The 57,671-nt window shown below is 56.4% G+C and carries 53 protein-coding genes and 2 tRNA genes (1 of these 55 running past the window's edge); 33 read left to right on the top strand and 22 right to left on the bottom strand.

All coding sequences use genetic code 11. The features are described from left to right. Together ACW14G_RS09870 and ACW14G_RS09865 are read left to right on the top strand one after the other, a co-directional pair. Nucleotides 1-478 carry the 3' portion of a carbamate kinase family protein gene (locus tag ACW14G_RS09870; RefSeq protein ID WP_419057353.1) on the top strand. It extends 470 nt beyond the left edge of the window, so the window shows 478 of its 948 coding nt (coding positions 471-948); the start codon falls outside the window, past its left edge; it ends in the stop codon at nt 476-478. Between the two features lie 12 nt (nt 479-490). Beyond that, a complete protein-coding gene (locus tag ACW14G_RS09865) occupies nt 491-1,870 on the top strand; it encodes an amidohydrolase family protein (RefSeq protein WP_419057354.1) in 1,380 nt (459 codons plus the stop codon). A 148-nt stretch (nt 1,871-2,018) separates the two neighbouring features. Here ACW14G_RS09865 and ACW14G_RS09860 read toward each other — a convergent pair whose 3' ends face one another. The 7 genes from ACW14G_RS09860 to aspA form a co-directional block, all read right to left on the bottom strand. Further along, the gene (locus ACW14G_RS09860) at nt 2,019-2,522 is read right to left on the bottom strand and encodes a DUF523 domain-containing protein (RefSeq protein ID WP_419057355.1); all 504 of its coding nucleotides are present in this window, start codon (nt 2,520-2,522) and stop codon (nt 2,019-2,021) included. 184 nt (nt 2,523-2,706) lie between these two features. After that, a tRNA-Phe gene (locus ACW14G_RS09855) sits at nt 2,707-2,782 on the bottom strand. Nucleotides 2,783-2,940: 158 nt separating this feature from the next. After that, nucleotides 2,941-3,516, bottom strand: coding sequence for a transcriptional regulator (locus ACW14G_RS09850; RefSeq protein WP_223803461.1), 576 nt, complete (start codon nt 3,514-3,516; stop codon nt 2,941-2,943). 45 nt (nt 3,517-3,561) lie between these two features. Beyond that, nucleotides 3,562-5,241 carry a protein-disulfide reductase DsbD gene (locus tag ACW14G_RS09845; protein ID WP_249022438.1) on the bottom strand — a complete coding sequence of 560 codons (1,680 nt, stop codon included), beginning with the start codon at nt 5,239-5,241 and terminating at the stop codon, nt 3,562-3,564. After that, nucleotides 5,217-5,540, bottom strand: a complete 324-nt coding sequence (gene cutA / locus ACW14G_RS09840) for a divalent cation tolerance protein CutA (RefSeq protein ID WP_064546792.1) — start codon at nt 5,538-5,540, stop codon at nt 5,217-5,219. The genes ACW14G_RS09845 and cutA overlap by 25 nt, the downstream gene beginning before the upstream one ends. A gap of 114 nt (nt 5,541-5,654) precedes the next feature. After that, on the bottom strand, nt 5,655-6,956 hold the full coding sequence (locus ACW14G_RS09835; protein WP_163447342.1) for an anaerobic C4-dicarboxylate transporter: 1,302 nt from the start codon (nt 6,954-6,956) through the stop codon (nt 5,655-5,657). A gap of 110 nt (nt 6,957-7,066) precedes the next feature. Then, nucleotides 7,067-8,503 (bottom strand): aspartate ammonia-lyase, encoded by a 1,437-nt coding sequence (gene aspA / locus ACW14G_RS09830; protein WP_163447343.1) that lies wholly within the window; start codon nt 8,501-8,503, stop codon nt 7,067-7,069. Between the two features lie 337 nt (nt 8,504-8,840). Here aspA and ACW14G_RS09825 point away from each other — a divergent pair, with 337 nt between their 5' ends. Further along, on the top strand, nt 8,841-9,317 hold the full coding sequence (locus ACW14G_RS09825) for an FxsA family protein (RefSeq protein ID WP_064546798.1): 477 nt from the start codon (nt 8,841-8,843) through the stop codon (nt 9,315-9,317). Nucleotides 9,318-9,369: 52 nt separating this feature from the next. Here ACW14G_RS09825 and yjeH read toward each other — a convergent pair whose 3' ends face one another. Beyond that, nucleotides 9,370-10,605: an L-methionine/branched-chain amino acid transporter gene (yjeH, locus tag ACW14G_RS09820; RefSeq protein ID WP_249022437.1), complete on the bottom strand. Its 1,236-nt coding sequence runs from the start codon at nt 10,603-10,605 to the stop codon at nt 9,370-9,372. A gap of 252 nt (nt 10,606-10,857) precedes the next feature. Between yjeH and ACW14G_RS09815 the strand changes: the two genes are divergently transcribed. Together ACW14G_RS09815 and groL are read left to right on the top strand one after the other, a co-directional pair. Beyond that, nucleotides 10,858-11,151, top strand: a complete 294-nt coding sequence (locus ACW14G_RS09815) for a co-chaperone GroES (protein ID WP_003855929.1) — start codon at nt 10,858-10,860, stop codon at nt 11,149-11,151. A gap of 35 nt (nt 11,152-11,186) precedes the next feature. Continuing rightward, nucleotides 11,187-12,833 (top strand): chaperonin GroEL, encoded by a 1,647-nt coding sequence (gene groL, locus ACW14G_RS09810; RefSeq protein WP_455648572.1) that lies wholly within the window; start codon nt 11,187-11,189, stop codon nt 12,831-12,833. A 71-nt stretch (nt 12,834-12,904) separates the two neighbouring features. On the opposite strand, the gene iadA is transcribed toward groL, so the two are convergent. Genes iadA through ACW14G_RS09795 form a run of 3 tightly spaced genes read right to left on the bottom strand, consistent with a single transcriptional unit; the run spans nt 12,905 to nt 15,197 of the window. Then, complete coding sequence (gene iadA / locus ACW14G_RS09805) at nt 12,905-14,068, bottom strand: beta-aspartyl-peptidase (RefSeq protein ID WP_249022436.1); 1,164 nt, start codon at nt 14,066-14,068, stop codon at nt 12,905-12,907. 9 nt (nt 14,069-14,077) lie between these two features. Next, entirely contained in the window at nt 14,078-14,539 is a 462-nt protein-coding gene (locus tag ACW14G_RS09800; protein ID WP_163447346.1) for a YjiG family protein, read from the bottom strand. After that, a complete protein-coding gene (locus tag ACW14G_RS09795; protein ID WP_163447347.1) occupies nt 14,520-15,197 on the bottom strand; it encodes a nucleoside recognition domain-containing protein in 678 nt (225 codons plus the stop codon). The genes ACW14G_RS09800 and ACW14G_RS09795 overlap by 20 nt, the downstream gene beginning before the upstream one ends. A 243-nt stretch (nt 15,198-15,440) precedes the next feature. Between ACW14G_RS09795 and ACW14G_RS09790 the strand changes: the two genes are divergently transcribed. Beyond that, nucleotides 15,441-15,794 (top strand): DUF4156 domain-containing protein, encoded by a 354-nt coding sequence (locus ACW14G_RS09790; RefSeq protein WP_163447348.1) that lies wholly within the window; start codon nt 15,441-15,443, stop codon nt 15,792-15,794. Between the two features lie 50 nt (nt 15,795-15,844). Here ACW14G_RS09790 and epmB read toward each other — a convergent pair whose 3' ends face one another. Further along, complete coding sequence (epmB, locus tag ACW14G_RS09785) at nt 15,845-16,873, bottom strand: EF-P beta-lysylation protein EpmB (protein WP_167577073.1); 1,029 nt, start codon at nt 16,871-16,873, stop codon at nt 15,845-15,847. 41 nt (nt 16,874-16,914) lie between these two features. On the opposite strand from epmB, the gene efp reads away from it, so the two are divergent. The 3 genes from efp (at nt 16,915) to sugE (ending at nt 18,254) form a co-directional block, all read left to right on the top strand. Next, nucleotides 16,915-17,481: an elongation factor P gene (gene efp, locus ACW14G_RS09780; RefSeq protein ID WP_003855940.1), complete on the top strand. Its 567-nt coding sequence runs from the start codon at nt 16,915-16,917 to the stop codon at nt 17,479-17,481. A 169-nt stretch (nt 17,482-17,650) separates the two neighbouring features. Further along, complete coding sequence (ecnB, locus tag ACW14G_RS09775; RefSeq protein WP_035894229.1) at nt 17,651-17,797, top strand: lipoprotein toxin entericidin B; 147 nt, start codon at nt 17,651-17,653, stop codon at nt 17,795-17,797. Nucleotides 17,798-17,936: 139 nt separating this feature from the next. Further along, nucleotides 17,937-18,254, top strand: coding sequence for a quaternary ammonium compound efflux SMR transporter SugE (sugE, locus tag ACW14G_RS09770; RefSeq protein ID WP_163447351.1), 318 nt, complete (start codon nt 17,937-17,939; stop codon nt 18,252-18,254). Between the two features lie 91 nt (nt 18,255-18,345). On the opposite strand, the gene frdD is transcribed toward sugE, so the two are convergent. The 4 genes from frdD to frdA are packed head-to-tail and all read right to left on the bottom strand — an operon-like array spanning nt 18,346 to nt 21,636. After that, entirely contained in the window at nt 18,346-18,702 is a 357-nt protein-coding gene (gene frdD / locus ACW14G_RS09765; RefSeq protein ID WP_064546815.1) for a fumarate reductase subunit FrdD, read from the bottom strand. A gap of 10 nt (nt 18,703-18,712) precedes the next feature. Beyond that, nucleotides 18,713-19,108 (bottom strand): fumarate reductase subunit FrdC, encoded by a 396-nt coding sequence (gene frdC, locus ACW14G_RS09760; RefSeq protein WP_064546818.1) that lies wholly within the window; start codon nt 19,106-19,108, stop codon nt 18,713-18,715. A 10-nt stretch (nt 19,109-19,118) separates the two neighbouring features. Further along, the gene (locus ACW14G_RS09755; protein ID WP_167577071.1) at nt 19,119-19,853 is read right to left on the bottom strand and encodes a succinate dehydrogenase/fumarate reductase iron-sulfur subunit; all 735 of its coding nucleotides are present in this window, start codon (nt 19,851-19,853) and stop codon (nt 19,119-19,121) included. Continuing rightward, complete coding sequence (frdA, locus tag ACW14G_RS09750; protein WP_163447353.1) at nt 19,846-21,636, bottom strand: fumarate reductase (quinol) flavoprotein subunit; 1,791 nt, start codon at nt 21,634-21,636, stop codon at nt 19,846-19,848. The genes ACW14G_RS09755 and frdA overlap by 8 nt, the downstream gene beginning before the upstream one ends. A gap of 311 nt (nt 21,637-21,947) precedes the next feature. Here frdA and epmA point away from each other — a divergent pair, with 311 nt between their 5' ends. Together epmA and yjeM are read left to right on the top strand one after the other, a co-directional pair. Beyond that, nucleotides 21,948-22,925, top strand: a complete 978-nt coding sequence (gene epmA / locus ACW14G_RS09745; RefSeq protein ID WP_065356629.1) for an elongation factor P--(R)-beta-lysine ligase — start codon at nt 21,948-21,950, stop codon at nt 22,923-22,925. Nucleotides 22,926-23,150: 225 nt separating this feature from the next. Then, the gene (yjeM, locus tag ACW14G_RS09740) at nt 23,151-24,653 is read left to right on the top strand and encodes a glutamate/gamma-aminobutyrate family transporter YjeM (RefSeq protein WP_249022435.1); all 1,503 of its coding nucleotides are present in this window, start codon (nt 23,151-23,153) and stop codon (nt 24,651-24,653) included. Between the two features lie 76 nt (nt 24,654-24,729). Here yjeM and ACW14G_RS09735 read toward each other — a convergent pair whose 3' ends face one another. After that, complete coding sequence (locus ACW14G_RS09735) at nt 24,730-26,823, bottom strand: glycoside hydrolase family 36 protein (protein ID WP_249022434.1); 2,094 nt, start codon at nt 26,821-26,823, stop codon at nt 24,730-24,732. 21 nt (nt 26,824-26,844) lie between these two features. Beyond that, the gene (locus ACW14G_RS09730; RefSeq protein WP_249022433.1) at nt 26,845-28,083 is read right to left on the bottom strand and encodes an oligosaccharide MFS transporter; all 1,239 of its coding nucleotides are present in this window, start codon (nt 28,081-28,083) and stop codon (nt 26,845-26,847) included. A gap of 248 nt (nt 28,084-28,331) precedes the next feature. Between ACW14G_RS09730 and ACW14G_RS09725 the strand changes: the two genes are divergently transcribed. After that, entirely contained in the window at nt 28,332-29,330 is a 999-nt protein-coding gene (locus tag ACW14G_RS09725) for a LacI family DNA-binding transcriptional regulator (RefSeq protein WP_167577067.1), read from the top strand. A gap of 107 nt (nt 29,331-29,437) precedes the next feature. Here the strand turns inward: ACW14G_RS09725 and mscM are convergent, their stop codons facing one another. The 3 genes from mscM to rsgA all read right to left on the bottom strand — a co-directional run bounded on the left by mscM (nt 29,438) and on the right by rsgA (nt 34,919). After that, nucleotides 29,438-32,761, bottom strand: a complete 3,324-nt coding sequence (gene mscM / locus ACW14G_RS09720) for a miniconductance mechanosensitive channel MscM (RefSeq protein ID WP_163447358.1) — start codon at nt 32,759-32,761, stop codon at nt 29,438-29,440. A gap of 20 nt (nt 32,762-32,781) precedes the next feature. Then, nucleotides 32,782-33,744, bottom strand: a complete 963-nt coding sequence (gene asd, locus ACW14G_RS09715) for an archaetidylserine decarboxylase (RefSeq protein ID WP_167577065.1) — start codon at nt 33,742-33,744, stop codon at nt 32,782-32,784. Nucleotides 33,745-33,863: 119 nt separating this feature from the next. After that, the gene (gene rsgA, locus ACW14G_RS09710; protein ID WP_191091013.1) at nt 33,864-34,919 is read right to left on the bottom strand and encodes a small ribosomal subunit biogenesis GTPase RsgA; all 1,056 of its coding nucleotides are present in this window, start codon (nt 34,917-34,919) and stop codon (nt 33,864-33,866) included. A gap of 107 nt (nt 34,920-35,026) precedes the next feature. Here rsgA and orn point away from each other — a divergent pair, with 107 nt between their 5' ends. Further along, the gene (orn, locus tag ACW14G_RS09705; RefSeq protein WP_223803457.1) at nt 35,027-35,572 is read left to right on the top strand and encodes an oligoribonuclease; all 546 of its coding nucleotides are present in this window, start codon (nt 35,027-35,029) and stop codon (nt 35,570-35,572) included. A 180-nt stretch (nt 35,573-35,752) separates the two neighbouring features. Beyond that, a tRNA-Gly gene (locus ACW14G_RS09700) sits at nt 35,753-35,828 on the top strand. Nucleotides 35,829-36,097: 269 nt separating this feature from the next. Here ACW14G_RS09700 and queG read toward each other — a convergent pair. Beyond that, the gene (gene queG / locus ACW14G_RS09695) at nt 36,098-37,237 is read right to left on the bottom strand and encodes a tRNA epoxyqueuosine(34) reductase QueG (protein ID WP_163445870.1); all 1,140 of its coding nucleotides are present in this window, start codon (nt 37,235-37,237) and stop codon (nt 36,098-36,100) included. Here queG and nnr point away from each other — a divergent pair. The 19 genes from nnr to ACW14G_RS09600 form a co-directional block, all read left to right on the top strand. After that, a complete protein-coding gene (nnr, locus tag ACW14G_RS09690; RefSeq protein WP_249022430.1) occupies nt 37,236-38,762 on the top strand; it encodes a bifunctional ADP-dependent NAD(P)H-hydrate dehydratase/NAD(P)H-hydrate epimerase in 1,527 nt (508 codons plus the stop codon). The two genes, queG and nnr, sit on opposite strands and share 2 nt — an antisense overlap. Further along, nucleotides 38,755-39,216: a tRNA (adenosine(37)-N6)-threonylcarbamoyltransferase complex ATPase subunit type 1 TsaE gene (gene tsaE, locus ACW14G_RS09685; protein ID WP_163445868.1), complete on the top strand. Its 462-nt coding sequence runs from the start codon at nt 38,755-38,757 to the stop codon at nt 39,214-39,216. The genes nnr and tsaE overlap by 8 nt, the downstream gene beginning before the upstream one ends. 16 nt (nt 39,217-39,232) lie before the next feature. After that, entirely contained in the window at nt 39,233-40,597 is a 1,365-nt protein-coding gene (gene amiB, locus ACW14G_RS09680) for an N-acetylmuramoyl-L-alanine amidase AmiB (protein WP_223803455.1), read from the top strand. A gap of 9 nt (nt 40,598-40,606) precedes the next feature. Further along, entirely contained in the window at nt 40,607-42,451 is a 1,845-nt protein-coding gene (gene mutL, locus ACW14G_RS09675) for a DNA mismatch repair endonuclease MutL (protein WP_249022428.1), read from the top strand. After that, nucleotides 42,444-43,394, top strand: a complete 951-nt coding sequence (gene miaA / locus ACW14G_RS09670; RefSeq protein WP_064546853.1) for a tRNA (adenosine(37)-N6)-dimethylallyltransferase MiaA — start codon at nt 42,444-42,446, stop codon at nt 43,392-43,394. Before mutL ends, miaA begins: the two co-directional genes overlap by 8 nt. A gap of 149 nt (nt 43,395-43,543) precedes the next feature. Further along, a complete protein-coding gene (gene hfq, locus ACW14G_RS09665; RefSeq protein WP_052284691.1) occupies nt 43,544-43,849 on the top strand; it encodes an RNA chaperone Hfq in 306 nt (101 codons plus the stop codon). A gap of 75 nt (nt 43,850-43,924) precedes the next feature. Further along, nucleotides 43,925-45,205, top strand: a complete 1,281-nt coding sequence (gene hflX, locus ACW14G_RS09660; RefSeq protein WP_163445865.1) for a ribosome rescue GTPase HflX — start codon at nt 43,925-43,927, stop codon at nt 45,203-45,205. A gap of 156 nt (nt 45,206-45,361) precedes the next feature. Beyond that, nucleotides 45,362-46,621 carry an FtsH protease activity modulator HflK gene (gene hflK, locus ACW14G_RS09655; protein ID WP_455648571.1) on the top strand — a complete coding sequence of 420 codons (1,260 nt, stop codon included), beginning with the start codon at nt 45,362-45,364 and terminating at the stop codon, nt 46,619-46,621. Between the two features lie 2 nt (nt 46,622-46,623). After that, nucleotides 46,624-47,628, top strand: a complete 1,005-nt coding sequence (gene hflC / locus ACW14G_RS09650; RefSeq protein ID WP_064546859.1) for a protease modulator HflC — start codon at nt 46,624-46,626, stop codon at nt 47,626-47,628. Nucleotides 47,629-47,698: 70 nt separating this feature from the next. Further along, nucleotides 47,699-47,896, top strand: a complete 198-nt coding sequence (locus tag ACW14G_RS09645) for a DUF2065 domain-containing protein (RefSeq protein ID WP_064546860.1) — start codon at nt 47,699-47,701, stop codon at nt 47,894-47,896. Nucleotides 47,897-47,998: 102 nt separating this feature from the next. Next, a complete protein-coding gene (locus tag ACW14G_RS09640) occupies nt 47,999-49,297 on the top strand; it encodes an adenylosuccinate synthase (RefSeq protein ID WP_163445863.1) in 1,299 nt (432 codons plus the stop codon). Between the two features lie 228 nt (nt 49,298-49,525). Then, the gene (gene nsrR, locus ACW14G_RS09635) at nt 49,526-49,951 is read left to right on the top strand and encodes a nitric oxide-sensing transcriptional repressor NsrR (RefSeq protein WP_064546863.1); all 426 of its coding nucleotides are present in this window, start codon (nt 49,526-49,528) and stop codon (nt 49,949-49,951) included. 38 nt (nt 49,952-49,989) lie between these two features. Then, a complete protein-coding gene (gene rnr, locus ACW14G_RS09630; protein WP_249022427.1) occupies nt 49,990-52,446 on the top strand; it encodes a ribonuclease R in 2,457 nt (818 codons plus the stop codon). An 81-nt stretch (nt 52,447-52,527) separates the two neighbouring features. After that, nucleotides 52,528-53,409 carry a helix-turn-helix transcriptional regulator gene (locus ACW14G_RS09625; RefSeq protein WP_249022426.1) on the top strand — a complete coding sequence of 294 codons (882 nt, stop codon included), beginning with the start codon at nt 52,528-52,530 and terminating at the stop codon, nt 53,407-53,409. A 78-nt stretch (nt 53,410-53,487) separates the two neighbouring features. Then, entirely contained in the window at nt 53,488-54,561 is a 1,074-nt protein-coding gene (locus ACW14G_RS09620) for a Gfo/Idh/MocA family protein (RefSeq protein ID WP_249022425.1), read from the top strand. Nucleotides 54,562-54,574: 13 nt separating this feature from the next. After that, the gene (locus ACW14G_RS09615; protein ID WP_249022424.1) at nt 54,575-55,303 is read left to right on the top strand and encodes a ThuA domain-containing protein; all 729 of its coding nucleotides are present in this window, start codon (nt 54,575-54,577) and stop codon (nt 55,301-55,303) included. Next, nucleotides 55,300-56,268, top strand: a complete 969-nt coding sequence (locus ACW14G_RS09610) for a sugar phosphate isomerase/epimerase family protein (RefSeq protein WP_167577057.1) — start codon at nt 55,300-55,302, stop codon at nt 56,266-56,268. Before ACW14G_RS09615 ends, ACW14G_RS09610 begins: the two co-directional genes overlap by 4 nt. Nucleotides 56,269-56,270: 2 nt before the next feature. After that, a complete protein-coding gene (locus ACW14G_RS09605) occupies nt 56,271-57,338 on the top strand; it encodes a Gfo/Idh/MocA family protein (protein WP_249022423.1) in 1,068 nt (355 codons plus the stop codon). A 128-nt stretch (nt 57,339-57,466) separates the two neighbouring features. After that, a partial coding sequence (locus ACW14G_RS09600; RefSeq protein ID WP_455648570.1) for an RNA methyltransferase substrate-binding domain-containing protein occupies nt 57,467-57,671 on the top strand: 205 nt, incomplete at its 3' end.

The following is a 57,671-nucleotide window of genomic DNA, read 5'->3' as shown; positions in this document are numbered from 1 at the left end:
CGGGCGTGGCTATCGTCGCGTGGTGGCCTCGCCGGAACCGAAACGCATCGTCGAGTCCGAAGCAATACAGGCGCTGGCGCAGAAAGGTTTTCTGGTGATCGGCGCGGGCGGGGGCGGCATTCCGGTGGTGCTGGGTGAGGAGGGGGATTATCACAGCGTTGACGCGGTGATCGATAAAGATCTCTCCACCGCCTTGCTGGCGCGCGAGATCGCCGCCGATATTCTGGTGATCACCACCGGCGTGGAGAAGGTCTGCGTCCACTTTGGCAAACCGGAACAGCAGTCGCTGGGGCTGGTGGATATCGCCACCATGACCCACTACATGCACGAAGGCCACTTCCCGGCGGGGAGTATGCTGCCGAAGATTGTCGCCAGCCTACAATTTTTACAACACGGCGGGAAACGGGTGATTATCACCACGCCGGAATGTCTGCCTGCCGCCCTGCGTGGCGAAACGGGCACCCATATCGTCCATTGATAAGGAACGACGATGAAAGAGAATAAAAGTCGCCGTGCGTTTTTGAGCAACAGCGGCAAAATGGTCACCGCCGCCGCGCTGTTTGGCGCGACCGCGCCAATGGCCTATGCGGCTACCTCCGGCGCTGCCGTCTGCGAGACGAAGGGAACCATGAACATTACCGACAGCCATTACTATCTGGATAACGTGCTGCTTGAAGCGGGCTTTGAGTACGAGGGGGCGGTCGTCGCGCATACCCGTACCGCGCGACAGACCGTGGAGATTCAGAACGGTAAAATCGTGGCCCTGCGCGACAACAAAAACCACCCGGACGCCACGCTGCCGCACTATGACGCGGGCGGCAAACTGATGCTGCCGACCACCCGTGACATGCATATCCACCTCGATAAAACCTTCTACGGCGGCCCGTGGCGCTCGCTCAACCGCCCGGCTGGCACCACGATTCAGGACATGATCAAGCTCGAACAAAAGCTGCTGCCTGAACTCCAGCCGTACACCCAGGAGCGCGCTGAAAAGCTGATTGACCTGCTGCAATCAAAAGGCGCCACCATCGCCCGCAGCCACTGCAATATCGAGCCGGTCTCCGGGCTGAAAAACCTCGAAAATTTACAGGCGGTGCTGGCGCGGCGCAAAGCCGGTTTCGACTGCGAAATCGTTGCCTTCCCGCAGCACGGCCTGCTGTTATCGAAATCTGAACCGCTGATGCGCGAAGCGATGCAAGCCGGAGCGCACTATGTCGGCGGGCTGGACCCGACCAACGTCGATGGCGCGATGGAGAAGTCCCTCGACACCATGTTCCAGATTGCCATCGACTACCAGAAAGGGGTGGATATTCATCTGCACGAAACCAGCCCGGCGGGCGTGGCGGCGGTGAAATATATGGTGGAAACCGTGGAGAAAACGCCGGAGCTGAAGGGCAAGCTGACCATCAGCCACGCCTTCGCGCTGGCAACGATGAATGAACAGCAGGTGGATGAGATTGCCACACGCATGGCCGCGCAGCAGATCTCCATTGCTTCAACAGTGCCGATCGGCACGCTACATATGCCGCTGAAACAGCTACGCGACAAAGGCGTGACGCTGATGACTGGCACTGACAGCGCGATCGATCACTGGTCGCCGTACGGCCTCGGCGATATGTTTGAAAAAGCCAACCTCTACGCCCAGCTGTACATCCGCCCGAACGAGCAGAACCTCTCCCGTGCGCTGTTCCTCGCCACCGGCGACGTGCTGCCGCTGAATGACAAGGGTGAACGCGTGTGGCCGAAGGCGCAGGATGACGCGAGCTTTGTGCTGGTGGACGCCTCGTGTTCGGCGGAAGCCGTGGCGCGGATCTCTCCGCGCGCCGCGACGTTCCATAAGGGGCGGCTGGTGTGGGGGAGCGTGGCGTAATCCTGTAGGCCGGATAAGGCAACGCCGCCATCCGGCAGTAACGGTGTAGGTTGCCGGATGGCGCTGCGCTTATCCGGCCTACACATGCTGTCGGGAACCGATGCGTTTATCTGGGCGTAGCCCGGCCGAGGTGCCGGGGCGGCTCGTACTAAACCTCTTCAACCTCATCCAACCGCCGCTTTAACGTCTCTAGCTGAAACTCGCTAAACACCTCAACCCCATGCTGGCGCAACAGCGCCGCCGCGACCCCTTCGCCCGGCACCTTCATGCCGCGAAACGAACCGTCATGCACGTTCTGGCTGCCGCAGGTTGGGCTACCGTCGGTCAGAATCGCAAACCGACAGCCGTGGCTTTGCGCGGTTTTTAACGCCAGCCACGCCGCCAGCACGTACGGCTGCGTAACATTGCGCCCGTCGTTCTCCACCATCTGCGCGCACCCGTTCAGCACGTCATTACCCTGACCGTTAACCATCTCCGCCGACAGTCGCGGCGTCTCAAGCCCCGCCGCCAGCTCCGGGCAGTGAATAACCAGACGGCCCTCCTCACGCCATTGTTGCAGCAGGTTTGCGGTGCAGGATTTATCGGTACCGTTGTAACGCACGCGGTGCCCGGCCAGGCAGGCGCTGAGGAGGATTTTGTTTTTGGCGGTCATGGAGAACCTTGAGGATGCGTGGCAAGGCGGTTGTCGCGATGCCTGCGGCTATAGGGTAACGGAAACCAGTTGAGGTGAAAATGGGGGGAGGTGCGGATTCTGCGGCGGACGTTTGATAAGGCTTGAAAGGTAGCATGGTTCCAAAAAGCAAAAACCCAGCCATAGGCTGGGTTTTCTGAATAAGTGGTGCCCGGACTCGGAATCGAACCAAGGACACGGGGATTTTCAATCCCCTGCTCTACCGACTGAGCTATCCGGGCAACGGAGCGCATTAAACCGTAGTCGCTCACTCGCGTCAACCAAAATCAGCGAAAAGCTGTTCAACTGCTTACTATTGCGGCAATCTACGCGTTTACGCCGCGCGTTTGCACAAATCGCGCTGCCACAGGCCGGTCATCCGCGTGGGTGGGATGCTGGCCTAGGTCAGCGCGCCGTTCTGCCGGCACTGGGCGAAGCGCAGAATGTCTTCGGCCAGGCGGTACGCGGTGTCTACATCAACCTGGCTGCGATTGACCAGCATGCGGCTCAGGCAGCCTTCCAGCACCAGCTCCATCTGTTTCGCGACCATCGTGGGGTCATCCACTTCCAGTTGGGTCAGCAGCTCATGAGTGAAGTGGAACGCGTCCAGCTTCTGCTGGTTGGCGAGCTGATGAATCGGGTGCTCGGCGTCCGGGTAGAAGGTGCAGGCAGCGATAAACAGGCAGCCGGGGTAGCGGTTTTTGGTCACGCAGTTGGTCAATGCCGGATAGCGAGCCAGTAGCTTCTCTTCGGCTGTCATCTCTTCGTTGAGCATCAACTGGCGACGCCAGGTCTCTACCTGCTGGCTTAAATAGCGCAGCGCGTCATACAGCAGCGCTTCGCTGTCCGGCCAGAAGCGGCGCAGTTCATCGAGCGGACGGTCCACGCGCTCGGCCACCATTTCCAGCGTGGTGCTTGCAATCCCTTCTTGCTCCAGGAGCTGTAGGGCTTCTCCCAATACGTCTTCGCGTTGCACGGTATTCTCCTCCGTTCCCGACGGCTATCCGTCTCAAAGTGTTGTCTACGGTTGGCGATCGCGCAAATGCGCGCGAAATGCGGCGGCGTCCATAAAGCCGGTTACCCGTAGGGCGGGCTGCTCGTTGCCGTCTTCATCAAAGAAGAGGATGGTCGGCAGGCCCAGTACCTGTAAATGTTTTAGCAGCGCTACGTCCTGCGCGCTGTTAGCCGTTACGTCCGCCTGTAGCAGTACCGTATTTTGCAGTGCCTGCTGCACCTGCGGGTCGCTGAAAGTGTACTTCTCAAACTCTTTGCAGGCCACGCACCAGTCGGCGTACAGGTCGAGCATCACCGGTTTACCGCGGGCGTTAGCCAGCGCGGCGTTCAGAGACTCGACGTTGCTGATGCGGGTAAAGTTGAGATGCGCCTGACTCTGCGTGGCCGTCTGGCCAAAGACCCAATCCTGAAGCGGGCGCACGCTGATAAGCGCCGCGGCCAGCAGGATGATTTGCCCAATGCGCTGCCACGGTTTGTTCAGCCCGAGGCTGGTGATAAATGCCCAGCCGAAGAACGCCACGCCGAGCATCGACCACAGCCGCAATCCCCATACGTCGCCGATAATCCGTTCCAGCAGGAACACCGGCAGCGCGAGGATCATAAAGCCAAAGGCGGTTTTGACATGCGCCATCCACGGCCCGCTTTTTGGCAGCAGGCGGTTGCCGAATACGGTGACCAGAATCAGCGGCAGCCCCATACCCAGCGCGTACAGGTACAGCGTACCGCCGCCAAGCCACAGGTTACCGCTCTGGGCGATATACAGCAGAATGGCGCTCAGCGGCGCGGTGGTGCACGGCGAGCAAATCAGCCCGGCAATCGCCCCCATGGTGAACACGCCGCCGAGGGAGCCGCCCTGCTGGCGGTTGCTCATCAGGGTGAGGCGGGTCTGCAAGGAAGATGGCAGTTGGAGCGAGAAGGCGCCAAACATCGACAGCGCCAGCAGGATAAACACCGCCGACAGGCCGATCAGCACGTACGGATGTTGCAGCGCGGCCTGGAACTGCATCCCGGCGGCGGCCACCACCAGGCCGAGGGCGGTGTAGGTCAGCGCCATCCCCTGCACGTAGATAAAGGCCAGCAGCAGCGCGCGAGCGGTAGAGAGGCGCTGTTTACCGCCGAGGACGATGCCGGAGATCAGCGGATACATCGGCAGCACGCAGGGGGTGAAGGCGATGCCGATGCCGATTAATAGGGCCCAGAGGGCGGAGAATGGTAAGTCCGCGCTGGTGTCGCCACTCTCCCCGGAGGGGGGAAGGGCAGAGACCGCGTTCAGCGGCACGGTTCGGGTTTCCGGCGGGTAGCAGAACCCCGCGTCGGCGCAGCCCTGATAGGTCACCGTCAGCGTCGCGCCGTGGCTGGCCTGTGTCAACGTCACTGGCACCACCAGGCGTTGGCGGTAGATTTCGCTTTTGCCGTAGAACTCGTCGTTATGCGGTTCGCCTTTGGGGAGCTGTAGCGGAGCAATGCTGGCGTTGGCCGGGCTAATTTTGATCTGCTGGCGATAGAGGTAGTAGCCCTCTTTCACCTGCCAGCTCAGGTTTACGTCATGCTGGTTCTGCTGAAAATCAAAGGCAAAGGCTTGATCAGCAGGAATAAAATTGCTGCGGCCGGGTCCGTCAAATAACCCGGCGGCGAAGGCTGAGGTGCTGCACAGCAGCAGGATCAGCGTAAGGATGCGTTGAGCCATGAGAGATAATCAACATCTGCGTGAGTAACGGGTAACACTAACAATTCTGGCGTTTGGTACGGGTGATGCGCCTTCAGGCAGTCCAGCAACGCCTGCTGGTGGGCAAGATCGGTTTTTAGCAGCATTTGCACTTCATACTCCTGCTCGAGCTTCCCCTCCCAATAGTATAGCGAGGTCGCGCCGGGTAGCAGGGTGGCGCAGGCCGCTAATTTCTCTGCCAGCACTTTGGCTGCCAGGTCCTGGGCGGTGGCTTCATCCGGAGCAGTACAGAGGACCACTACAGCGTCGGGAGTGCTCATTGTAAACCTCGTTATCGATGAAAAGAGGCACTATAGCACGGCACCTGGAGAGGGTTGAGTGAATCGGGCCGCAGAGCGGCCCGACCTTAACGATTTTTACACAGCGTCACAGGGTTAGAGCATTAACCCGCCGAAGATGAAGCCGAGGATGACGCAGAGGGCAATGGCAATCACCCCCGGGATCAGAAACGCGTGGTTAAATACGTATTTGCCGATACGGGTGGAGCCGGTGTCGTCCATCTCTACCGCCGCCAGCAGCGTCGGATAGGTTGGCAACACGAACAGGGCGGAGACGGCGGCGAAAGACGCAATTGCCGTCAGCGGGGTGACGCCAAGCATCAGCGCCGCAGGCATCAGCGCTTTCGTGGTCGCCGCCTGGGAGTAGAGCAGCGTTGCGGCAAAGAACAGCACCACCGCCAGCAGCCAAGGATAGTTGTGCAGCAGATCGCCCGCTACCGCCTGAATATCGGCGATGTGCGCTTTCACGAAGGTATCACCCAGCCACGCGACGCCCAGCACGCACACGCAGGCGCTCATCCCGGACTTAAAGGTGCTGGCGTTGAGGATTTCACCGGTATCGACTTTACAGGTGATGCAGATCAGCGTGGCGATGGTCAGCATAAACACCACAATCGCTTCGTTACGCGGTAGTACCGGGTTTTGAATCAACCCTACCGTATCGCTGATGGCGGTGGCGTAGAACATCACCGCGACAATGCCGACCAGGAACAGCAGCACCGAGCGCTTAGCGTGTGGCTTCAGCTCAAAGACCTTGCTGCCGCGCAGGCGTACTTCCCCTTTGGCCAGACGCTCCTGGTACACCGGGTCGTCCTTCAGTTCGCAGCCGAGGAAGTTACAAACGATGGAGGTCAGCAGGACGGCTATCAGCGTTACCGGAATACAGATAGCCAGCAGCGTCAGGTAGCTCACGCCCATCGGTTCAAGGATACCGGCGAAGAACACCACCGCCGCGGAAATCGGCGAGGCGGTAATCGCAATCTGCGAGGCCACCACGGCGATGGAGAGCGGGCGGGAAGGGCGGATGCCCTGTTCTTTCGCCACTTCGGTAATCACCGGTAGCGTGGAGAACGCGGTGTGCCCGGTCCCCGCGAGGATGGTCATAAACCAGGTGACCAGCGGAGCGAGGAAGGTGATGTATTTGGGGTGCCGACGCAGCAGTCGTTCGGCGAGGCTGACAAGATAATCCATCCCGCCGGCGATTTGCATGGCGGCAATCGCGGCGATAACCGCCATAATGATTTCAATGACGTCAAACGGTATGGCACCGGGTTTAATTTGAAAAATCAGCGTTAGCACCAGCACGCCGAAGCCGCCGGCAAAGCCGATGCCTATCCCCCCGAGTCTTGCCCCCAGGTAGATGGCAAGAAGCACAATGACCAGTTCTGCTCCAAACATATTAGCCTTCCTTGTTTACCAAGTTGATGTGTAATTGTTGTGTTTTCGTGAATTATAGAAACAAAAAAGGCATGTCATCATGACATGCCTCAGTTTATTAGTCAGAAAGACTATTGTTCGCTTTCATCGGTATAACGCTTCGCTTTGTAGGCCGGGTGCATCAGGTTCTGCGGCGAGAAGATGTCGTCCAGCTCCGCTTCCGTCAGCAGGCCGCGCTCCAGTACCACTTCACGCACGCTCTTACCGGTTTCGGCACAGATTTTCCCGACGATGTCGCCGTTGTGGTGGCCGATGAACGGGTTCAGGTAGGTGACGATACCGATAGAGTTGTAGACGTAGCTTTCGCACACTTCTTTGTTCGCGGTGATGCCGTCGACGCATTTTTCCAGCAGGTTGTAGCAGGCGTTAGTCAGGATGTGGATAGACTCAAACAGCGCCTGGCCAATCACCGGCTCCATCACGTTCAGCTGCAGCTGGCCCGCTTCGGAGGCCATGGTGACGGTGGTGTCGTTGCCGATAACCTTGAAGCACACCTGGTTCACGACTTCTGGAACGACCGGGTTCACTTTGGCTGGCATGATAGAAGAACCGGCCTGCAGCTCCGGCAGGTTGATTTCATTCAGGCCTGCGCGCGGGCCGGAGGAGAGCAGGCGAAGGTCGTTGCAGATCTTCGACATTTTCACCGCCAGGCGTTTCAGCGAGCTGTGGACCATGACGTATGCGCCGCAGTCGGAGGTCGCCTCAATCAGATCTTCTGCCGGAACGACCGGCAGATTACTGACTTCAGCCAGTTTCTGTACCGCTAACTGCTGGTAGCCATCCGGGGTGTTCAGACGGGTACCGATGGCGGTGGCGCCAAGGTTTACTTCCAGCAGCAGCTCCGCGGTGCGCAGCAGGTTTTTGGTCTCTTCGTTCAGCAGCACGCTGAAGGCGTGGAATTCCTGGCCCAGGGTCATTGGTACCGCGTCCTGCAGCTGGGTACGGCCCATTTTCAGCACGTCCTGGAACTCAACGGCTTTACGCTGGAAGCCTTCACCTAACTGATGAATGGCGTCAACCAGCTTCACAATTGAGGCGTACACCGCGATGCGGAAACCGGTCGGGTAGGCATCGTTAGTGGACTGGCATTTGTTGACGTGGTCATTCGGGTTCAGGTACTGGTATTCACCTTTCTGGTGGCCCATCAGCTCCAGGCCGATGTTCGCCAGTACTTCGTTGGTGTTCATGTTGACAGAGGTGCCCGCGCCGCCCTGATAGACGTCTACCGGGAACTGATCCATGCATTTGCCGTTATTCAGAACTTCATCACAGGCCGCAATGATGGCATTCGCCACACCCTTAGGAATGGTTTGTAGCTCTTTGTTCGCCAGGGCCGCCGCTTTCTTCACCATGACCATCCCGCGAACGAACTCCGGGATGTCGCTGATTTTACTATTACTGATGTAAAAGTTTTCAATCGCTCTCAGAGTATGAACGCCGTAGTAAGCGTCAGCAGGAACTTCCCTGGTACCTAACAGATCTTCTTCGATACGAATGTTGTTTAGCATGTGAACCTTCTTTTGCGAGCTGCCAATGATTTCACCAAATACGCAGGATTTTTGTGGTCATGCGTTTTTCTGACCGCAGATTATTTCCTTAAACGGCCCGGTGTCCATGATCATATGCTGATGATAGCGGATTGCAGTAATCTGGATCACTTATTATCGGACGTAACTGATAAGAATTATTGATTTGTGAAATGAATCACCGCTTGACGATTGTTGACAAAAATATGGGCCGCCGCTGATTGAAATGCGGCGATTCACCACCATTTCAATTTAGTGCAGAGAATGATGACTCGCTGCAAGCGCGTGATACGCGTTGTTGACTTCACAGGAGATGCCAGTGCGCTGGATACCGTTAATTGCCATATTTCTCTATGTTTACATTGAGATCTCTATTTTTATCCAGGTCGCCCATGTGTTTGGCGTCCTGATGACGTTGATTCTGGTTATTTTTACCTCGGTGATCGGCATGTCGCTGGTCCGTAACCAGGGCTTCAAAAACCTGATGCTGATGCAGGAAAAAATGCAGGCGGGCGAAAGCCCGGCGGCGGAGATGATCAAAAGCGTATCGCTGATCCTCGCGGGCCTTCTGCTGCTTCTGCCGGGCTTCTTTACCGACTTCCTGGGGCTGGTACTGTTGTTGCCGCCGGTGCAGAAGCACTTGACCGTGAAGCTGATGCCGCACCTGCATTTTGGGCGCATGCCGGGTGGCGGTTTTGCCGGTGGCACCAACGGCGGGCAGACCTTTGACGGGGAGTATCAGCGTAAAGACGAGCGCCCTGACCAACTGGACCATAAAGACGATAACCGTCCTTAAGCCATCGTAATGATAAAAGCCGGAGCGCGTTATGCACTCCGGCTTTTTAAGTCTATGCCTCCCTTTTCGGCAGCAGCACCCACAGCGCAGCCAGCATTATCACCGCGTACAGGCTCTTCCACCCCACCATCGCCAGCAGCAGCAGGCACAGCGCCACGCCCATCACCGACAATACCCGGTAACGCCCGCTCAGCAGCTTGCAGCCTGCCAGCATGCACAGCAGATAAATCATGATAAAAATGCCGTTGGCGTAAATGATGAGCGCATCCAGATTGATGTTAAGCCAGTAGCTGGCCAGCGTGCTCACCATGCAGCTGCCAATCACCACGCTTAACGCGTTGCGCGGCACCAGGCCGGGGGAGAGGCGAGCCAGATAGCTCTCTGGCTTATGCTGCGCCTGCGACCACACCAGCCGGGCAAAGCTTTGTATGTAGATGTTGAGGCTGGCGAAGCAGGCGAGGAACCCGACCACGCTTGCCACCCACAGCGCCTGCACACCGAACAGCTGTACCACGATGGTTGGCAATGACGCAGCGGCGGTGTTGGCGGCCCCGTAGGCATGGAAGTGCAGTACCAGCACCGTACAGGCCCAGTAGACAATACCCGCTAGCAGCAGGCCGACGATCAGCGCGCGCGGGAAGTCACGCTCCGGATGACGGAACTCCGAGGCCATATGAGCAAACGCCTCAAGGCCGACAAAGCACCAGAACATGACCGACAGCGCGGCGAATAGCGGCGATATTTCAACATCCGGAAGCGCCGGGAAAGGGATGGCTTTCAATGAGATATCGCCATAGACCCAGATTGCGGCCAGCAGGGCGACAATTAATATCGCAACCAGCGTTTGCAGGTTCGCGCTCGAACTGGCGCCGCGCAGGCCCAGCCACCAGACGAGGCCGAGCGTAGCCATTTCAGCCATCAGCAGTTGCCAGCCGTGCCAGCCAAATAGCGCCTGGGTAAAGCCCGAGGCGATGTGCAGCGCGGCGGGCAGACCGACGGGGATCACCGACAGGAACAACCAGCCGGTGACGCGTGCCAGGCGCGGGCCAAAGGCCATCTCCACAAAGTGCGCGACGCCGCCTGCGCTGGGGAAGTGCCGGCCAAGCAGCGCGAAGACGATCGCCACCGGGAAAACCAGTACGATTAGCGCCGGCCAGGCCCACAGGCTGGTCTCCCCGGCGACGATGGCACCCAGCGCCGGAACGGCGAACACGCCGGTGCCCAGCAGCGACGTCGACAATAGCCCCACTCCCTGAGCGAAACCCAACTCCTGTTTCAGACCTGACATGACTTGTTTCCATACCCTGGCAAAGGGCAAAATTTTAACACATCACCTCTTCTTATGACCCCGCGGCATTGTGCTGTTCTAAGCCGGTATTTCAGCGATTTATCGCGATTCGTATCGGGTACGAAATTTTTTTTAGGGTGACCCCTTGAAGGCCAAAATAACCACCCCCATCTCTCTGGCACTAGCCGGAAAACCGTGTACGGCCCGGCGTCACCCATAACTGATAATGACTTTCTCAAAGGAGAGCTATCAATGAGTATTCGTCCGTTACATGATCGTGTGATCGTCAAACGCAAAGAAGTTGAAACCAAATCTGCTGGCGGCATCGTTCTGACCGGTTCTGCGGCAGCAAAATCAACTCGTGGCGAAATCATCGCTGTCGGTAAGGGCCGCATCCTGGAAAACGGAACCGTGCAGCCGCTGGACGTTAAAGTTGGTGACATCGTGATTTTCAACGATGGCTACGGCGTGAAATCTGAGAAGATCGACAATGAAGAAGTGTTGATCATGTCTGAAAGCGACATCCTGGCAATTGTTGAAGCGTAAGAGCTACGCGCGAACGAATTTGAGGAATAGAAGAAATGGCAGCTAAAGACGTAAAATTTGGTAACGACGCTCGTGTGAAAATGCTGCGCGGCGTTAACGTACTGGCAGACGCAGTTAAAGTGACCCTGGGCCCGAAAGGCCGTAACGTAGTGCTGGACAAATCCTTCGGCGCACCGACCATCACTAAAGATGGCGTATCCGTAGCACGTGAAATCGAGCTGGAAGACAAGTTCGAAAACATGGGCGCGCAGATGGTGAAAGAAGTTGCCTCTAAAGCGAACGACGCTGCAGGCGACGGTACCACCACCGCCACCGTACTGGCGCAGGCTATCATCACCGAAGGCCTGAAAGCTGTTGCTGCGGGCATGAACCCGATGGATCTGAAACGTGGTATCGACAAAGCTGTCGCTGCTGCTGTTGAAGAACTGAAAGCACTGTCCGTACCGTGCTCCGACTCTAAAGCCATTGCTCAGGTTGGTACCATCTCCGCTAACTCCGACGAAACCGTAGGTAAACTGATCGCTGAAGCGATGGACAAAGTCGGTAAAGAAGGCGTGATCACCGTTGAAGACGGTACCGGCCTGGAAGACGAACTGGACGTAGTAGAAGGTATGCAGTTCGACCGTGGCTACCTGTCCCCGTACTTCATCAACAAACCGGAAACCGGTGCTGTTGAGCTGGAAAGCCCGTTCATCCTGCTGGCTGACAAAAAAGTCTCCAACATCCGCGAAATGCTGCCGGTTCTGGAAGCCGTTGCGAAAGCAGGCAAACCGCTGGTTATCATCGCTGAAGACGTTGAAGGCGAAGCGCTGGCTACTCTGGTGGTTAACACCATGCGCGGTATCGTGAAAGTCGCTGCTGTTAAAGCACCGGGCTTCGGCGACCGTCGTAAAGCTATGCTGCAGGACATCGCAACCCTGACCGGCGGTACCGTTATCTCTGAAGAGATCGGTATGGAGCTGGAAAAAGCGACCCTGGAAGACCTGGGTCAGGCGAAACGCGTTGTGATCAACAAAGACACCACCACCATCATCGATGGCGTGGGTGAAGAAGCTGCGATCCAGGGCCGCGTTGCTCAGATCCGCAAACAGATTGAAGAAGCAACTTCTGACTACGACCGTGAAAAACTGCAGGAACGCGTAGCGAAACTGGCAGGCGGCGTTGCAGTTATCAAAGTCGGTGCTGCTACCGAAGTTGAAATGAAAGAGAAAAAAGCACGCGTTGAAGACGCCCTGCACGCGACCCGTGCTGCGGTAGAAGAAGGCGTGGTTGCTGGTGGTGGTGTCGCGCTGGTTCGCGTTGCCGCTAAACTGGCTGGCCTGACTGCTCAGAACGAAGATCAGAACGTCGGTATCAAAGTTGCGCTGCGCGCAATGGAAGCACCGCTGCGTCAGATCGTTTCCAACGCCGGTGAAGAACCGTCTGTTGTGGCGAACAACGTGAAAGCGGGCGAAGGTAACTACGGTTACAACGCAGCTACTGAAGAATACGGCAACATGATCGACTTCGGTATCCTCGACCCAACTAAAGTGACCCGTTCTGCTCTGCAGTACGCAGCTTCCGTTGCTGGCCTGATGATCACCACCGAGTGCATGGTGACCGACCTGCCGAAAGGCGACGCGCCTGATTTAGGTGCTGCTGGCGGTATGGGCGGCATGGGCGGTATGGGCGGCATGATGTAATCGTGCGCTAACCGCTTTAGCGACAAGAAACCCGAGCAGTGATGCTCGGGTTTTTTTATCTCTCGGTTTTGTTACTCAAAGGTGCCTTTCACACAGGCGTGACCGTCTCGGACCATCTGGCGGCCCCTGGCCCATACTTCCCGAATCCGTAAATCTGCTTCCAACACCAGAAAATCCGCGTCACAACCGGGTATAAGCCGGCCTTTATGCGTCAGCCCGAGAAACTCCGCGACGTTGCGGGTCAGCGGCAGCAGCGCCTCTTCCAGCGGCAGATGATGCTGCTGAACCAGCTGTTGCAGCGTCTCCAGCAGCGACTCGAACCCGGCGACGCCAAGGCCGATCAGGTTGCCGTGGCGGTCAAATTCTGGCTGACTGCCGTTGCCGTCGGAGCTTAACGTTAGCCGTGCGAGCGGGACCTGCGCTTCACGGGCCATCACGATGGCGCTTGCCGGATCAATAGGCTCGTTGATGCTGGTGGTGATATCAATATAGCCGCCTTCGCTGGCATAACGTAGCGCCGCCTGGAACAACGCCTGTGCGCGATTGACGTGGGTAGGCAGTAGTTTGGTGATCGGTACGTCGGCTGTGCGCAATATTTCATATAGTGGTTCCAGCAGGCGGGGGCTATTGCCGAGGTGGAACACGGAGATGCCTGCTTTCGCCCCAAGCAGCCCGCCTACGCGAGACTGTGCTGCCATATTGGCAAGCTGATGGGTATCGGGCGCTGAGGAACGGTGATCGGAGATGGCGCATTTCACGCCGATGATTTTATCAATCAGCGCGACGTCTTTTTGCACGCTATCGGTAATGGTTGGCGAAGGCAATCCGTAAGCGCCGGTGAGCATCCAGGCGCTGATTCCTTCGAACTCCAGGGCGCGTGTTTTTGCCAGCAATGACTCCGGATGACGTGTTGTTCCATCGGTGCCGAGCAGGCCAACGACGGCGGTGACTCCGGCCTCAACCAGTTTTGACAACCTGACCTCCGGCGTCCGGGTGTGTGGGCCCGCTTCTCCGCCGCCGCCAATCAGATGGACGTGCTGATCGATAAATCCTGGACAGACGATAGCCCCGTTGAGATCGCTGACCGGGCATGCTTCGGGGACGCTTTCGCTGTTTGCGTTGGTGATGGCGACAATTTTTCCCCCAGCGACCAGCAGATCGCAGATACCCCGATCGTCAGGGGCATAGAGATGCGCATTGCGAAATAAGCGGGGTTCCAGTAATGAAAAGTTCATGGTTTTCCCTTAGAAAAGAAGCTGCATCACCCACATAGAGAGCAGGGCGTTGATGACGCAGATGGCAATAATATGCGGATAGTATTTAGGGTTAACGCCGGCGGTGCCAAGACAGCGGCCAGTATTTTGCACCGGGTTGCCCATCAGGTAGATGGCGGGCAGCAGGACGGTAGCATCGTGACCACTGAGCGTACCGGCCGCCACCAGGCTGGCGCAGACGCCTACGCCGCCGCCCATACTCATTACCGACGCCAGTAGAACGGTCGCAGCTTCGCCGGGAAGCCCCCACAGCGCCATAATCGGCTCACACACTTTGCCGACAATATCCAGTAACCCGGTGACCTTCAGCGCCTGAATAATGACAAACGCCATCACGACGTTGGGTAGCAGGCTGGTGGTGGCGATGGTAAAACCGCGGCGGGCACCGTCGATAAACATATCCATCACATTCTTACGCGGCTGGGCGATCATTTTTATCCTCCTGGTTGTGACGGTTTTCCATTTGCGCGATCCATAGACGTAAGAAATTAGCGCCGATGAACTTAAACACCAGAATCACGGCTAGCGGTGTGATGACAGGAACGGTCACCACCGTAAACAGGGCGGCGCCGGAGGAGAAATAGTTAGTGATGATGGCGCTACCGCTGGTCTGGAAAGTGGCGAAAATCGCCCGCTCCCGATCGCTGATGGCCCCTTCATCGGTGAGCTCTTTGGTCATGCCCGCCGCGGCGTCGGTATTTTGCAGGTTGGCGATCAGTGCCAGCGAACAAATGCCCGGAATGCCTAATAGCGGTCGCAGTATCGGCGTCATTAGCTGCTGCGCGGCGCGCAGCCCGCCAAGCCCTTCGGTTACCGCGATGATGCCAAGCGATAAAATCACCGAGGGCGCCAGCTCCAGCGCGAATAAAAAGCCATCTTTGGCTCCAGTGCCGCCGATGCCGCGGAACGACAGCGCGTTTTGCCCTTCGGCGTTAACCTGGCCAAAACTGCCGTTCAGTACGGTAAAATCAAACACCCGCCACCACTCTGTGCTTTTGGCGAAAAAACCGGAGAAGAAAATAATGGTCAGAAAAAAAGCCAGATAACCCACCCATGTGACGTTCCTCTCTCCTGAGGATGTTTTACTCATATCGTCTCCTTTTTGATTGTGCTGTGTAGCGAACAAAAGTTGTACGCCAGCAACACTAAAGACGATTGAGTGTGAAAAGACGATATCCCGGGGAGTAATATCAGAATTTGTTTAGGGGGATGAGGCGAATGATGTGCAATATCGGTAGCAGAAATGAGCGGGGGTTTTTCTTTTGGTCATCTTTTTAGTATAAGGTTTACACACGGACGACATGCGTCCAGCTCATTGATTGTGGGGAATAACATGCAGGTAAAATTTTTAGCAGGGATTGTCGGCGCGGCATTGCTGTTAGCGGGCTGTAGCTCTACCACCGAGCTGACCTCAGCCGGCCAGAGCGTGCGCTTTGTCGAAGATAAGCCGGGGGCAGAATGCCAGCTGCTGGGTACTGCTAACGGCGCGCAGAGCAACTGGCTTTCCGGCCAGCAGGGCGCAGAAGGCGGTTCAATGCGCGGGGCGGCAAACGCGCTGCGCAACCATGCGGCCGAAATGGGCGGCAACGTGATTTACGGTGTCAGCAGCCCGACGCAAGGCATGCTCTCCAGCTTTGTTCCTACCGACAGCGAAATGAACGGCCAGGTTTATAAGTGCCCGAACTGATGCGCTGTACACCCTCTCTTAGTCACTAAGAGAGGGTTGGCTCCATCCTCTTACCGCTGGCGCAGCTGCAAATCCAGCGGCGTTTTGCTTGGCTCACCGCCAATTTCACGTGCCAGCTTCGGCACCATATAGCCGGAGACCAGCGTTAACAGCTCCCGCATAATCTCTCGTGCTTCGTCATCGCTGACGAGGAAATGCGCCGCGCCCTGCACTTTATCCAACACGTGCAGGTAATAGGGCATCACGCCGGCGTCAAACAGCGCGTTACTGAGATTTGCCAGCGTTTGAGCGTTATCGTTCACGCCACGCAGCAGTACGCTCTGGTTAAGCAGCGTGACGCCGATACGGCGCAGGCGCGACATGGCGGCGCGGAACTCAGCGTCGATTTCATTGGCGTGATTGATATGATTCACCAGCAAGATCTGCAATGACGAGCGTGCAAAACGTTCGACCAGCGCGTCGGTAATGCGCGCCGGGATGACGATTGGCAGCCGGCTGTGAATGCGCAGACGCTTAATATGCGGGATCGCCTCTAAGTGAGTGAGCAGCCAGTCCAGCTCGTGGTCCTTCGCCATCAGCGGGTCGCCGCCGGAGAAGATGATTTCGTCGAGCTCAGGATGCGCGCTCACGTAGTCCAGCGCCGCCTGCCAGTTACGCTTATTGCCCTGGTTTTCGGCATACGGGAAGTGGCGACGGAAACAATAGCGACAATTTACCGCACAGCCGCCTTTCACCAGCAGCAGGGCGCGGTTGTGGTACTTGTGCAGCAAACCGGGTACCACGCTGTGCTGTTCTTCCAGCGGATCGGTGGAGAATCCCGGCGCGGTAACAAACTCTTCTTGTGCAGTAAGTACCTGACGTAAAAGAGGATCGTTCGGGTTGCCTTTCTCCATGCGTGCGACGAACGCACGCGGGACGCGCAGGGCGAAAAGACGCTTAGCCTCACGGCCAGCAAGCAAATTTTCATCGGCGTCTATATTCAAAAGACGGAATAGTTCATCCGGATCGGTGAGAACATCGGCAAGTTGCATCAACCAATCTTCTCTGGATGGGGTATTTAGGGTTACAATATGCGCCATTTTGTGGCTTAGCTACCAGTTAAACAATTTCAGAGGGCCTTATGGCGACTTACTATAGCAACGATTTTCGTGCTGGTCTTAAAATCATGATGGACGGCGAACCGTACGCGGTTGAAGCCAGCGAATTCGTTAAACCAGGTAAAGGTCAGGCGTTCGCGCGCGTTAAGCTGCGTCGTCTGCTGACCGGCACCCGCGTAGAGAAAACCTTCAAATCTACCGATTCCGCAGAAGGCGCGGACGTTGTCGATATGAACCTGACTTACCTGTACAACGACGGTGAGTTCTGGCACTTCATGAACAACGAAACCTTCGAACAGCTGTCCGCTGACGCGAAAGCGATCGGTGACAACGCGAAGTGGCTGCTGGACCAGGCTGAGTGCATCGTGACCCTGTGGAACGGCCAGCCGATCGCAGTGACCCCGCCGAACTTCGTAGAACTGGAAATCGTTGAAACCGATCCAGGTCTGAAAGGCGACACCGCAGGTACTGGCGGCAAGCCGGCTACCCTGTCTACTGGCGCAGTGGTTAAAGTTCCGCTGTTCGTCCAGATTGGCGAAGTGATCAAAGTGGATACCCGCTCCGGCGAATACGTATCCCGCGTGAAGTAATTCATGCTTTGATCCGTTCGGCGCAGCAGCCCTGCTGCGCCAGCCATTCCCCTTATCGTTTTGCCGCTTCGTCTTAGTCTGAAAAAAATCGCTCAAATCCAACATGCTGGGTGAAGTTGTCTATGCTTATGAAGCAAGATAACGAAAACTGGCTATTAAGGATGACATTATGGTGAAAAAAGCGATTGCAGCATTTTTTACGGTTCTGGTTCTTTCCTCTGCCCTGACCGCCTGTAATACGACACGAGGCATTGGTGAAGATATTTCAGACGGTGGTAGCGCGATTTCTGGGGCAGCAACCAAGGCGCAGCAATAAATCCATAGTGACGGTACAACACGCTGTTGTACCGTCGTTTTTCGTGTCCTATACTGCCCGTGTTTTTGCTAACACCTTGCGGGACGACCTGTAAGCGTATCTCTCATCCGGGGACGGCCCCATCGTTATGGAGCCAAACATGTCCTGGTTAATTCTCTTTATTGCCGGCCTTCTTGAAGTGGTCTGGGCCGTTGGCCTGAAATACACCCACGGTTTTAGCCGTCTGGTGCCGAGCGTTATTACCATCGTGGCGATGATCGTTAGTATGGCGCTGCTGTCGTGGGCGATGAAAAGCCTGCCAGTGGGCACGGCCTATGCGGTCTGGACGGGAATTGGCGCAGTAGGCGCAGCGATTACCGGTATTCTGCTGCTGGGCGAGTCCGCCAGCCCGATGCGTATCGCCAGCCTGGCGCTGATTGTCGTGGGGATTATTGGCTTAAAGATAAGCGCACATTAAGGTTTTGGCGGCCATCGTAGCCGCCATCCGGCAATTCGCCTGATGGCGCTGCGCTTATCCGGCCTACAGGCCTGGCGCAGCGCTCACTGCGTTAGATAAACAGCACGCCGACCAGCGTTACCACCGTCAGAATGGCTGCCAGACCGTAGAACACCCATTTGCCGTTAGGCACGTGGATTTTCAGGTCGTGCATCGCGTGGTGAATACGGTGTAAACCGCACCACAGCGGCAGGACGATCATCAGGAAGATAAACGCGCGGCCAATCAGGCTCTGAGCGAAGCCCAGTACGCGTTCGTAGCTGAACGCGTCGCCGGAGGCCATCAGCGGCAACAGGATGCCGACCAACAGCACCATCACCGGCGCGATGATTGCGCTCCACATGCCGCCCGCGCCGAACAGGCCCCAGAATACCGGCTCATCGGAACGTTTTGGATTAGGGTTAATCATGCCAGTCTCCTTACCAGAACAGGGCGATAAACAGAATCACCACGCTGACCACCGCGGTCACCACCCAAAGCCCTTTGATGATTGGCTCCGGCCCCATTTTTTCGCTTTTCACGATGATATTGGCGGCTTTCGGCGCCAGTTCGAACCAGGTTTTGGTGTGCAGTAGCGCGGCGGCCAGGGTAATCAGGTTCAACACCACGACGATCGGGTTTTGCAGAAAACCGACGTAACCTGCCCAGCTTTCCGCGCCGTGCTTCAGTGCAAACAGGCCGTAGATCAGCACGATGCTGAACCACACCGTTGGCACCGCCGTGCCTTCACGCAGCATATAGAAGCGATAAAACGGCAGCTTTTTCCACCAGGTGGACGGCATTGGCCGTACATAGGGTTTGCGTTTAGTCGTCATCATGCACTCCTTAGCGTGGTTTCAGGGTAGCGATAAGAAAGTCTTTCGAGCTTTCCACTTTTCCCTGCTGAATAGCGGCGGCCGGGTCGACGTGTTTCGGACACACTTCGGAGCAGTAGCCGACAAAGGTACAAGTCCACACGCCATTCTGGCTGTTCAACTGTGCCATACGCTCCTTCTTACCGTGGTCGCGACTGTCTTCGTTGTAGCGATGCGCCAGGGTAATCGCCGCCGGGCCGATGAACTCAGGGTTCAGGCCAAACTGCGGGCAGGCGGCGTAACACAGACCGCAGTTGATGCAGCCGGAGAACTGATGGTATTTCGCCATCTGCGCCGGGGTTTGCTTATTGGGACCCTGCTCCGGCGTGCGCGGGTTGCCGATAATATACGGCTTGATGGCCTCCAGGCTCTCGATAAAGTGGGTCATATCGACCACCAGATCGCGCTCAATCGGGAAGTTGGCCAGCGCTTCTACCTTCATGCCTTTCGGGTATTCGCGCAGGAACGTCTTACAGGCGAGTTTCGGAACCTTGTTGACCATCATGCCGCAGGAGCCGCAGATTGCCATGCGGCAGGACCAGCGATAGCTCAGGTCAGGCGCGAGGTTATCTTTGATGTAGCCCAGCGCGTCAAGCAGTGAGGTTTGCTCATCGTAAGGCACTTCATAGAAGGCGCTGTGCGGCGCGCTGTCCACTTCCGGGTTGTAGCGCACGATTTCAATTTTTAAATTCTGCATCTCAGCCATTCGCCGTCTCCTTCTTCTCGGCCGCTTCAGCTTCCGCGCCGTACACGCGTTTTGCCGGTGGCAGGGTCGTTATCTTCACATCGCTGTAGTCGAGGCGGGTGGTGCCATCGGCGTCGCGGAAGGCGAGGGTATGCTTGAGGAAATTGACGTCATCACGTTCGGTGCAGCCTTCATCCAGACGCTGGTGCGCGCCGCGCGACTCTTTACGCGCCATGGCCGAGTGCGCCATACATTCTGCGACGTTCAGACCGTGGCCCAGCTCAATGGTGTAGAGCAGGTCGGTGTTGAAGACGCTGGAGGTGTCGGTAATGCGTACGCGTTTGAAGCGCTCCTGCAGTTCAGCCAGTTTATCGATGGTTTTCTGCATCAGCTCTGGCGTACGATAGATACCGCAGCCTTCTTCCATCGACAGGCCCATTTCATCGCGGATTTTCGACCAGTTTTCGTTGCCTTCCTGGTTCACCAGCGCTTTCAGACGGTTTTCGATGTCGCTGACCTGCGCGTCCAGCGCGCTGCCATTGGCTTCACCGGCTGTGGCCGCGCGGGCCATTGCCTGTTCGCCGGCCATGCGGCCAAAGACCACCAGTTCCGCCAGCGAGTTGGAACCGAGGCGGTTAGCGCCGTGCAGGCCCACGGAGGAACATTCGCCGACGGCAAACAGCCCTTTAATGCGGGTTTCGCACTGCTGGTCGGTTTCGATGCCGCCCATGGTGTAGTGTGCGGTCGGGCGCACCGGAATCGGCTCTTTCACCGGATCGACGCCCACGTAGGCTTTCGCCAGCTCGCAGATAAACGGCAGACGCTCCAGCAGCTTTTTCTCGCCGAGGTGGCGCAGGTCGAGGTAGACCACGTCGCCGCGCGGCGTCGGAATGGTGTTGCCTTTGCGCCATTCGTGCCAGAAGGCCTGGGAGACTTTGTCGCGCGGGCCCAGCTCCATATATTTGTTCTTCGGCTCGCCGAGCGGGGTTTCCGGGCCCATGCCGTAGTCCTGCAGATAGCGGTAGCCGTTTTTGTTGACCAGAATACCGCCTTCACCGCGGCAGCCTTCAGTCATCAGAATGCCGGAACCCGGCAGACCCGTCGGGTGATACTGAACGAATTCCATGTCGCGCAGCGGGACGCCGTGGCTTAACGCCATACCCATGCCGTCGCCGGTAACGATGCCGCCGTTGGTGTTATAGCGATACACGCGGCCCGCGCCGCCGGTCGCCATGACCACCGCGTTGGCGCGAATCTGCACCAGCGTGCCTTCCATCATGTTCATCGCCACCAGGCCACGGGCCTGACCGTCGTCGACCAGAATGTCGAGGACGAAGTGTTCATCAAAACGCTGGATTTGCGGGAACTGTAAGGAGGTCTGGAACAGGGTGTGCAGCATGTGGAAGCCGGTTTTATCGGCGGCGAACCAGGTGCGTTCAATCTTCATTCCGCCGAAGCGACGGACGTTAACGCTGCCATCAGGACGGCGGCTCCACGGGCAACCCCACTGTTCTAGCTGGGTCATTTCGGTTGGGCAGTGATGGACGAAGTAATCGACAACGTCCTGTTCGCAAAGCCAGTCGCCGCCGGCGACGGTGTCGTGAAAATGGTACTCGAAGCTATCATGGTCCTGTGCGACGGCGGCGGAACCGCCTTCTGCGGCCACGGTGTGGCTGCGCATAGGATAAACTTTTGAGATCAAAGCAATTTTGGCTTGCGGGTTGGCCTGAGCGGCTGCGATGGCAGCACGTAGTCCCGCTCCGCCTGCGCCTATAATGGCAAGATCGGCTTGAAAGGTTTGCACGACATTCCTCCAGATTATTGTTATTTCACAACACGCTACGTGGGGGGATATCACGTGGCCTGCGCAAAAACGTTTCCACTGCTCCTTTATGGGTAAAGCAGTATACCCGCCGGGTTGATGGGGAAATTTGATGTGTTCGATTTTTTTGTCGTTATGTGCGCTTTATTTATCACTGTAGCTGATGAATTACGTTCTGGAATTACCTAAGGAAATCTTCTGTTCTGCCCTGCGAGAAATTACTGAGCAATATTTGTGTCATGTGCCGCTTGCGGGTAGACTTCGTGCCCTTGTCTGAAATCGGAGAAAAAACCATGAGCGAGACGGCAACCTGGCAGCCGAGCGCATCCATCCCTAACCTGTTAAAACGCGCGGCGTTGATGGCGGAAATCCGTCGCTTCTTTGCTGACCGCGGCGTACTGGAGGTGGAGACGCCATGCATGAGCCAGGCGACGGTGACTGACGTACATCTGGTCCCGTTTGAGACGCGTTTCGTCGGTCCGGGTCATTCCCAGGGGATGAACCTTTATCTGATGACCAGCCCGGAGTACCACATGAAGCGCCTGTTGGCAGCGGGATGTGGCCCGGTATTTCAGCTGTGCAGAAGTTTTCGTAACGAAGAGATGGGCCGTCACCATAACCCGGAATTCACCATGCTGGAGTGGTATCGCCCGCACTTCGATATGTATCGCCTGATCAACGAAGTGGACGATCTGCTGCAGCAGGTGCTGGAGTGTCAACCGGCGGAAAGTCTTTCTTATCAGCAGGCGTTCCAGCGCCACCTGGAAATTGACCCGCTGTCGGCCGATAAAACCTTGCTGCGCGAAGTGGCGGCGAAGCTCGATCTCAGCAACGTCGCAGATAACGAAGAAGATCGCGATACGTTACTGCAACTGCTGTTTGCCTTCGGCGTTGAACCGCACATTGGTAAAGATCGCCCGACGTTCGTTTATCACTTCCCGGCAAGCCAGGCATCGCTGGCGCAGATTAGCGCTGAAGATCACCGCGTCGCTGAGCGCTTCGAGGTGTACTTTAAAGGGATGGAGCTGGCGAATGGTTTCCACGAGCTGACCGACGCGCGCGAACAGCAGCAGCGTTTCGAGCAGGATAACCGCAAACGCGCCGCGCGTGGTCTGCCGCAGCAGCCGATCGATCAAAACCTGCTGGACGCGCTGGCAGCCGGTCTGCCGGACTGCTCTGGCGTAGCGTTGGGCGTCGATCGCCTGATTATGCTGGCGCTGGGTGTCGAGACCTTGTCTGAGGTGCTGGCGTTTAGCGTGGATCGGGCATAAGTTCGATAACGTTCTCTTTCACAAAATAAAATGGCGCTTTATGCGCCATTTTCTAGTCATATCATCCCTAAATCCCTTTTATGGTCACAAGAAAGTTCTGGTTATTTGCTATCATCCGGCCAGCACATTCTCGCGTCGATTCCCCACTGCCTTGTTTCTGACAAGTTTGCAGCGCGTAGCCCTGTCGACGTGTAAAAAAACGATCCAGAGTTAAGGGAGGGTCAAATGACCCCATCAATAAAAAAGATGAGCCTGATCGGTCTCATCCTAATGATATTTACGTCTGTTTTTGGTTTTGCCAATAGTCCATCCGCGTTTTACCTGATGGGATATAGCGCCATCACCTGGTATATATTTTCAGCATTATTATTTTTTATTCCATTTGCCTTAATGATGGCTGAGATGGGATCGGCCTACCGCAAAGAAGAGGGCGGGATCTATTCCTGGATGAATAACAGCGTAGGCCCACGCTATGCGTTTATTGGCACCTTTATGTGGTTCTCGTCTTACGTTATCTGGATGGTCAGCACTTCCGCGAAAGTGTGGGTGCCGTTTTCAACGTTTCTGTTTGGTTCGGATATGACCCAGCACTGGGGCGTTGCGGGGCTGCAATCGACCCAGGTCGTGGGCCTGCTGGCTGTCATCTGGATGGTACTGGTCACCACCGTGGCGGCGAAAGGGATTAATAAAATCGCCCGTATTACCGCCGTCGGCGGTATCGCCGTGATGTGTCTTAATTTAGTTTTATTGTTAGTCAGTATTGCGATTTTGTTATTAAACGGCGGTCACTTTGCCCAGCCGATTAATTTCACCGCTTCACCAAACCCAGGTTATCAATCTGGCCTGGCGGTATTATCGTTTGTGGTCTTCGCCATCTTTGCCTACGGCGGTATTGAAGCGGTGGGCGGTCTGGTGGATAAAACCGATAAGCCGGAAAAGAACTTCGCCAAAGGGATTGTATTCGCTGCAATTGTTATTTCTATCGGTTATTCACTGGCGATTTTCCTGTGGGGCGTGAGCACTAACTGGCAGCAAATTCTCAGCGACCGTTCGGTTAACCTTGGCAATATTACCTACGTGCTGATGACCAGCCTCGGTTCCACATTGGGCAACGCGCTGCACCTGTCGCCGGAAGCGGCGGCAAGTGTCGGCGTGTGGTTTGCGCGTATTACCGGGTTGTCGATGTTCCTCGCCTATACTGGCGCATTCTTTACCCTCAGCTATTCGCCGCTGAAGGCGATTATTCAGGGCACGCCGAAGGCGCTGTGGCCCGCTTCCATGACGCGGCTGAATGAAAACGGCATGCCGTCGACGGCAATGTGGATGCAGTGCGTGCTGGTGAGTCTGTTTATCCTGCTGGTGTCGTTTGGCGGCGATACCGCATCGGCGTTCTACAACAAACTGACGCTGATGGCGAACGTGTCGATGACTTTGCCGTACCTGTTCCTCGCGCTGGCCTTCCCGTTCTTTAAAGCGCAAACGGGCCTTGAACGCCCATTCGTGATTTTCAAAACCAAAATATCGACCGTGCTGGCGACGAGTGTGGTGGTGCTGGTGGTGACGTTTGCCAACATCTTTACCGTTATTCAGCCGGTGATTGAGGCGGGAGACTGGAGCAGCGCGCTGTGGATGATCGGCGGGCCAATCTTCTTCTCGCTGCTGGCGATGGCGATTTATGAAAACTATCATCGCCGCGTCAACGTTCAGCCGAGTCTGGCGACGGAATAGTGCCCGATGGCGCTACGCTTATCGGGCCTACGATGCAATGGTAGGCCGGGTAAGCGCAGCGCCACCCGGCAGTTTGTTAACGCCTAATCTCAAAAATCGCCGCCGAACGTGGCGGCATCGTGACCGTTAATACGTCATTGTCCCAGGCCGTTGCGTGTTGCACGGTGGATGGATATCCCTGAACTATCTTACCTTTCAGCCCGGTCAGTGGGAGTTCACAGCTCGCCTGATCGCCTTCGCGTCGCCACACCGCCAGCCACACTTTTCCATCCTCGGCCTGCATCCCCAGCGCTACCCACTCGTCGGTGAAGCTCGATAGCCCCAGCGGCCAGAACGGCAGCGCCGTTTTTAGCTGCTGGCGTAGGGTCTTGTAGTAGCGAATCGCATCCTGTACCTGACGGAATCCTTGCCCGGACAGCTCCGCCAGATGGCCGCTCTGGTGTATGCGCAGCAGCATCGCCGACACCTGGTTAAAGATCACCGCCTGCTCATCATCGTCGCGTAGCGGATAGGACCAGATGGCGGCCTGTTCAGGTGTCACCGCCGTTGGCGCGTTGGCGGCAATGGTGGCGTACTTGAGATAATCTTCCTGATCGCTGGTGGACTGAATCGAGCAGCGGCTCAGCATCGCGTAGTCCATGCGCAGACCGCCGCTGCCACAGTTTTCAATAATCAGCTGCGGATAGCGGGCGAAGACCGCATCGAGCCACGCCAGATACGCGCGGTTGTGTTTAAGCAGGCCGTCACCGGCGCTGTCGGCGTGTTGCTCGGTACCGATCCCCGGTTCGATGTTGTAATCCATTTTGATGTAGCCCACGCCGTATTCGGTGACCAGACGGTCAATAACCTCGTCGGCGTGGCGCAGTACCGCCGGACTGGTGAAGTCCAGCTGGTAGCGGCTGCGGTCAAACACTCTCTTACCGTGGCGCATAAAGAACCAGCTGTCGTCGGTTTCCGCCAGCTTCGGCGACTTCACGCCCATCACCTCCAGCTCCAGCCACAGGCCGGGGATCAATCCCTTCTCGCGGATGTAGCCAATCACGTACTGAATGCCTTCCGGGAAACGCTCGGCGCTCGGTTGCCACTGACCCACGCCGTTCCACCATTCGCCTTTGTCATACCAGCCGCAGTCGATGCAGAAGTATTCCGCGCCCGCCTCGGCGGCGGCATCGATAAGCGGCAGCAATTTCGCGGTGGTGGGGTCGCCGAACAGGCAGTTCATATAGTCGTTAAAGATGACGCCCAGCCGTTGGTTATCGTCGTTAACGCGACGGGTGCGGCGGCGGTACTGCGTGAGGGTCGCGATGGCGTCGGTAAAGCCCGATTTTGTCACGCCAACCGCCACCGGCACCGAGCTGAACTCATCGCCCGGCTGTAGGTGTTTAAACCAGTGATGGTAAAACTCGTTCGGTCCGCCGATTTGCAGGTACAGATGGTTGGCCTGATCGCCAATCTCCCAGTGCCAGGAGCCGTTGTGCTCAATCTGCCAGAACAGGCCTGCGCCAGTGTGTTTATCTTCCAGATAGCCCATCGGCAGGTACTCTTTGCTCGACCACGCTCCGGTGTTGGTGTAGTGCAACGGCTTGGATGAGCGCTGCAGTCCCTTCTGGATGCATGGCATAAAGCCCAGTTCGTCGAAGGTATATTGCCGCCACTGTAGCTCGCGGGTCCAGCTGTTGTGGGGAATGTGCAGGCTAAAATTGTCGCCCCAGTTTTTGGCGCTCTCTTTCTCGATGCCGTTAATCACAAAGCTGGAGAGGTACTCAACCGTAAACGGCGCATTGCCCTGGTTGCGGATGACGCTCCAGCTTCGCAGCAGTGAGAGCCGGGTATAAAACTGATAGTGTACTTCTACCTCGGCGGCGGTATTCCTATCGAACAGCGTAAATACCAGCTTGCGGCCATCGGCGTTGCGGGTATCTTGATGCTGGCGATAGCGAAGCGTATAGCCAGGCGCGGTGGCGGTGAAGCCCGCGCCGTGGCGCTCCAGCGGCTTATCAAGGCCGGAGATGTTTACCTCCACCAGGTTAAAACGCGACAGTTCATCGGCGTTGTGTCCGAGGGTTTCAGCATCGAACGGTAGGGCGGAAAAGTGCAGCAGGCGCGCCCGATCTTGTAAATCAAAGACCATGGTGATGCCGTTTTCAATCACGGTAAATAAGGCTGACATAGCGACTCCTGAATGACAGAGTTAAGCCGCAGGCGCGGGTTGCAGCACCCGGTTGCCTGAAAGCGTAAAGACGGAAATAACGGTGAAGCACAGGGCGATGGCGCCAAGGATGGTGTAGGACTCTTTAAAACCCATCACGTCGTACATGTTGCCGATGGCAGTGCTCATAAAAATCTGGCTGAACTGTTTGGCGAACTGGAAGCCAATCAGGTAGACGGTGGCGGAGAGCCGCCAGTCGAAGTTGGCAGAGATGTATTTCAGCGTGGCGATAATCAGAATTGAGCTTTCAAAGCCGTGCAGCAGCTTCATGGTGGATATCAGGATCGGGCCAGTGGCCATCGCGCTGCCGATAATGCGGAACGCCATGATAAAGCCGCAGTAGAGCAGGGCGTTCTTCGGCCCGATGCGGTTGACGATCGCCGGGGCGAAGAACATGGTTAACGCGTCGAGGAAGATTTGCACCGTGTAGAGGTAGCCAAACACTTCCGCGCCGCGTTCACGGGTTTCGAAGAAGCTGCTGTAGTAAACGGCAAACTGCTGGTCGTAGGTTTCATATACCGCGCCGACGCCCACCATGTAGAGTACCAGGAACCAGAAGCGGCGGGTTTTCAGCAGGGCGAACACGTCGCCGCGATCGATCTTCAGACGCTGTGGATGCAGCGCGTCCATACTGCCCTGCTGGCCAGGACGGAAGAAGCACAGTAGTACCGCCAGCACCAGGCCCGCGCAGCTGGCCATGATAAAGATATAATCGGGATTGATGGCAAACAGCTTGCCGGAGATAAACGTTCCGACCGCCGCGCCGATGCCGCCCCACATTCTGGCGCGGCCAAATTCGAAGCCTTCGAGGCGCGAGACTTTATCGATCCACGCTTCGCAAATCCCGCAGCCGCAACCAAACGCCAGGCCGATAAACGCGCCGCCCGCCAGGGCCCCGGCGATGATGTTGATTTTCAGCAGCGGCGCGAAAACGAAGATCCACCACGGAGCGAAGGCGATCATCAGACCGGCCAGCATCCACATCAGATGCTTACGGAAATTGAGCTTGTCGGCCAGTATGCCGAAAACCGGCTGGAAGACCACGGCCACGATGGCGATGCAGGTATACACCATGCCGACTTCCGTGGAATCGATGCCGATTTTTTCCGTGAGCCACAGCGACAGCCAGGGGAAGCAGGCCCCCCAGCAGATGAAGAAAAAGAGAAACCAGATGCTGGAGAGCAGGTAGTTCTCTTGCTTAACACCCTTTGCCAGTAACATATAAAACCTCATTTTTAGTAAACAAGATGCTGTTACTTTAAAAATTAACCCGTGCTCAGGGAAAGAAAGCCGTTGGCGAAGCGTGAATACGATCATGTTTAGCCGCGATCTGAGCAATATTTTTCATGCAGATAGCGGCATTATCCATACATGGCAGCGCGTTGCCGTGGGGGGCTGGAAATTGGTCGTTGCGGTGAAAAGCGCATAAAACTATAGTGAACAAAAATTTGTTTCTTTTTGGGAGTATCATGACGAAGCCGGTCAGGATCAGAAGTATTGCCGAGGCGTGCGGGCTTTCCGTTGCTGCAGTGTCCCGGGCGCTAAAAGGGCAGCCGGGGCTTAAAGAGGAGACCCGCCAGCGGGTGATGGCGGTGGCGCAGGAGATGGGGTATGACTTTTCTCGTCTGCGCGGCGATAAGGTAAAACGCGTGCTGTTTTTGCTCCATCGTCAGCATGATATCGCCCGCGCGCTGCCGTTTTACTCGCTGCTGCTGCTGGGCGTGGAAGATCACTGCCGCGAAAAAGGGATCGCGATGAGCTTTCTGTCGATCGGCCCCGGCGATAACGTTGAGGAGCAGATCGCGCTACATCATCCCGACGCGCTGATCTGCGCAGGTTACTTTGAAAGCACGCTGATTATGGCCGTACAGAAAACCCAACTGCCGATGGTGCTGGTTGATCTGTGGGCGCCGGGCTTGCCGTGCGTTAACGTCGATAATCAGCGTGGTGGTTATCTGGCGACGCGTCACCTGATAGACACGGGCCGCAGGAGGATTGCTTTCCTCGCCAGCACGGCCACGCACTACAGTATTCGCCAGCGTGAGAAGGGTTACCGTCAGGCGCTGTACGAGTCGCAAATGATAATGCCGCCGGAGTATGAAGTGATCGCCTCGCCGCTGGTGGATACCAGCCAGTCGCTGATCGCGGCGATGAACGAGCTACTGTCGCTGACGGAGCCGCCGGACGCCATTTTTGCCTACAACGACGTGACAGCGATTGCCGCGATGAATATCTGCGAACAGCGCGGGTTCCGTGTACCGCAGGATATTGCGATTGTCGGCTTTGACGATATTGAGCCCGCCGCCTGGAGCCGTCCGGCGCTAACTACCATCGCGGTAGATAAACATCAGTTGGGCTACCGGGCGGTAGGGCTGCTGTTGGAAGAGGCCACGGCGGCAGATGAGATGCTACCGGTGACGCTGGTGGTGAGAGGCAGCACAGGAAAAGTCAGGAAGAGCACTCAATAAACAATCAGCATCTAACGGTGCTGGGGAGAGGTATTCTGGCACAGAGCTAAACCCTCACCCCAGCCCTCTCCCTTTGCAAGGGAGAGGGTGCGCACCGAGCCCCTTTGTTACAGGCTGCCTGGCGTGCGGCTGGCGCGGCCCGTTGAGGTCAGCGTAGTGGCGGATTTCTTACCGTTCAAACTTTCCAGACGCATCTGGAACGGTGGGAACGGCATATCAATACCGTGCTCGCGGAAGCCCGCCAGAATCAGCTGGTGCAGCTCGTGGCGCAGCGGCATACGGTGGCCCATCTCGGCGGCGTAGATACGCAGCTCGAAAATCTGAATCCCCTGCTGTAAATCCACAAGGAACGCTTCCGGCGCAGGTGTGTCAATCACCAGCGAGCAGCGGTGCGCGGCGGTTAACAGGATTTGCGCCACCTCTTCGCTGTTGGCATCCGACGGGGCCGGAATACTCAGCACCACGCGGGTCACCGAATCCGACAGCGACCAGTTGATGAACTGCTCGGTGATAAAGGCCTTGTTCGGCACGATAATCTCTTTGCGGTCCCAGTCGCTGATGGTGGTGGCGCGGGTGTTGATTTTGGTCACGCTGCCGGTCAGGTCGCGAATGGTGACCGTATCGCCAATACGAATCGGCTTCTCAAACAGGATGATCAGGCCGGAGATAAAGTTGGCGAAAATCTCCTGTAATCCAAAGCCGAGACCGACACCGAGCGCGGCGACCAGCCACTGCAGCTTCGACCACTCAATGCCAATCATCGAGAACCCAACCAGCCCGCCTATCAGCAGCAGCAGATATTTGGTGATGGTGGTAATGGCATAGCCGGTGCCCGGTGTCAGCGACAGGTGCTGCAGAATCGCCAGTTCCAGCAGCGCGGGGAGGTTACGCACCAGTTGGGTGGTGATAATCAGCACCAGAATGGCGATGAGCACGGCGCCGAGGGTAATCGGTTCAATGCTCTCCACGCCCTGCACCGTTGAGGTCACGTCCCACAGCGAAATGTTTTCGAGGAAGCCAAACGCCGAGTGGATTTCCGACCAAAGGATGATCACCGACACCAGCGCGATCAGCATCAGAATGGAGCGTACCAGACGCAGCGACTGCTCGCTGATGGTATCGAGGTTCACTTCGCTCACCTCCTGCTCGGCAGACCCTTCCAGGCTGGTGGCATGCGTTTCTTCCTCGCCGCGGGCGCGGTGCGCCAGCATTTCGGCACGCTTGTGTTTAGCGCGGTCAAAGGCCAGACGGCGGCGTTGGATCAGCATCCAGCGGCGGATGACGTGGTAAATCACCAGCAGCAGGAACCAGATGGCTACCGAGGTCTCCAGGCGCGCCAGCAGAGCCTGCGCGGTGGCGAGGTAGCCCACGGCGGCGGCGAAAATGGCGATCAGCGGCGCGCCGGTCATCAGGTTCCACAGCAGCAGGTTGATGCGGTTTTCACCGTTGCCTTCTTTGTCGAGATAGAGCGGAATTCCGGCGCGCTTCAGGCTGAGCGTGACCACCGCTAGCGCGCCGCAGATCAGGATAAAGCACAGCCTACCGAGCGATGCGGAGAACTCACGGTCGTTGAGATTATCGAACATGATCAGCGCCATAATCAGCGGCACGATAAGCCCGATGCTCATCAGGTAATAGCGCATGGCGCGCGCCACGCGGAGCTGCGGCCAGCCAAAGTGAACAATAAACAGGCCGTTGGTACGGGCGAAGGCGGCGCAAATCATCACCACCCACAGGAGCGGCACGGTGGCGGTGACGCCGTCGCCTATCGCCACGGCAAGCGGGTAGGGCCACGCCTCCTGCAGACCATAGCCCAGCGTTGCCCACAGCACCGGCAGCGGCGATGCCACCAGAATCGACCAGAACACCGTGCGCATGGTCAGCCAGAAGTGGTCCTGGGTGACTTTGCCGACGCGGGCGCTGGAACGCTCCAGGAAGCGCGTGAAGTGTTTACGGGAGCTGATGCTGAAGCCCACCAACAGCAGCGCTCCGAAGAGCGGGAACAGCGTCTGACGGCTGGTGAGCATCATCATGGTGGCCTTGCCGAGCTGGCTGAAGGTGTCGAGCGAAATCAGCCGGCGCAGGTCCTGCACAATTTCAATCGGCCAACTGAAGTCGATAGGCCGCACGTCGGAGGTCCAGAACAGATAGCGGTGAGTGGCTTCATTCACCTCTTTGAGCGCGTCTTCCAGCTGGCTGTTGGAGACTTTCAGTTTCGTCAGTTCAAGAATCAACGTGTCGCCGCCCTGCAGCAGCGAGTTCAGCAACTCGCGCTGGGTGCGCAGCTGGGCTTCCAGAATGCGATTTTCTTCGCTGGTCAACGGCTGGCCGTCAGCCTGGCGAATTTGTCGCAGCTGCGGCTGCTTATTGAGCAGATCTTCATAACGTAAACGGTGAACGCGCAGCTGCGCCATTTCGGTATCGAGCTGCTGCGGCTTCGGCATCTCCGGCAGACGTGCAACCTGCGCGCGCAGGGCTTCGCCCAGCAGATTGGAGGAACCGAGCCATTGCGACTGTTCGCGCAGGGTGTTCAGCGCCTGGCGTACCTGCAGCGTCTGGTTAGCCGCCTGCCGCTGCTGGGAAGCGACCAGATCCATGCGCTGCGCCTGCTGGTTTAACGCCTGGGAAAGCTCACGGTTGATTCTGAACTGTTCCACGATACTAGCCGGCAGGTTTTCGCTGTTTTCCGCCAGCAATTCGGTGCTTTCCAGCGCGCGTTCCGCTTCGCGCTGGCGCTGACTGTTAAGCTGATTGCGTAAAGCCTGCAGGTAGGCGTCGAGCTGTTCGCCCTGCTTTTGCGCCAGCTCTGAGCGCATGCGCGCCAGTTCCTGGCGGTTATTGGCGGAAAGCTGCGCCAGCTCCAGCTCATCAACCAGCGCCTTCAGCTTGCTGGCATCGGCCTGCAGGCTCAGATTTTGTGCCTGCGCCAGCGGCGTATTGCCGGTCTGGGTGCCGATGCGGCGTTCAACGTCGTTGAGTTGGCGGCGGGCGTCGGTCTGCTGCTGCGGTAACTGGTTGAGGGAGTCGGCAATATCGCGGGCGCGTTCCTGCTCCTGCTGAGCCTGGCGACTTTTTTCCAGCAGCTGGCTGCTGACCTGCAAAATCTCCTGGTTCAGCGCGTCGGTGGTCATGCCGTCCGGCACCTGACGTGGTTCATCACGCAGATTGTTGAGCTGATTACGCAGCGTCTGGGAGAGTTTGGGGAAGTTGTCGATAACCTGCTGGTACTGCGCGGCACGTTCGAGCGAGCCTTTCTGCTCCTCCAGCGCGGTGAGGGCGCTTTGCAGCGCCTCGACGGTATCAGGCTGAGCGGGCTTCGCCGCTTTCGCCTGTTCTAATTCCTGGGCAATTTGCCGGGCGTTGGGGGCGGTCGCTGCGAACGCCCCCTGGCTGAGGCACCAGGCCATCAGTAAAGTGATAATCAGGCGCACGTCAGACCCTTATTTGGTTATTAGCTTTTTTCTTGCGTGTCGTCAGCCTGTGGGGCGACGTCCTGCTCTACCACGGTTTCTGCAACAGCTTCAACAACTGCTTCCGGTTCGGCTACCGCTTCGGTAGAGACGGCCAGCGGCTCGCCCAGACGGGTGACGGAGAGGTTTTGCAGATGCTCAACCAGCGTCACTTTGCCCGGCGCAAACAGGTTGATGACCGTTGAGCCCAGCTTAAAGCGGCCCATTTCCTGGCCCTTCAGCAGCGCAACGGAGCCTTCCTGATCGCCCGCCGGGTAGGTCCAGCGTTTGATGATGCCTTCGCGCGGCGGGGTGACGGTGCCGGCCCACACGGTTTCGATGCTGCCTACGATGGTCGCACCCACCAGAATCTGCGCCATTGGGCCGAATTCGGTGTCGAACAGGCAGATAACGCGTTCGTTACGAGCAAACAGGTTCGGTACGTTCTGCGCGGTCAGGTGGTTGACGGAGAACAGATCGCCCGGCACGTAGATCATTTCGCGCAGGATACCGTTGCACGGCATGTGGACGCGGTGATAGTCGCGCGGCGACAGATAGGTGGTGGCGAAGGTGCCGTTGCGGAACAGGTCGGCCATGATGTAGTTGCCGGCCAGCAACGCTTCCAGCGAATAGTTGTGGCCCTTCGCCTGCAAAATTTTGTCGTCTTCAATGGCGCCAAGCTGGCTGATCGCGCCGTCGGCGGGCATCACCAGTACGCTTGGGTCGGTGTTGACCGTGCGGACGTCTTCACGCAGCGGACGAACGAAGAAATCGTTAAAGGTGCGGTAGCTGGCGGTATCCGGCTTCTGCGCCTCTTTCATATCGACCTTGTAGAACTTCACGAACAGATCGATAACCAGTTTGGTCAGCCATCCCGCTCGTTTGCTCGCACCCCAGCCTGCGAGACGCGTAAGCCACAGTTTAGGCAGAATGTATTGCAGTGAAAGTTTAAACGAGTTTAACAAGGTAGCCTCCAGGCCATTATGTGTCGATCCTGATCCAACGCCAGGCGTCGGATCTTTAAAGAAAAGCGGCCGATTCTAGCGAGAGTTGACGCAAATGTCAGTCGGCAAAATCATAGTTCTCAATTATCGATGTCTGAAAAGTTTTTACGCGTTTTTACCTGCGCCATGGTTTCCAGAATGCGGTGATAATTTTCAAAACGCGTCTCGGCGATCTTCCCTTCCTCTACGGCTTCGCGGATGGCGCAGCCTGGGTCGGTGTCGTGTTTACAGTCGCGGTATTTACAGTGGCCGAGATAGTCATGGAATTCGACAAACCCGTTGGTGATTTGTTCCGGATCGAGGTGCCATAGGCCAAATTCACGTACGCCGGGGGAGTCAATCACGTCGCCGCCGTGCGGGAAGTGATACAGGCGCGCCGCGGTGGTGGTGTGCTGGCCCAGACCTGAGACGTCGGATACGTCATTGGTCAGAATGCGGTCGTCGTTCAGTCCCAGCAGAGCGTTCAGCAGGCTCGATTTTCCGACGCCAGACTGCCCGGCAAAAATACTGATGCGGTTAGTCAGCGCTTCTTCCAACGGTTTCAGGCCATCCTGAGTATGGCTGGACGCCATCAGAACGGTATAGCCAATCTTGCGGTAGATATCCATCTGCTCGTTGACGAACGCCATGCCTTCATCGTCCAGCAGATCGATTTTATTCAGCACCAGCAGCGGCTCGACGTTGAGCGTTTCGCAGGCCACCAGATAACGGTCGATAATATTCAGCGACAGCTCCGGCAAAATGGCGGAGACGATGACGATCTGATTAATATTGGCGGCGATCGGCTTCACGCCGTCGTAAAAGTCCGGGCGGGTGAGTACCGAAGTACGCTCGTGAACCGCTTCGACGATCCCTTTTACGTTGACGCCTTCAGCAGCGGCTTTCCCCGGACGCCAGACGACGCGGTCACCGGTGACCAGCGAACGGATAGTGCGGCGGATGTTGCAGCGGTGGGTTTCGCCATCGGCGGACTCCACGTCGGCGTGCATCCCAAAGCGGCTGATGACGATGCCTTCGGCGGCTTCGCCAAACAGATTATCGTCGTAATCGGGCTTCTCCGCGGCTGTTGTCAGGCGGCGCTGGTGGTTAGCCTTAACGCGGCGCTGCTGACCTTTGGAGAGTTTATTTTTACTCAATCGTGCTGACTCCTGGTCGCCCATATCGGGCAAAACCTCTATGATACACGCTAATTAATACTAGTTAACCTACCGCGGCAGGTATGACAAGAAGGGTGGAAAATAGCATGAGTGCAGATGAAAACAACCTGATTTGGATCGATCTGGAGATGACTGGCCTGGATCCCGAGCGCGATCGCATTATTGAAATCGCTACGCTGGTGACCGACGCGCAGCTCAATATCCTGGCGGAAGGGCCAACCATCGCTGTCCATCAGTCTGATGCTCAACTGGCGCTGATGGATGACTGGAACGTGCGTACCCATACCGGCAGCGGCCTGGTGGATCGCGTGAAGGCTAGCACTATGGGCGACCGTGAAGCCGAACTGGCGACGCTGGAGTTCCTCAAGCAGTGGGTTCCGGCGGGCAAATCGCCCATCTGCGGCAACAGCATCGGTCAGGACCGTCGCTTCCTGTTTAAATACATGCCGGAGCTGGAGGCCTACTTCCACTACCGCTATCTGGACGTGAGCACGCTGAAAGAGCTGGCGCGTCGCTGGAAGCCGGAAATTCTGCCGGGCTTTAAAAAGCAGGGCACTCACCAGGCGATGGATGATATTCGCGAGTCGGTGGCGGAGCTGGCCTACTATCGTGAGCATTTTATTCAACTTTAAGGTGAAAACGGGGTGAATCGGCGTTAAAGTAATCAACCTGCCGATTTATCCAGCAGTTGAACGAATTTTTTAAAAAATCGCTTCAGGGGGGGTTGCAGGGGGAAAGAATTCTCGTATAATGCGCCTCCCGTAACGAAGCAGAAATGCGAATTACGACAGCAACAAAAATTGCCAGATTTTGCGGGAATAGCTCAGTTGGTAGAGCACGACCTTGCCAAGGTCGGGGTCGCGAGTTCGAGTCTCGTTTCCCGCTCCAAATTTTCTTCCAGAATAAAATCACTTCCACAACGCAATCAGTCGTTGAGGTTGTTTTTTTCATTTCCGAAATACTCTTGTAAACAGACTTATCCACAGGCTGTCATCAGCTTCTTCGCCCGCTGATGTTATTAAGATTTTTACAAATAAAATTATCTCATTGATATATATGGAAATATATCATTTCAAAATGTTAGCGAGATCGCTTGACGAACTTTGGCGTGTTGAAACGCAATGTCTTTTTATTTTTACTCACAGGCTGTGAATAGATTACGCGTCGCGCGGCAGACCTTTTTCCACCACCCTTACCAGACGCTGTTTCTTCGGTAGCTGGACCTCTATCGCTCCCTCATTACGACGCGCAATTTGCTGCGCAATCGCCCATGTTATGTGCTCATCGAGAAGTGGGTGCTCACCTCGGCGACTCTCCAGCGCGTTAAGCGCGGCTTCGCTCCACGGTGCGTTGCCCAGTGCGACGGCAATATTGCGCAGCCAGCGCAGGTGGCCGATGCGCCGAATAGCGGAACCTTCGGTCACTTTCAGAAAATGGGCTTCACTCCAGGCGAACAGTTCAACCAGCTCAGGGGCGTGAAGCGCTTTGCGCGGGCTGAAGTCAGCTTCGTCGGTAAGCTGTGAGAAGCGGTTCCATGGGCAGATTAGCTGACAGTCGTCACAGCCGTAAATACGATTGCCCAATAGTGGACGAAATTCTTCCGGGATCGCCCCTTCCAGTTCAATGGTCAGGTAAGAGATGCAGCGGCGAGCGTCGACGGTATAAGGCTCAACGATCGCCCCTGTAGGGCAGATGGTCATGCAGGCCACGCAGCGCCCGCACTCTTCGGCCACCGGTTGGTCGACGGGCAGCGGAATATCCACCAACAGTTCACCAAGGAAAAAGAACGATCCGGCGTCGCGGTTGAGGATAAGTGAGTGCTTACCTGTCCAGCCGATGCCCGCTTTTTCCGCTAATGGGCGCTCAAGAACAGGCGCCGAGTCGACAAACGGTCTAAAATTCAGCGAGACGCACTGTTCCTGAATCATTTCGCCGAGCTTTTTAAGGCGGTTACGCAACAGCTTATGATAATCACGCCCCAGGGCATAACGGCTGACGTAACCGAGTTCGGGGTTTTTCAGCGTGCGGGCAAAGGCTGCATTGGCGGGAAGGTAGTTCATGCGAACGCTAATCACCCGGAGCGTTCCGGGTTGCAGTTCGTGCGGGCGAGCGCGCATCATTCCGTGCCGCGCCATCCATTCCATCTCGCCGTGGTATTGTTTATCCAGCCATGCCTGCAGTTTGGGCTCGGAGGCGCTGAGATCGGTATCGGTGATGCCGACCTGCTGAAAGCCCAGTTCAGTGCCCCACAGTTTGATTTGTTGCGCTAATTGATTGAGATCGAGGGGCTGTGACATGACGGACCATACATTGACAAGAAACCCCCAAAGTATACCACACTCCATTTGGCCTGCGGATGCGCTGCGTCGCGCCGAAAAAACGGCGGCAGCGGATCTCGGCATCTCCCTTTATGAACTCATGCAACGCGCCGGTCAGGCGGCGTTTGAGGTGGCCCGCGCGGCGTATCCCGACTCTCGCCACTGGCTGATGCTTTGCGGCCATGGCAATAACGGCGGCGACGGCTACGTGGTCGCGCGCCTGGCACAGGCGGCGGGGATTCGTGTCACGCTGCTGGCGCAGGATAGCGAAAAACCGCTGCCGGACGAGGCGCACGCCGCCCGCGAGGCTTGGCTGGAAGCGGGCGGCGTTATCCACGCGGCGGATATCCCGTGGCCAGAGGATACCGATCTGATTATCGATGGCTTACTGGGTACCGGGCTGCAAAATGCGCCACGTGACCCCATCGCAGGCCTGATAGCGCAAGCGAATTGTTTCCCGGCGCCGATTATCGCGCTGGATATTCCCTCCGGGCTTAACGCCCAGACCGGCGCGACGCCGGGTGTGGTGATTAATGCTGCGCACACCATCACGTTTATTGCTCTGAAACCGGGGCTGTTGACCGGTAAAGCGCGCGATGTGGTCGGCACGCTGCACCATCATGCGCTGGGATTAGACTCCTGGCTGGCTGAGCACCCCACCACCATTCGCCGCCTGGATGCCTCGCAACTGGCGCAGTGGCTGACGCCGCGTCGTCCTACTTCGCACAAAGGCGATCACGGTCGTCTGGTGCTGATCGGCGGCGACCACGGCACCGCCGGGGCCATCCGCATGGCCGGTGAGGCGGCGCTGCGGGCGGGGGCTGGCCTGGTGCGTGTACTCACCCGTGCGGAAAACGTCGTGCCGATTATCACCGCTCGCCCAGAACTGATGGTGCATGAGCTGACGCCGCAGCTGCTTGATGAAAGCCTGGAATGGGCTGATGTGGTGGTGATTGGCCCCGGCTTGGGTCAGGCTGAGTGGGGCAAACAGGCGCTGCGCAAAGTGGAAAACATCCGTAAACCGACGCTTTGGGACGCCGACGCTTTGAACCTGCTGGCATTCAATCCGGATAAACGTCACAATCGCGTGATCACGCCGCACCCCGGCGAGGCCGCGCGTTTGCTCAACTGCCGGGTGGCAGAAATTGAGAGCGATCGCTTACTTTCTGCGCAACGTCTGGTACAACGGTACGGTGGCGTCGTGGTGCTGAAAGGCGCGGGGACGGTGGTGGCTGATGAACACGGCTCGCTCAGTATTATTGACGCCGGAAATGCCGGTATGGCCAGCGGTGGCATGGGCGATGTGCTTTCGGGCATTATTGGCGCATTGCTGGGGCAGGCCTTATCGCCGTATGATGCTGCGTGCGCGGGGTGTATCGCCCACGGCGCGGCGGCAGACAAGCTGGCTGCGCGCTATGGTACCCGCGGAATGCTGGCGACCGATCTCTTTTCCACGCTACGGCGTGTTGTTAACCCGGATGTGATTGACGTAGACCATGATTAATCGAGTGATTCCTTTACCTGACGAGCAGGCAACCCTGGACCTTGGCAACCGAGTGGCGCAGGCCTGCGTCGGCGCGACGGTCATCTATCTGTACGGCGATTTAGGCGCGGGGAAAACCACCTTCAGCCGCGGATTCCTGCAGGCGTTGGGGCATAACGGCAACGTCAAAAGCCCGACCTATACGCTGGTTGAACCGTACCAGCTCGATAACCTGATGGTTTACCATTTTGATCTTTACCGCCTTGCGGATCCCGAGGAGCTCGAATTTATGGGGATCCGCGATTATTTTGCTAACGATGCCATCTGCCTGGTGGAATGGCCGCAACAGGGCGCAGGTGTTCTGCCCGAGCCGGATATCGAAATACACTTAGATTACCAGGCGCAAGGGCGTGAGGCGCGCATTGCCGCGGTCTCCTCATTAGGTGAGTCTCTGCTGGCGCGGTTGGCCGGTTAATTTAAGGGATCCCAGGATGATTTTTCGCGCAAAAGGGTGGTTGATGGCGGCGCTGATGTTGGTGGGCGCACCGGCAATGGCGGCGAGCTTGTCCGATATTCAGGTAGCGAATAGTGAAACGCAGGCGCGGATCACCTTCAGCTTTATGGGCGATCCGGAATATAACTTTAGCCAGGATGACAAACGCAGCGTGGTGCTTGATATCAAGCAAACGGGCGTGATTCAAGGCTTGCCGCTGCGCTTTAGCGGCAACAACCTGGTGAAGGCGATCCGTTCCGGCACGCCGAAAGACGATCAGTCGCTGCGGCTGGTGGTCGATCTCACCGAAAACGGCAAAACCCGCGCGGTGAAGCAGCAAAACGGCGCGAATTACACCGTGGTGTTTACCATTAACGCCGACGTTCCACCGCCTCCACCGCCGCCTGTCGTCGCGAAGCGCGTGGAAACGCCAGTCGTCACGCCGGCACCGGTACCAAGCCAGCCCGCGCGCAACCCGTTTAGCGGCAACAGCAGCAATAGCGGCAGCAGCTTCAGCACGGAACGTCAGCCGGCGATTGCCAGCAATACCACGCCGGCACCGCGTCCGGCGGCCCGTGCGCGCAGCGTTTCCGGTGATAAAGTGATCATCGCGATCGACGCCGGTCACGGCGGCCAGGATCCGGGGGCGATTGGCCCTGGCGGTACGCGCGAGAAGAATGTCACCATCGCTATTGCCCGAAAACTCAGAGCGTTGCTCAACGACGATCCGATGTTTAAAGGCGTGTTGACTCGCGACGGCGACTATTTTATTTCTGTGATGGGCCGCTCCGACGTGGCACGTAAGCAGAACGCCTCCTTCCTGGTATCCATTCACGCGGACGCCGCGCCAAACCGCGACGCTACCGGCGCGTCGGTCTGGGTGCTCTCTAACCGTCGCGCCAACAGCGAGATGGCGGGCTGGCTCGAACAGCATGAGAAACAGTCTGAGCTGCTGGGCGGCGCGGGCGACGTGCTGGCAAACAGCCAGGCCGATCCGTATCTGAGCCAGGCGGTGCTGGATCTGCAATTCGGCCATTCCCAGCGTGTAGGGTATGATGTGGCGACCAACGTCATCAGCCAGCTGCAGCGCGTCGGTAATCTGCATAAGCGTCGTCCTGAACACGCCAGCCTCGGTGTGCTGCGTTCGCCGGATATTCCGTCGATCCTGGTTGAGACCGGCTTTATCAGTAACAGCAGCGAAGAGCGCCTGCTGGATAGCGATGACTATCAGCAGAAAATTGCTGAAGCCATTTATAACGGTTTACGTAACTATTTTACGGCGCATCCGATACAATCCGGCCCTCGTGACGAACAGTCGCAGACCGCCAGCGCCGCATCATCCAACAGGACGCTTGTTAACTAAGGAGTTTTCATGCCGATTCAGGTTTTACCGCCGCAGCTTGCGAACCAGATTGCCGCGGGTGAAGTGGTTGAGCGGCCTGCCTCGGTAGTGAAAGAACTGGTGGAGAACAGTCTCGATGCGGGGGCAACCCGCATCGATATTGATATCGAACGCGGTGGAGCAAAGCTTATCCGCATCCGCGATAACGGCTGCGGTATTAAGAAAGATGAGCTGGCGCTGGCGCTGGCGCGTCATGCGACCAGCAAAATTGCCTCGCTTGACGATCTGGAAGCGATCATCAGCCTCGGTTTTCGCGGCGAAGCGCTGGCGAGTATCAGTTCGGTCTCGCGGCTGACGCTGACCTCGCGCACTGAACAGCAGCAGGAAGCCTGGCAGGCGTACGCGGAAGGCCGCGACCAGGACGTCACCGTTAAACCGGCTGCCCATCCGGTCGGCACGACGCTGGAAGTGCTGGATCTCTTCTACAACACACCCGCGCGGCGCAAGTTTATGCGCACCGAAAAAACCGAATTCAATCATATCGATGAGATCATTCGCCGCATTGCGCTGGCGCGCTTCGATGTGAGCTTCAACCTGACCCACAATGGCAAAATGATTCGCCAGTATCGCGCGGTAACAGAAGGGGCGCCGAAAGAACGCCGTCTGGGAGCCATTTGCGGCGTACCGTTCCTGGAACAGGCGCTGGCGATTGAGTGGCAGCACGGCGACCTGGCGATGCACGGCTGGGTGGCCGACCCGAAACACACTACCGCCGCGCTGGCTGAAATTCAGTATTGCTATGTTAACGGTCGCATGATGCGCGACCGGCTGATTAACCACGCCATTCGACAGGCCTGTGAAGACAAGCTCGGCGCAGATCAGCAGCCCGCGTTTGTGCTGTATCTGGAGATTGATCCGCACCAGGTGGATGTGAACGTCCATCCGGCTAAACACGAGGTGCGTTTCCATCAGTCGCGTCTGGTGCATGACTTTATCTATCAAGGCGTGTTGAGCGTGCTGCAACAACAGCTGGACGCGCCGTTGCCCTTAGTGGAAGACGATGAACCCGCCCCGCGCGCGCTGCCGGAAAACCGCGTCGCGGCTGGGCGTAATCAGTTTGCCGAACCGGCGGTGGCGCGCGAGCCGGAAGCGCCGCGCTATCAACCCGCTTCCAGCGGTAGTCGTAGCGGCGGCGCCAACTGGCCGAACGCGCAGCCGGGCTACCAGAAACAGCAGGGGGCACTCTATCGCCAACTGCTGGATACGCCGGTAAATCGCCCGGAACCAGCGAAACCCGTGGCTGAAAACCTGGCGGGGCACAGCCAAAGTTTTGGCCGTGTGCTGGCTATCATTGATGAGCGCTGCGCGCTGCTGGAGCGTGACGGTAAGCTTAATCTGCTGTCGTTACCGGTCGCAGAACGCTGGCTGCGTCAGGCGCAACTCACTCCCGGCGGGGCCACCATTTGCGCCCAGCCGTTGCTCATTCCTCTGCGCCTGAAAGCGTCAGAGAACGAGCGGAAAACCCTGGAAAATGCGCGGGAAATGCTGGGCCAGTTGGGCATCGAAATCCTGCTGGAAGGGCAGCACGTCACGATTCGCGCCGTGCCTTTACCCTTACGACAACAAAATTTACAAATCTTGATTCCTGAACTGATAGGCTACCTGGTGGAGAAAACTCAGGTTGATGCCGGTAACGTGGCGCAGTGGTTGGCCCGTCATCTGGCAAGCGACCACGCGCAGTGGAATACCGCGCAGGCCATCGCGATGCTGGCTGACGTTGAACGTCTTTGCCCGCAGCTGGTCAAAGCTCCGCCGGGTGGTTTGTTACAACCCGTTGATTTAGATTCTGCGATGAACGCCCTGAGACATGAGTGACGTAACCGAGGCGAGCCTGCCTAAGGCAATTTTTTTGATGGGGCCGACTGCCTCGGGCAAAACGGCGTTAGCCATTGAGCTGCGTAAAGTTTTGCCAGTAGAGTTGATTAGTGTGGATTCCGCCCTCATCTATCGAGGGATGGATATCGGTACTGCAAAGCCGAGCGCGGAAGAGCAGCTTGCTGCCCCGCATCGGTTGATGGATATCCTTGACCCTGCGCAGGCCTATTCGGCGGCGGATTTTCGTCGTGATGCGCTGGCGCAGATGGCCGAGATCACTGCCGCAGGGAAAATTCCGCTGCTGGTCGGTGGAACAATGTTGTATTTCAAGGCGTTGCTTGAAGGTTTATCACCGCTGCCCTCGGCTGACCCGGAAGTCCGGGCCCGCATTGAGCAGCAGGCAGCAGAGCGAGGATGGGGAGCGCTGCACCAGCAGCTACGGGAAATTGACCCCGTTGCCGCCGAGCGCATTCATCCGAATGATCCGCAAAGACTTTCCCGAGCACTGGAAGTTTTTTTCATTTCGGGTAAAACTTTAACGGAGCTGACGCAAACGTCAGGAGACGCTCTGCCCTACAAGGTGCATCAGTTCGCCATCGCCCCGGCGAGCCGTGAACTGCTCCATCAGCGCATTGAGCAGCGTTTTCATCAGATGTTGGCTTCGGGTTTTGAAGCAGAAGTGCGGGCGCTATTTGCCCGTGGAGATTTGCATACGGACATGCCTTCCATTCGTTGTGTGGGATATCGCCAGATGTGGTCATACCTTGAAGGCGAAATTACCTATGATGAAATGGTTTATAGAGGAGTTTGTGCCACGAGACAGCTAGCCAAGCGCCAGGTGACGTGGTTACGCGGTTGGGAAGGGGTTCACTGGTTAGATAGTGAACAGCCGGAGCAGGCGTTTAACCAACTATTACAGGTAGTGGGTGCTAGTGTAGACTGAATGTGTACAATTGAGTCGTATCGTGCGCAATTTTCGGAATCGTAAGGTTCATACGCAACATCGTTCGGGCTGTATCAAAGCAGATAACGCAGAAGCGGCTTGAGGGATGGCGTGTATAAGTACAAATAAGCATATAAGGAAAAGAGAGAATGGCTAAGGGGCAATCTTTACAAGATCCGTTCCTGAACGCATTGCGTCGGGAACGTGTTCCAGTTTCTATTTATTTGGTGAATGGTATTAAGCTGCAAGGGCAAATTGAGTCTTTCGATCAGTTCGTGATCCTGTTGAAAAACACGGTCAGCCAGATGGTCTATAAGCACGCAATTTCTACCGTTGTTCCGTCCCGTCCGGTTTCCCATCACAGCAACAATGCTGGCGGCGGCACCGGTAGCAACTACCATCACGGTAGCAACGCGCAGGGTTCTGCACAGCAAGACAGCGAAGAAACCGAATAAGGTTGATGGCTGTTAATCCATGTCGGGGAGCCAGCATGTCTGGGTTCCCCGCTGGTATTTCAGGAGATATAACGCTTGTTTGACCGTTATGACGCCGGTGAGCAGGCGGTGCTGGTACACATCTATTTTACGCAAGACAAAGATATGGAAGACCTCCAGGAGTTTGAATCTCTGGTCTCTTCCGCCGGTGTCGAAGCAATGCAGGTGATTACTGGTAGCCGTAAAGCGCCGCACCCAAAATATTTTGTTGGTGAAGGTAAGGCTGTCGAGATTGCGGAAGCCGTCAAAGCGACAGGTGCTTCCGTTGTGCTGTTCGATCACGCACTAAGCCCAGCACAGGAGCGTAACCTTGAGGCCCTGTGTCAATGCCGGGTTATCGACCGTACCGGTCTGATCTTAGATATTTTTGCTCAGCGTGCGCGTACCCATGAAGGTAAGCTGCAGGTTGAGCTGGCGCAGTTGCGCCATCTGGCAACGCGTCTTGTGCGTGGCTGGACGCACCTTGAAAGACAAAAAGGCGGGATTGGTTTGCGCGGCCCGGGTGAAACCCAGCTCGAAACCGACCGTCGTTTGCTGCGTAACCGCATTATGCAAATCCTCTCGCGCATTGAGCGCGTGGAGAAACAGCGCGAGCAGGGGCGACGCTCGCGCGTGAAGGCCGATGTTCCGACGGTATCGCTGGTGGGATACACCAACGCCGGGAAATCGACGCTGTTTAACCACATCACGCAGGCAGAGGTCTACGCCGCTGACCAGCTGTTTGCCACCCTTGATCCGACGCTGCGTCGTATAGACGTGACGGATGTGGGTGAAACGGTGCTGGCCGATACCGTAGGCTTTATTCGCCACCTGCCACATGACCTGGTGGCGGCATTTAAGGCCACATTGCAGGAAACGCGCGAAGCCACGCTGCTGCTGCACGTGATTGACGCCGCGGACGTTCGTGTGCAGGAAAACATCGATGCGGTAAATACCGTTCTCGAAGAGATCGACGCGCACGAGATTCCGACCCTGCTGGTGATGAATAAGATCGATATGCTCGACGATTTTGAGCCGCGTATCGACCGTGATGAAGAGAACAAACCTATCCGGGTGTGGCTGTCTGCACAAACCGGGGTAGGGATACCACTCCTTTTTCAGGCGTTGACCGAACGACTGGCCGGCGAAGTGGCGCAGCATACGTTGCGTTTACCTCCGCAGGAAGGGCGTTTGCGTAGTCGCTTTTATCAGCTTCAGGCAATCGAAAAAGAGTGGATGGAGGAAGATGGCTGCGTCAATCTGCAGGTTCGTATGCCGATTGTCGACTGGCGTCGCCTCTGTAAACAAGAACCGACACTGGCAGACTACGTCGTCTGACCGTGCAGCTTGCCTGAAAACATTAGCCCTTTGGGCACCCAGCGGTTCAGGTCGCCTCAGCGCGACCGCGACAACCAGGACGGCGTCGCGGTTATCAGCCAAATGATCTGGACTGGGAAAAGGTATATCACCGCATAACAAATATGGAGCATAAACATGGCGTGGAATCAGCCCGGTAATAACGGACAAGACCGCGACCCGTGGGGAAGCAGCAATAACCAAGGCGGCAACTCCGGGGGGAATGGAAATAAAGGCGGTCGCGATCAGGGGCCGCCGGATTTGGATGATATCTTCCGTAAGCTGAGCAAGAAGCTCGGTGGTTTTGGGGGCGGTAAGGGCGGTTCCGGCAGCGGTTCGTCTCAGGGGCCACGCAGCCCGATGGGCGGACGCATTGTCGGTATCGCGGCAGCTGCCGTGGTCGTCATTTGGGCGGCCAGCGGGTTCTATACCATTAAAGAAGCCGAGCGCGGTGTTGTGACGCGCTTTGGTAAGTTCAGCCATCTGGTTGAGCCGGGTCTGAACTGGAAGCCGACCTTCATCGATGAAGTGACACCGGTGAACGTGGAAGCCGTACGCGAACTGGCCGCGTCTGGCGTGATGCTGACTTCCGATGAAAACGTCGTGCGCGTCGAAATGAACGTGCAGTACCGTGTGACCGATCCGCAGCGCTATCTGTTTAGCGTGACCAGCGCCGACGACAGTCTGCGCCAGGCCACCGACAGCGCCCTGCGTGGCGTTATCGGTAAATACACCATGGACCGTATCCTGACCGAAGGTCGTACCGTTATTCGTAGCGATACCCAGCGCGAGCTGGAAGAGACCATCCGTCCGTACAACATGGGTATCACCCTGCTGGACGTCAACTTCCAGGCTGCACGTCCGCCGGAAGAAGTGAAAGCCGCGTTTGACGATGCTATCGCAGCACGTGAAAACGAACAGCAGTACATCCGTGAAGCTGAAGCGTACACCAACGAAGTTCAGCCGCGTGCTAACGGTCAGGCGCAGCGTATTCTGGAAGAAGCGCGTGCGTATAAGACTCAGACCGTGCTGGAAGCACAGGGTGAAGTGGCGCGCTTTGCCAAGATCCTGCCGGAATATAAAGCTGCTCCGCAGATTACCCGCGAGCGTCTGTATATCGAGACCATGGAGAAAGTGCTGAGCCATACCCGCAAAGTGCTGGTTAGTGACAACAAGAACGGCAACCTGATGGTGCTGCCGCTGGATCAGATGCTGAAAGGCGGCAACGCCCCGGCAGCAAAGAGCGATAGCAGTGGTGCGAATAACCTGTTGCGCCTGCCGCCTGCGTCCTCTTCCAGCAGTAGCGCGAGCAACACCTCGTCTGCCAGTCAGGGCAATATCATGGACCAACGCCGCGCCAACGCGCAGCGTAACGACTACCAGCGTCAGGGGGAATAACGATGCGTAAGTCAGTTATTGCGATTATCATCATCGTGCTGGTAGTGCTGTACACCTCTATCTTCGTGGTTAAAGAAGGCGAGCGCGGAATTAAGTTCCAGTTCAGCAGCGTGGTGCGCGACAGCGATAAGAAACCGTTGATTTATGAGCCGGGCCTGCACTTTAAGGTGCCGTTCATTCAGTCGGTGAAAATGCTGGACGCGCGTATCCAGACCATGGATAACCAGGCCGATCGTTTCGTGACCAAAGAGAAGAAAGACCTGATCGTCGATTCCTACATCAAGTGGCGCATCAGCGACTTTAGCCGTTACTTCCTGGCGACCGGCGGCGGCGACGTCTCCCAGGCCGAAGTGCTGCTGAAGCGTAAGTTCTCTGACCGTCTGCGTTCTGAAATTGGTCGTCTGGACGTGAAAGACATCGTTACCGACTCCCGCGGTCGTCTGACCCTGGAAGTTCGCGATGCCCTGAACTCTGGTTCTTCCGGTGCGGAAGATGAAGTGGCGACTCCGGCAGCCGATAGCGCGATTGCGGAAGCCGCAGAGCGCGTTGAGCAGCAGGCGAACATCAAAGGGCCAACCATTAACCCGAACAGTATGGCGGCGTTAGGTATTGAAGTGGTCGATGTGCGTATCAAGCAGATCAACCTGCCGACCGAAGTGTCTGAAGCTATCTACAACCGTATGCGTGCCGAGCGTGAAGCCGTTGCTCGTCGTCACCGTTCTCAGGGTCAGGAAGAGGCAGAAAAACTGCGCGCTACCGCCGACTATGAAGTGACGAAGACGCTGGCAGAAGCGGAGCGTCAGGGTCGTATCCTGCGCGGTGAAGGCGATGCCGAAGCAGCTAAGCTGTTCGCTGATGCCTTCAGCCAGGACCCGGACTTCTACGCCTTTATCCGTAGCCTGCGTGCTTACGAGAAGAGCTTCGACAGCAATCAGGACGTGATGGTGCTGAGCCCGGATAGCGATTTCTTCCGCTATATGAAAAACCCGGGTACCACCGCTCGCTAAGCGCGCGGTCGCCTGAATAAAACCACCGCCTCCTTCGGGAGCCGGTGGTTTTCTTTTATAAGGATGAAAAATGAATTCCACAATCTGGCTGGCGCTTGCGCTGGTGTTAGTTCTCGAGGGCCTCGGTCCGATGCTCTATCCGAAAGCATGGCGTAAGATGATTTCTACGATGACCCAATTACCGGATACGATGTTACGTCGATTTGGCGGCGGTCTTGTGGTTGCTGGCGTGGTGATCTACTACATGTTGACGAAAACGATTGGCTGATTAAAAATCCAGCGCTAAAGTGCCATTTTGTGGTGAAAAAGTGCTGTATATCTGAAAAAGCGATGGTAGAATCCATTTTTAAGCAATGGGTGATTTTGAAAAATGGGTAACAACGTCGTCGTACTGGGCACCCAATGGGGTGACGAAGGTAAAGGGAAGATCGTCGATCTTCTGACTGAACGGGCTAAATATGTTGTTCGCTACCAGGGTGGTCACAACGCAGGCCATACTCTCGTAATCAACGGTGAAAAAACCGTCCTCCATCTTATTCCATCAGGTATTCTCCGCGAGAATGTAACCAGCATCATCGGTAACGGTGTTGTGCTGTCTCCGGCTGCGCTGATGAAAGAGATGAAAGGCCTGGAAGACCGTGGTATCCCGGTTCGCGAACGTCTGCTGCTTTCCGAAGCATGCCCGTTAATCCTCGACTATCACGTCGCACTGGATAACGCTCGCGAAAAAGCGCGTGGCTCCAAAGCTATCGGTACGACCGGTCGTGGTATCGGCCCGGCTTACGAAGATAAAGTGGCTCGTCGCGGTCTGCGCGTGGGCGATCTCTTCGATAAAGCGACTTTCGCCGACAAACTGAAAGAAGTGATGGAATATCACAACTTCCAGCTGGTGAACTTCTATAAAGTTGACGCAGTTGACTACCAGAAAGTACTGGATGACGTGATGGCGGTTGCCGACATCCTGACCAGCATGGTGGTTGACGTTTCTGACCTGCTGGACCAGGCGCGTAAACGCGGTGACTTCGTGATGTTCGAAGGTGCGCAGGGTACGCTGCTGGATATCGACCACGGTACCTATCCGTACGTAACCTCTTCCAACACCACCGCAGGTGGCGTAGCAACCGGTTCTGGCCTTGGCCCGCGCTATGTTGACTACGTACTGGGTATTATCAAAGCGTACTCCACTCGCGTGGGTGCCGGTCCGTTCCCGACCGAACTGTTTGATGAAACCGGTGAGTTCCTGTGCAAGCAGGGTAACGAATTCGGCGCTACTACCGGCCGTCGTCGTCGTACCGGCTGGCTGGACGCGGTTGCCGTACGTCGTGCTGTGCAGATCAACTCGCTGTCTGGCTTCTGCCTGACCAAGCTGGATGTTCTGGACGGCCTGAAAGAAGTGAAGATCTGCGTGGGCTACCGCATGCCGGATGGCCGCGAAGTGACCACCACCCCGCTGGCGGCGGATGATTGGGAAGGTATCGAGCCAATCTACGAAACCATGCCGGGCTGGTCTGAAACCACCTTTGGTGTGAAGGAACGTAGTGGCCTGCCGCAGGCAGCGCTGAACTACATCAAGCGTATTGAAGAACTGACCGGCGTGCCGATTGATATTATTTCAACTGGCCCAGACCGTACTGAAACCATGATTCTGCGCGACCCGTTCGACGCGTAATTTTGGTTCATGGTGCAGCGCCTGATGGCGCTGCGCTTATCAGGCCTACTCGCTTTATAGGCCGGATAAGACGCAAAGCGTCATCATCCGGCTTAATCGTGCGTTAAACCCTCGCTTTTTTCCTTCCCGAAAGAAATAAATTAGCGGCTCACAGGCTGGCTGGTTTATCATCAATATAATTAATATCAACAGGCTCATCCTGTTTTTCCCCTTTTCCCTGAGGTTGATGTGCAGTTAACAAGTTTTACCGATTATGGACTACGCGCGCTGATTTACATGGCATCGCTGCCGGAAGGCAATATGACCAGCATCTCGGAGGTAACCGAGGTCTACGGCGTGTCGCGTAACCATATGGTTAAAATTATCAATCAGCTGAGCCGCGCCGGGTACGTGACGGCGGTGCGCGGGAAAAATGGCGGTATCCGGCTGGGTAAACCGGCTAAGGATATTCGCGTGGGGGACGTGGTGCGCGAACTCGAACCACTGTCGTTGGTGAACTGCAGTAGCGAGTTTTGCCACATTACGCCTGCCTGCCGTTTGAAACAGGCGTTATCTCAAGCCGTGCAAAGTTTTCTCAAGGAGCTGGATAACTACACACTGGCCGATTTGGTTGAACACAATCAACCGCTATACAAATTATTGCTGGTGGAGTGACGAATATCTTCACCAGAGATGACAACGGAGGAACCGAGATGTCACAAGATCCTTTCCAGCAACGCGAAGCTGAAAAATACGCTAATCCTATCCCTAGCCGGGAATTTATCCTCGAACATTTAACAAAACGTGAAAAACCGGCTAATCGTGAAGAACTGGCCGCTGAGCTGAATATTGAAGGCGAAGAGCAAATCGAAGCGCTTCGCCGCCGCCTGCGCGCGATGGAGCGTGACGGGCAACTGGTCTTCACCCGCCGCCAGTGCTACGCGCTGCCGGAACGTCTGGACCTGCTAAAAGGCATGGTTATCGGCCATCGCGATGGTTATGGCTTCCTGCGCGTCGAAGGACGCAAGGATGACCTGTACCTGTCGAGTGAGCAGATGAAGATGTGCATGCACGGCGATGAAGTGCTGGCGCAGCCGCTGGGTGCGGACCGTAAAGGCCGCCGCGAAGCGCGCATCGTTCGCGTGCTGGTGCCGCGTAACGCACAGATTGTTGGCCGCTACTTTACCGACGCGGGCGTTGGCTTTGTGGTCCCGGACGACAGCCGTCTGAGCTTTGATATCCTTATCCCGCCAGAGTCGCTAATGGGCGCGCGTATGGGCTTTGTGGTGGTGGTCGAACTGACCCAGCGCCCAACCCGACGTACCAAAGCGATCGGCAAAATCGTCGAAGTGCTTGGCGATAACATGGGGACCGGCGTGGCCGTTGAAATGGCGCTGCGCACCCATGAAATTCCTTATGTCTGGCCGCCAGCGGTAGAAGCGCAGGTAGCAGGATTAAAAGAAGAAGTGCCGGAAGAGGACAAAATTGGCCGCGTTGATCTGCGCGATTTACCGCTGGTCACCATCGATGGCGAAGACGCCCGCGACTTTGATGATGCGGTCTACTGTGAGAAAAAACGCGGCGGCGGCTGGCGTTTGTGGGTCGCGATTGCTGACGTAAGCTACTACGTTCGTCCTCCGACACCGCTGGACAACGAAGCCCGCAGCCGCGGGACGTCCGTTTACTTCCCCACGCAGGTCGTCCCGATGCTGCCGGAAGTGCTCTCCAACGGCCTGTGTTCGCTGAACCCGCAGGTTGACCGTTTATGTATGGTCTGTGAAATGACCGTCTCAAACAAAGGGCGTTTAACCGGCTTTAAATTCTATGAAGCGGTGATGAGCTCGCATGCGCGTCTGACTTATACCAAAGTCTGGCATATGCTGCAGGGCGATCAGGAACTGCGCGAACAGTACGCGCCGCTGGTCAAACACATTGAAGAGCTGCATAACCTCTACAAAGTGCTGGATCAAGCGCGTGCCGAGCGCGGCGGGATCTCGTTTGAAAGCGAAGAAGCGAAGTTTATCTTCAACGCCGATCGTCGTATCGAACGTATTGAACAGACCCAGCGTAACGATGCGCACAAGCTGATTGAAGAGTGCATGATCCTGGCCAACATCTCGGCGGCGCGTTTCGTTGAGAAAGCCAAAGAGCCTGCGCTGTTCCGTATTCACGACAAGCCAACGACTGAAGCGATCACCGCGTTCCGTTCCGTGCTGTCGGAACTGGGCCTGGAATTGCCGGGCGGCAACAAACCGGAGCCGCGCGACTACGCTGAGCTGCTGGAATCCGTTGCCGACAGACCGGATGCCGAAATGCTGCAAACCATGCTGCTGCGTTCGATGAAGCAGGCGATTTACGATCCGGAAAACCGCGGTCACTTCGGCCTGGCGCTGCAATCCTATGCGCACTTTACCTCGCCGATTCGTCGTTATCCTGACCTGTCGCTGCACCGCGCCATCAAGTATCTGCTGGCGAAAGAGCAGGGGCATAAAGGCAACAGCACCGAGACCGGCGGCTACCACTATTCCATGGAAGAGATGCTGCAACTCGGTCAGCACTGTTCGATGACCGAACGCCGCGCTGATGAAGCGACTCGTGACGTTTCCGACTGGCTGAAATGCGACTTTATGCAGGATCAGGTGGGCAACGTCTTTAACGGCGTGATCGCCAGCGTCACCGGCTTTGGCTTCTTCGTCCGTCTGGATGAGCTGTTTATCGATGGCCTGGTGCATGTCTCCTCGCTCGATAACGACTACTATCGCTTTGACCAGGTTGGCCAGCGTCTGATCGGTGAATCCGGCGGCCAGACTTATCGCCTTGGCGACCGTGTAGAAGTTCGCGTTGAAGCGGTGAATATGGACGAGCGCAAAATCGACTTCTCGCTGATCTCCAGCGAGCGCGGCCCGCGCAACGTTGGTAAAACCGCACGCGAAAAATCGAAGAAGGAAGCGGGTGGCAAACCGGGCGGTAAACGCCGTCAGGTTGGCAAGCGCGTGAACTTCGAACCGGACAGCGCCTTCCGCGGCGAGAAGAAAGGTAAGGCGAAAGCGAAACCAGCTTCCAGCGAAAAGGGGGCGGCGAAGAAGGCCAAAAAGCCTTCGGCGAAGACGCAGAAGATAGCCGCCGCCACTAAAGCGAAGCGGGCGGCGAAGAAGAAAATAGCAGAGTAATGCTTTCAATACCCCTCTCCTTTGGTGAGGGGTATTTTATTAGCGAGCAGTAAGTAAGGATACGTCAGGGAGACAATGACAGTGAGTCACTACCTTGAGATACCCCATCTTGCGCGTGAGTTTCCGTTTCGGCGCTTTGTCCATAAAGGTGAAGTACTGGCTTATCCCCACTGGCATAAAATGGTGGAGATAATCTATGTCACCCGCGGTGTGCTTCATCTTGGCGTCAACGATATTCCGATCGTGATGCGTGCAGGCGAGATTCAGTTTATCAATGCCGGAGACACGCATTACTTTCTGGCATCACCCAATAGCGAGAGAATTGTTGTCCAGTTTGACGCCTTTCTTTTTCATGGTGATGAAGCCCTGCAACTCGACGGCCAGCCAGGTCTGCGACATCGGTTATCAACAATGTGTACCCACAGCCAGCAATGGCCATCCGCGACAACGTTAGCGATGCAGAATCTGCTGCTGGCGATTAATCGGGAGGATGAAGAACGGACCGTTGGCTACAAGTATGTGATTAAGGCCCGGCTGTTGGAGATGATTGCTTTGATTTACCGGGAGGTGCCGATAAGCCAGCATCACCCAGTGCGCCCCCTGAATGCCACAGCGGCCTTTAAATCAGAAAAGACTCTGGCCCGGCTGGATCGCATATTCTCCTACGTTGAACATCATTATCATGAATCTCTAACTTTGGATGATATAGCCAAATTTATGGGATTTAACGTCTGCTATTTTACCCGTTTCTTTAAAAACAATACCGGTACCACATTTATTCGTTTTTTACATAATTACCGCCTGAATAGAGCCAAGTGGTTGTTACTCAATGAAGATATTTCTATCTCGGAAGTGGCGGAACGCGTTGGTTTTACTAGCGTAAAAAATTTTCATCACGTTTTTAAACAGGATACGGGTGTCGCGCCGCGCCAATATAAAAAGTCAATATCCGGGATAAAATGAGCTAAAAGCCGGGACGAATTAGTCTCCGTTGTTTTGTACCATGTTAGTGTACATAAATTAAACGGAGGTTACCGGAGTATGATCCAAATCGGTATTATTGGCTGCGGTGGTATTGCAAATGGTAAACATCTTCCCTCGCTCGCCCAGCTTCCCGATGTTGAAATCGTGGCGTTTTGTGATATTGAAATTGAACGCGCGCAGAAAGCCCAACAAGAATATGGCGCGGAGGGCGCTCAGGTCTATATTGACTATCGTGAACTGCTGGCCGATAAAAATATTGATGTTATTCATGTCTGCACGCCAAATATTTCGCATTCATCTATTTCTATTGCCGCACTGGAAGCCGGTAAGCACGTGATGTGCGAAAAGCCGATGGCAAAAACCGCGGCCGAAGCTCAGGCAATGGTGGATGCGGCGTTGCGTACCGGAAAAAAGCTAACCGTGGGTTACCAGAACCGCTTTCGTAAAGACTCCCGTTATTTGCATCGGGTATGCGAAAACGGTGAACTGGGAGAGATTTACTACGCGAAAGCCAAAGCTATTCGCCGCCGCGCGGTACCCACATGGGGCGTTTTTCTGGACGAAGAAGCGCAGGGCGGCGGCCCGCTGATTGATATTGGCACCCATGCGTTGGACCTGACGCTGTGGATGATGAACAATTACCGGCCCAAATATGTCGTGGGCAATACCTACCATAAATTGTCCTCAATGAAAGATGCCGCTAATGCCTGGGGGCCCTGGGATCCGCAGAAGTTCACCGTCGAAGACTCGGCGTTCGGTTTTATCACCATGGAAGACGGTGCGACGATCGTTCTGGAGTCGAGCTGGGCGCTTAATACGTTGGATACCGGTGAAGCAAAAACCTCACTTTCAGGCACCAGAGGGGGGGCGGATATGCACGACGGTTTACGGATTAATGGCGAAGCCTATGGCGCGACGTTTGAAAAACAGATTCAACTGGGTAGCGATGGCGTTGACTTTTACGATGCCGCCGATGATGACCCCGCGTTGTTGGAGGCCCGGGCCTGGATTGACGCCGTACGTCACGACAGCCCGTTAGTGGTGACGCCGCAGCAGGCGCTGGTGGTGACGCAAATTCTCGAAGCCATCTACCAATCTGCCGAAACGGGGCAGCCGGTCTATTTTTCGTAGAGGGGATGATCTAATGACTCGCGTTACGGTCTGGAATGAGTATCGTCATGAGCAGCAGGACCCGGCGATTGCTGCCGTTTACCCGCAAGGTATCCACGGGCAAATCGCCTCTTTTTTGCAGGCAGCGGGGTTTACGACCCGAACGGCAACGCTGGATGAACCCGAACATGGTTTAACCGACGCGGTGCTGAATGAGACGGATGTTTTAATCTGGTGGGGGCATATTGCCCATAATGAAGTCGACGATAGCGTCGTGGCACGTATTCAGCAACGGGTGCTGAAAGGAATGGGGTTGATTGTCCTGCACTCCGGGCATATGTCAAAAATATTCATGAGACTCATGGGAACCAGCTGCGACCTGAAATGGCGTGAAGCCGATGAACAGGAGCGTATTTTTGTTATTGATCCCACGCATGATATTGTAAAAGGAATTCCTGAAAGCTTCGTGCTCGAAAAAGAAGAAATGTACGGTGAACATTTTGATATTCCTGTCCCGGATGAAACGCTGCTTTTAAGCTGGTTTGAGGGCGGGAACGTTTTTCGCAGTGGTATTACCTATAAGCGCGGTAACGGGCGAGTATTTTATTTTCAGCCCGGCCATGAAAGCTATCCTACCTATTACAACACGCATATCCAGAAAATTATCTGTAATGGCGTGGAATATTGTGCGCCACGCGGTAATCGCTATCCCGTGTATGGTAAAGATAAAAACCACTACCCGATTTCAGGAGCGGAAAAATGAAACTTGGCGTATTTACTCCATTATTTGCCGACCTCTCTCTGGATGAAATGTTGGATAAAGTTCAGCAAGCGGGACTGGATGCTGTGGAGGTGGGCACCGGCGGCTGCCCGGGAAACCACCACTGTCCTATTGATGAGCTATTAGCCAGCGAAACCAGCCGGGCAGCGTATTTAGCAAAATTCCAATCCCGGGGAATCATTATCAGCGCCTTGAGCTGTCACGATAATCCTATTTCGCCGGTAAAAGCTGAGCGCGAAGCGGCCGATGCCCTGTTACGCAAAACGATTAAGCTGGCGTCGCTGCTGGGCGTGCCGGTAGTGAATACATTTTCCGGAACAGCAGGAAGCGATGAGCATGCAACGGCGCCCAACTGGCCGGTAGTGGCCTGGCCGACGGTGTACAGCGATATTAAGACCTGGCAATGGGAAAACAGGCTTATCCCCTACTGGCGGGAAATTGGCCTGCTGGCGCAGGCGCATCAGGTGAAAATTGGCATTGAGCTGCATGGCGGTTTTCTGTGCCACACGCCGTATACCCTACTGAAACTGCGTGAAGCAACCTGCGACGCTATTGGCGCCAACCTCGACCCCAGTCATCTGTGGTGGCAGGGTATCGATCCGGTCGCGGCCATTAAGATCCTGGGTGAAAAGGGGGCGATTCATCACTTCCATGCCAAAGATACCTGGTTGGATCAGGACAATATCAACATGTATGGCCTGACTGATATGCAGCCCTACGGCGATGTCCGCACGCGCGCGTGGAATTTCCGCACGGTGGGTTATGGTCACAGCATCCAGCAATGGGCGGATATCATGAGCGCGCTGCGCACATGGGGTTATGACTACGTGGTCAGCATTGAGCATGAAGACCCGTTGATGTCGGTGGAGGAAGGGTTTGCGCGGGCGGTCACTCATCTGCAATCGATATTGATTCGTGAACAGCCGTTGAATATGTGGTGGGTATAGCGATGGACGGTAACTTTCTACAGATGGCGATTGTCGGCTATGGCGGTATGGGGGCGTATCACGTCAATCTGGCGCATGCCAGCGAACGGATACGGGTAAAAGGCGCGTTTGATATTAACGCTTCCCGTCTGCGATTGGCTCTATCACATGGCCTGGTCGCGTATCCGAGTTTTGATGCGCTGCTTGACGATAAAGATGTCGCGTTGGTCCTGATTGCCACACCTAACGACGTGCACAAAGCGCTGGCCATTCGAGCGCTGGAAGCCGGTAAGCATGTGATATGCGAAAAGCCCGTGACCCTGACGACATTGGAGTTCCAGGAGGTGCTGGCCGTTGCGGAAAAAGTCGGACGTGTTTTTATGGTGCATCAGAACCGTCGCTGGGACGATGACTACCTGATCGTCCGCCGCCTACAGCAGGACAAATCGATCGGCGAGATTTTTCATCTTGAATCTCGGGTGCAGGGCGCTAACGGCATTCCTGGAGACTGGCGGCACAGCCCGGCGCAGGGCGGAGGGATGGTGCTTGACTGGGGCGTTCATTTGCTGGATCAGCTACTGCTACTGGACCACAGCGAGATTAACCGGGTTTACGCTTCACTTAGCTACGCGCTGGGTCATGAGGTTGACGATGGTTTTACCGCGCATATTACCTTTACCAGCGGTCTGACCGCGCATATTGAGGTCGGTACGACAAACTATATTAAGCTGCCGCGCTGGTATGTGAAGGGGACGGAGGGCACTGCGCTGATCGCCGATTGGGATCTCAGCGGATACGTGGTCGCGCCCGATAGACAGGCGGAGGTCACTGACCCTTTACCCATCCAGGCCGGCGTCGGTTTAACTAAAACCATGGCGCCGCCCAATGAGGATGCGGTAGTCACGTGGCCGTTGCCGAAACCGTTATCTCCGCGGGTTGGCTTCTACGACAATGTGGCGGAGGTTATCCTCGATGGTGCTGAACCGATGGTAAAAAACGCGGAAGTGCTGCGGGTGATGAACCTGATGGCGGCGATCTTTACCTCCTGGCATGAGCGGCGGGCGGTCGAAAACATCGATCGCTTAATCTGATTATCACCCAGACAGATCCTTCGCCCGCGGAGCATTCGCTCTGCGGGCGTTGTCGGTTATAATAGCCGTAACAACATGGGTATTGCCCATATAATCCGGCGCATTCCCGCCTCAAACGAGTACTTTTAATGAGTGAAATGATTTACGGTATCCATGCGGTGCAGGCACTGCTGGAGCGCGCACCTGAACGTTTTCAGGAAGTGTTTATTCTGAAAGGCCGCGACGATAAGCGCCTGATGCCGCTGATCCACGCGCTGGAAGCGCAGGGTGTGGTGATTCAGCTGGCGAACCGTCAGTACCTGGATGAGAAAAGCGAAGGTGCCGTGCACCAGG

The organism is Kluyvera sp. (assembly GCF_965301105.1).
The sequence above is the reverse complement of the archived record's forward strand: the minus strand, read 5'-3'. Positions and strand labels throughout refer to the sequence as shown.

Excerpts from the sequence above, each read along its gene's own strand:
- ACW14G_RS09800 (WP_163447346.1), bottom strand. The coding sequence starts at position 14,539 with ATGATCGCCCAGCCGCGTAAGAATGTGATGGATATGTTTATCGACGGT.
- ACW14G_RS09620 (WP_249022425.1), top strand. The coding sequence starts at position 53,488 with ATGATCCAAATCGGTATTATTGGCTGCGGTGGTATTGCAAATGGTAAA.
- orn (WP_223803457.1), top strand. The coding sequence starts at position 35,027 with ATGAGTGCAGATGAAAACAACCTGATTTGGATCGATCTGGAGATGACT.
- ACW14G_RS09845 (WP_249022438.1), bottom strand. The coding sequence starts at position 5,241 with ATGGCTCAACGCATCCTTACGCTGATCCTGCTGCTGTGCAGCACCTCA.
- epmA (WP_065356629.1), top strand. The coding sequence starts at position 21,948 with ATGAGCGAGACGGCAACCTGGCAGCCGAGCGCATCCATCCCTAACCTG.
- amiB (WP_223803455.1), top strand. The coding sequence starts at position 39,233 with ATGATTTTTCGCGCAAAAGGGTGGTTGATGGCGGCGCTGATGTTGGTG.
- miaA (WP_064546853.1), top strand. The coding sequence starts at position 42,444 with ATGAGTGACGTAACCGAGGCGAGCCTGCCTAAGGCAATTTTTTTGATG.
- queG (WP_163445870.1), bottom strand. The coding sequence starts at position 37,237 with ATGTCACAGCCCCTCGATCTCAATCAATTAGCGCAACAAATCAAACTG.
- rnr (WP_249022427.1), top strand. The coding sequence starts at position 49,990 with ATGTCACAAGATCCTTTCCAGCAACGCGAAGCTGAAAAATACGCTAAT.
- yjeH (WP_249022437.1), bottom strand. The coding sequence starts at position 10,605 with ATGTCAGGTCTGAAACAGGAGTTGGGTTTCGCTCAGGGAGTGGGGCTA.
- ACW14G_RS09865 (WP_419057354.1), top strand. The coding sequence starts at position 491 with ATGAAAGAGAATAAAAGTCGCCGTGCGTTTTTGAGCAACAGCGGCAAA.
- ACW14G_RS09755 (WP_167577071.1), bottom strand. The coding sequence starts at position 19,853 with ATGGCTGAGATGCAGAATTTAAAAATTGAAATCGTGCGCTACAACCCG.
- aspA (WP_163447343.1), bottom strand. The coding sequence starts at position 8,503 with ATGCTAAACAACATTCGTATCGAAGAAGATCTGTTAGGTACCAGGGAA.
- groL (WP_455648572.1), top strand. The coding sequence starts at position 11,187 with ATGGCAGCTAAAGACGTAAAATTTGGTAACGACGCTCGTGTGAAAATG.
- ACW14G_RS09790 (WP_163447348.1), top strand. The coding sequence starts at position 15,441 with ATGCAGGTAAAATTTTTAGCAGGGATTGTCGGCGCGGCATTGCTGTTA.
- ACW14G_RS09835 (WP_163447342.1), bottom strand. The coding sequence starts at position 6,956 with ATGTTTGGAGCAGAACTGGTCATTGTGCTTCTTGCCATCTACCTGGGG.
- frdD (WP_064546815.1), bottom strand. The coding sequence starts at position 18,702 with ATGATTAACCCTAATCCAAAACGTTCCGATGAGCCGGTATTCTGGGGC.
- frdC (WP_064546818.1), bottom strand. The coding sequence starts at position 19,108 with ATGACGACTAAACGCAAACCCTATGTACGGCCAATGCCGTCCACCTGG.
- tsaE (WP_163445868.1), top strand. The coding sequence starts at position 38,755 with ATGATTAATCGAGTGATTCCTTTACCTGACGAGCAGGCAACCCTGGAC.
- efp (WP_003855940.1), top strand. The coding sequence starts at position 16,915 with ATGGCGACTTACTATAGCAACGATTTTCGTGCTGGTCTTAAAATCATG.
- hflK (WP_455648571.1), top strand. The coding sequence starts at position 45,362 with ATGGCGTGGAATCAGCCCGGTAATAACGGACAAGACCGCGACCCGTGG.
- mutL (WP_249022428.1), top strand. The coding sequence starts at position 40,607 with ATGCCGATTCAGGTTTTACCGCCGCAGCTTGCGAACCAGATTGCCGCG.
- ACW14G_RS09735 (WP_249022434.1), bottom strand. The coding sequence starts at position 26,823 with ATGTCAGCCTTATTTACCGTGATTGAAAACGGCATCACCATGGTCTTT.
- ACW14G_RS09815 (WP_003855929.1), top strand. The coding sequence starts at position 10,858 with ATGAGTATTCGTCCGTTACATGATCGTGTGATCGTCAAACGCAAAGAA.
- ACW14G_RS09605 (WP_249022423.1), top strand. The coding sequence starts at position 56,271 with ATGGACGGTAACTTTCTACAGATGGCGATTGTCGGCTATGGCGGTATG.
- ACW14G_RS09615 (WP_249022424.1), top strand. The coding sequence starts at position 54,575 with ATGACTCGCGTTACGGTCTGGAATGAGTATCGTCATGAGCAGCAGGAC.
- ACW14G_RS09860 (WP_419057355.1), bottom strand. The coding sequence starts at position 2,522 with ATGACCGCCAAAAACAAAATCCTCCTCAGCGCCTGCCTGGCCGGGCAC.
- hflC (WP_064546859.1), top strand. The coding sequence starts at position 46,624 with ATGCGTAAGTCAGTTATTGCGATTATCATCATCGTGCTGGTAGTGCTG.
- ACW14G_RS09610 (WP_167577057.1), top strand. The coding sequence starts at position 55,300 with ATGAAACTTGGCGTATTTACTCCATTATTTGCCGACCTCTCTCTGGAT.
- yjeM (WP_249022435.1), top strand. The coding sequence starts at position 23,151 with ATGACCCCATCAATAAAAAAGATGAGCCTGATCGGTCTCATCCTAATG.
- ACW14G_RS09795 (WP_163447347.1), bottom strand. The coding sequence starts at position 15,197 with ATGAGTAAAACATCCTCAGGAGAGAGGAACGTCACATGGGTGGGTTAT.
- hfq (WP_052284691.1), top strand. The coding sequence starts at position 43,544 with ATGGCTAAGGGGCAATCTTTACAAGATCCGTTCCTGAACGCATTGCGT.
- iadA (WP_249022436.1), bottom strand. The coding sequence starts at position 14,068 with ATGAACTTTTCATTACTGGAACCCCGCTTATTTCGCAATGCGCATCTC.
- ecnB (WP_035894229.1), top strand. The coding sequence starts at position 17,651 with ATGGTGAAAAAAGCGATTGCAGCATTTTTTACGGTTCTGGTTCTTTCC.
- cutA (WP_064546792.1), bottom strand. The coding sequence starts at position 5,540 with ATGAGCACTCCCGACGCTGTAGTGGTCCTCTGTACTGCTCCGGATGAA.
- ACW14G_RS09730 (WP_249022433.1), bottom strand. The coding sequence starts at position 28,083 with ATGTTACTGGCAAAGGGTGTTAAGCAAGAGAACTACCTGCTCTCCAGC.
- nnr (WP_249022430.1), top strand. The coding sequence starts at position 37,236 with ATGACGGACCATACATTGACAAGAAACCCCCAAAGTATACCACACTCC.
- ACW14G_RS09645 (WP_064546860.1), top strand. The coding sequence starts at position 47,699 with ATGAATTCCACAATCTGGCTGGCGCTTGCGCTGGTGTTAGTTCTCGAG.
- ACW14G_RS09725 (WP_167577067.1), top strand. The coding sequence starts at position 28,332 with ATGACGAAGCCGGTCAGGATCAGAAGTATTGCCGAGGCGTGCGGGCTT.
- epmB (WP_167577073.1), bottom strand. The coding sequence starts at position 16,873 with ATGGCGCATATTGTAACCCTAAATACCCCATCCAGAGAAGATTGGTTG.
- ACW14G_RS09640 (WP_163445863.1), top strand. The coding sequence starts at position 47,999 with ATGGGTAACAACGTCGTCGTACTGGGCACCCAATGGGGTGACGAAGGT.
- sugE (WP_163447351.1), top strand. The coding sequence starts at position 17,937 with ATGTCCTGGTTAATTCTCTTTATTGCCGGCCTTCTTGAAGTGGTCTGG.